We start from the raw sequence: 57303 nt of genomic DNA, 5'->3' as shown, positions 1-57303 counted from the left end.
TCGCCAACGCGTTCCATATAATCAGCGTGCGTCGTCGGCAGCCAAGCAGCGACGATAGCATCCGCATCACCTGTAGAGAGCGCTTGGAACATAGCGGCCGCTGAGAGTGAGGTCAGGTCAACCTCATAGCCTGCTTGTTCTAAAACCGCGGCAATCACGTTAGTGGAAGCCACTTCTGAAGACCACTCAACGTAGGCTAGGTTAACTGTGCCTTTCTCTTCTTCGGCTTGCGCCGCACTGCTGACAGCAACACCCGCGCCTGCTAGTAGTGCCAGTGAAGCAAGACGGATACGGAGGTTCAATGTGCGATGTTTCATTCACTTTCTCCCTTGGGTATAAATTTTAATGTGGTAAATGCTTGCTGCTCAATAACAGCATGGATAGCCAGAAGCGACTTAGCAAGCGAGTGGCTCAACGCAGCCGCTTCGGCTGCTTTGCTTTATTTGCGCGTTTTGCGTAGCGATTGCGTTAAACGGTCCAGCAGCATCGCCAATATAACCACTGCAATACCCGCTTCAAAGCCATCGCCGGGGCGTAGGCGTTGAATCGCGCGCCATACTTCGCTGCCCAAGCCATCGGCACCAATCATGGCGGCGATAACCACCATTGAGAGTGCGAGCATGATGGTCTGGTTGATGCCCGCCATTACCGTGGGCAGCGAGAGCGGCAACTGCACTTTAAACAGTTTTTGACCCCGCGTGGCGCCATAGGCATCAGCGGCTTCAATGAGCTCTACAGGAACCTGGCGGATACCCAGCGTGGTAAAGCGAATAGCGGGCGGCATTGAGAAAATTACCGTGGCAAAAATCGCTGAGACCGAGCCGATCCCAAAAAACGGAATAGCCGGAATTAAGTAGACGAACGCGGGCATGGTCTGCATAAAGTCCAGAAGCGGCATGATGACCCGGTAAAGCCGCTCAGAAAGCGCCGCTGCAATACCCACGGGCAGGGCAATAACCACCGCTACGAAGGTGGCAAATACGACTAGCGTGAGCGTCTCAATCATGGGCTCCCACAGGCCCAGGTTCCAAATTAATGCTAAGCCTGCGATGGCCCCAATAGCTAAGCGAATGCCGCCTAACCGCCAGCACAGCAGTGCAATCAAGGCTAACAGCGCCCATTCTGGTAGCCAAAAAAGGCCGTTGTTTAAAATATCAATGCCGGTTTGGGTAAAGCGAGAAATGCCGCGGGTAACCAAGGAGTATTCGCTGGTCAACCATGTCAGGCCGCTTTCAATCCAGTTACCTAGCGGGATGCGTGGTATATCCATTAGTGCTCTCCTGCTCGTGCCAGTTCGTCGAGTACTGCGCCTTTTACTACCACGCCAAGTAGTTGATCCTGCTGATCAGTCACGGCGATGGGGAAGCTCTTTTCACTGAACATGGCAAACAGGTTATGCAGCGGCTCGTCCGTTGGGACTCTGCGGAAATCTTGAGTCAAATAGGGCGTGATAGAGTTAGCACCCTCTTCAATAGCCCGGCTGGCGGCGTCGGCTTCAAGCAGCCCGATAAGGTGGCGGTCACGATTAACCACATAAATAGAGTCGATACTGTGATCACGCATGCGGTGTAGAGCGGTGCGCGGCCCGTCGCTTTCGCGGGCGGTAGAGCGTAGTGGGCGCATGGCGCTCTCGGCGGTCAAAATTCTTGCCCTATCAACGCCTTCAATAAAGCGCCGCACGTAGTCATCCGCTGGCTGGGTAAGAATCTCTTCCGGTGTGCCGATCTGTACCACTTCGCCATCTTTCAGCAGCACGATGCGGTCGCCAATATTGAGCGCCTCATCCAAATCGTGGGTGATAAAGACCGTGGTCTTCTGCATTTTGGATTGCAGCTGCAAAAGCTCTTGCTGCATATCTTTACGAATCAATGGGTCAAGGGCCGAAAAGGCTTCATCCATCAACAGTACGGTGGCATCGTTAGCGAGCGCGCGGGCTAGACCAACCCGCTGTTGCATGCCGCCAGAAAGCTGGTTGGGGTAAGCGTCTTCCCAGCCCTCTAAGCCGACCTGCTTTAGCGAGTCATGAGCGATTTTGTAACGCTCAGCTTTCTCAACGCCACGAATCTCAAGTCCGAATTCGGCATTTTGCTGCACGGTACGATGAGGAAACAGAGCAAAATTCTGGAACACCATCGAGAAATGGCGGCGGCGACACTCTAGCAACGCCTTCTCTTTCAGCGTGGGAATATTTTCGCCGTCGATGACGATCTCACCTTCGGTGGTTTCAATCAGACGGTTGAGGCAGCGAATCAAGGTTGATTTTCCCGATCCCGACAGCCCCATTATCACCAGCAGTTCGCCCTCATAAACATCAAACGAGATGTTGGAAAGGCCTAGCGTCTGGCCTGTTTTCTCCAGTACTTCGGGGCGTTTCATGCCTTGGTTGCGAAGTTCAATGGCTTTCTGTGGGTGCTTGCCAAAAACTTTGCTCAAGCCGCGCACTTTAATTTTGACGGGTCGTGATTCGTCCATCGGCTATGCCTTTTCAGTAGAAACGAGCTGACGGAATGGACTTGTGTTGTCGCTGTTTTTATCGAAACAAGTTATATCGAACCAAACTGTATCGCACCAAACTATATCGCACGAGGTGATGATTAATAGCAGCGACACAATGCCATTCATAAAGAAATAAGAGTTTTAGATGATCAATTTATTAATAATTATTATACATAGGTGGGGCTTGTGTGTCACAACGGCTCGTTAAACGCGGAAATTAACGCTCATGTGTCATTTTTTACCCACATAAACTCACAGTGTGATTGAATAATGGGGTTCTCATTTTTATTTTAAGATTATGATTTAAATGGTTTTTTACATTTATTAATCGATGTTGGTACAATAAGTGAATGTATTGAATATTGGTTGAGCAGATGAAATGCCATTTATGTACAGGCTGTATATAGAGTAGCCGATTTAAGTATTAGAGATGGAGGTGGGTATTATGGATAAGCAACTTGATCACATTGAGAGCAAGCAAATTGCTAAGCGCCCACGCTGGTTAACGCTGTGCATGATGGCAACGGCAGCGAGTGTCATTGTATTGGCAGGTTGTGGGGATAGTGAAGAAACGGCTCCCCCTGCTGAAGAGGCATCCCCATTAGAGCAGGATACTACTAATGGTCAAGAATCCAGCCTAGAGCAAGAACCTGCCATGGAACAGGATCCTGGGCTTGGCGAAGATCAAGGTTCTGAAAGCTCTATGAACCAAAGTACCGGTGCTGAAGCACCTATGTCGGAAAATGATATGTCAGGAAGCAACATGTCTGGTGAGGGCATGCCTGAGGATACAATGGATGAACCCGCCTCTGGCACCATGAATCCTGACGAAGAACCGGGCTTCGGTGAAGGTACTGACCCAATGCCAGGTGATAGTGAAGACACTGACGCAGAAAACGCAAATTCTGATGAAACCAGCAACCAGTAATTTATTAAAGTAATCGGTAAATGTACCGCTCCCTACGATGGTAAATCGTCTCAGCTGTTTGTTCCCTGCGGCTGCTCCACACGGTTTATCATCCTTTCTGCCCCCGCGCCCGCGGGGGTTTTTTTTGTCACCAATTTAGCGCTTCTTTATAAGTTAGTTGCTTACTCCTCGTTATCTTCTAAACGGCGATACAGCGTTCTACGAGCAATTCCCAGCACTTCCGCCGTTCGGCGCTTGTTACCACCCGTTGCTTCCAGCACTTTGTTGATATAGCGCTTTTCAACTTCTTCCAAGCTCGGCCAGCGGATCGGAGGGGGCGTAGGTAACTGGCTTCCAGCAAGCAATTCGCCACTCAGAGTCGGCGTCAGTGGTTTACCGCTTTCCACGGTAGACTGCTCGCGCAGACGTTCGGGTAAATCTTTGTGGCTAAGTGAGCCATCCTCGCTCAAAGTGACCGCGCGCATAATGGCATTTTCCAGTTCGCGAACATTGCCTGGGTAGGCGTAGTTGAGCAAATTGTTGAGCGCTTCAGGCTCAATTTGCTCTATCTGCTTACCCTGTGCCTCTGAGTGTTTGTCGATAAGCGCAAACACCAGGTGTTCAATGTCGGTGCCGCGTTCGCGTAAAGGGGGAATGCGCAGTGAAAAGGTCTCCAGCCGGTAGAAAAGGTCGCTGCGGAAGTTGCCTTGTTCTATCTCTTTTTCCAGGTTGCGATGAGTCGCGGCAATAATACGCACATCCACCGGCTCTTCGCGCTCGCCGCCCACCGGCCGTACGGTCTTCTCCTGCAAAGCCCGGAGCAACTTCGCCTGCAGGTTAATCGGCATTTCACCAATCTCATCCAGAAACAGGCTGCCGCCCTGGGCGCTATGGAATAGCCCCTTGCGCGCTTCATTAGCACCGGTAAAAGCGCCTTTTATGTGGCCAAAGAACTCGCTTTCCATCAAATCAGCGGGAATGCTGGCGCAGTTTACCGGCACAAACGGCTGCTCGTGACGCGGGCTCTCCTGATGGATCGCGCGAGCAAGCAGCTCTTTACCGGTGCCGCTTTCACCCAGAATCAGAATGGGCGCATCGCTTTTAGCGAGCCGAGAGGCGTCGTGAAAGAGTGCCTGCATGACGTGGCTTTTGCCCACGATACCGTGGAAGTGGCTGATTTCGGCGTCGTGGGAAACGGCTAAACGCTGTCGCTCCAAAACGCGGAACACTGCATCGCGAATGGCATCAAGGTCGAGCGGTTTGGTTAAAAAGTCGTCAGCGCCAAGTTTAAGAGCCTCGACCGCCTGGTCGATCGTGCCAAATGCGGTAATCACAATAATGCCGAGCTCGCTGCCTGCATGACGTAACTGCTGCAGAAGCTGAATGCCGGTCATACCCGGCAAGCGCACGTCGGTAATCACCAGTGAGACGGTGGTGTGGCTGAGTAGGGCAATCGCCTCTTCAGCGCTGGGAACGCCCAGCGTTTTATAGCCTGCATCCTGTAGCTCTTCTTCTAATAATTCACGTATAGCGGCGTCATCCTCCACCACCAATAAAGGTAAAAGGTGTTCCTGATGGGTCACAAACGTTGTCCTCAAGCGGATGCGGTTTCACTAAGGGGTAGCGTAATTTCAAATCCAGCGCCACCAAGGGCACTGTCAAACACGCCAATCGTACCGCCGTGGTCGTTAATAATGCGATGTACCATAGAGAGCCCCAAACCGCTGCCTTGGCCGACCGGTTTGGTGGTAAAAAATGGGTCAAATACTTTACTGTGATGGCCGCCGGGAATCCCCGGGCCATCGTCTTCCACCCACAGTATCAACTCATGATCTTGTTGCTGTGCGCGCACTCGAATGCGGCTAACTTCCGGTGCCTGTGCCGCATTTCGTAGTAAATTGGTCAGCACCTGAACAATTTGTTGTCCATTGGCCAATAAATTGGGTGTTGGCGTCGGTAATTCAACGTCTAAACAAATATTGCGTGGTTCTAACTCTTCTTCAACTAAATCGCTGGCACTCATGATAAGCCTATCGAGGGCCTGTTTACCTTTCTCTACGTTATGTTGACGGCCTAATTCCATCAGTTGGCGGACGATTTCGACGATGCGCTCCACCTCGCCACGAATGCGTCCTAGCCGGGCGCGTTCGTCATCGCCAATGACATCACGGCGAGCCAGACGCTGCGCCTGGCCGTTGATCACCGTGAGCGGCGCGCCTATCTCGTGGGCCACCCCAGCGGCGAGTACGCCTAGTTCAGCGAGTTTTTTCGATTTACGCAGGCGCTTTTCAAGCTCAATTTCACGCCGCTGGCGATCCTCTATCTCGCTGTCTTTTTCTGCCATCGCATCCAGCATGCCGTTCAATCCTGAGGCGAGGCTGCGGTATTCGGTGGGGCCATCTTCGGCGGCGCGCTGGCTGCGGTCGCCATCCTCTACCAGTTGCATGACGCGGAGTAGGCGGTTAAGCGGGCGCTCAATGTGGCGCCGAAAACCCCACCAAATGCTAAAGACAATGCCGGCCGCACCAATCACAAATACCAGTACGGCGACAATACTGATAAAACCCGTGTAGTTCTCAATGCCAGTATTCAGCCGGTTGACCTGCAGCACGCCATACACCGTGCCATCCTGTGAGCGCAGCGGCGTCAACGCCGAGTAGTAATTCCATCCATCGTGCTGGCGATAATTGCTATATAAGTCATCGCGTTCAATCACCTGCTGAATCTCTTCGCGGCTGAAAATATCCTTACCCAGGCCCAGGCCATAAATATCGCGGCCCTCGGTATCAAATACGTAAGCACCGTAAATGCGATGAAAAGAGAACGCTGACTGTAGCGCTTCTTCAAGCGGCGTGCTGCTATCAGGGGTCACCGCGTAGCTCAGTGAAGAGCTTAGCGTTCGGGTAATAATTTCTACTTCCGTTTGTAGTTTCGAGCGAACGTTATCTTCAAGCGACTTAATCGCCACCAAGCTAAATACCACCAGGATGATAAACAGCGGCACAATCACCGTTAAAATAATTAAATTGCGTAGTCGCATGCTGCATCCATGGCGGTGTTAATACAGACGTTGATTGGTCAAGTTAGGGCTACCGATCGTCAGTTGGTTGCAGACGATAAAGACCGCCTTGCGGATCATCTGTGACCAAGTAGATAGCATTGTCAGGGCCCTGGCGAACATCACGAATACGTCCCACTTGGCCCTCAAGAATCAGTTCTTCTTCAGCTACGCTGCCATCAACTAAGCGTAGGCGCAGTAATTTCTCGCTGCCTAGCCCGCCGGCCAATAAGTTGCCTTGCCACTCGCCGAAGGCGCCGCTAGTCACTTCAGCCAAACCTGCTGGCGCAAAACGGCCTTCGAACACGTACACCGGATCGATCATGCCGGGCAGCGAATCTTGGCCAATCGGCTCATTGGTCGCGTAGTCATTGCCTTGGCTTGCTTCTGGCCAGCCGTAATTATTGCCTGCTTGGATATGGTTAAGTTCGTCACCGGTACGCGGGCCGTGCTCTGATGCCCAGGCTTCGCCGTTACTCAGTACGGTCATACCCTGAATATTGCGATTACCCATGGAGTAAATTTCATCCAGCGTGGTGTCATCGCCGACAAAGGGGTTGTCGTCTGGAACGCCGCCCGTTGCGGTAAGGCGCAGGGTAGAGCCCGCATGGTCATCGCTTGCCTGGGCGCGGGGTGGTTCACTGCCACGGTCACCAACACTCATCAGCAGGGTGCCGTCGGGCAGCCACGCTAATCGTGAGCCGTAGTGGCGGCCAGGCCCAGAGGCGCGATCCTGTTCAAACAAGTGCTCAACTTCACCCAACTGGTCATTTTGCCATTTTACCCGCGATAACGCCGAGCGGCTGTTGTTGCCGTCGGGCTTGCTCCAGGTGAAATAGATCCAGTCGTTATCACCGTCGCTATTTCCGCCTTCGAAATCAGGATGTAATGTTACGTCCAACAGCCCGCCCTGGCCCTGAGTACTCACTTCGGGCATGCCTTCCAAGGTACTGGCTTCACCACTATCGGGGTCGACGAGTTTCAACTGCCCGCTGCGTTCGCTCACCAGGTAGCGGCCATCGGGTAGAAATGCCACCGCCCATGGGTGCTCGAACCCATCAGCAATGCGCTCAATGGAGAGAGTAAGGTGATCGGTCTCCAGTGAATCCTGAATGATTTCCGCCTTTGCCGTGTTGATAGCGCTTGCCAGCACTAACCCATTGATCCCCGCTAAAACAGCAGGGGGCAGTCGGGTAGGGTGGCTGTTGTTCACATAAAGCATAGCGCGCCCTCTGGTGAAATTAATCATTGGCATCCTTGCCAGTAGTCTAGCAGTGACCCTATCGCCGCGCGGGGGTTCAACTATTATATGAGCAGGGCAAGTAGCACGGGCAGGTAAAACAGCGCTAACAACGTTGAGCAGAAGACCAAACTGGCAACATAGACGGGTTCGCGTTGGGCACGCTGAGCAAAGAGATAATTGAAGACCGCCACCGGCATACACATTTGCAGCACTAAAATGCTTTGCGCCAGAGGAGGAAGTCCCACCCAGCCAGCGATTAGCCAGGCGACAACAGCGGCGAGAGGCACTCGCACCAGGCTAAATCCAAGCCCTGAACGCAGATTCTTCACCTGGATGCTGGCTAGCGATACGCCCAGGGTAATGAGCATAAGCGGTACCGTGAAACCGGACATCAAGTCCACCGTATTTGCCAACCAGGGCGGCAGAGCAGTGTCTGTCAACAGTAACGCCATGGAAATGGCAATGGCGTAAACTGTGGGCGTTTTTACAAGGGTTTTGAGCGGGTTGCCCTGACTATTAAGCACCGCGCCTAAAGTGAACTGAAACAGCGAGACGGTCACCATCACGGTGATGCCGTAGGCAAACCCGGCACTACCAAAGGCGTAAAGCACCACGGGTAAGCCCATGTTGCCGGTGTTGGGGTACATCATGGGCGCAAGCAGTACCCGCCAACTGCGGCGCAGCAGTTTCGCCACTCCAAAGGTAGCCGCCCCCATGGTGAGAATGACCAGCGCGGCGGCTAGCATCGTCTGGCCAAAGGTGGTGGCATCAATATCGGCACCCGCCAGCGACGCCAATACCAGCGAGGGCGTACCAATGTTAAATACCAAACGGGTAATGAAGTCGACCGGGTAGGGGTGGCCTAGGCGTACCCACAAGTAGCCGAGCCCTGCACCCGCCAGCACGGGCGCCATGACAGCAAAGAGTTCGGCGAGCATTTACAGTCCTTGGCTAATCGGTAGCCGCTTATTGTCGTTAATAAGCGGGCTAACTGGCAAGGTAAACACTCGAATTAACTTACACAGTGGCGGGTGAGGTGCGCCACGGTGCGGGTACTTGGCTACGTAAAAACTCTAGTAGCGCGTGGGTGCGACGTGTCTGGTGGCCGTAAGCATAGAGCAGCGTGATAGGGAGTGGCACTGGCTCCCAGCCGGGTAGGCAGTTGATTAATTCTCCCGGGTGATGCTGTTCTCGTTTAGCGGTTAACCAGTGTGAAAGCAAGCCGATGCCCTGGCTGCGCGCAATGGCGTCAATGTGCAGCGTAGTGATATCCACACGCAGCCGTGAATGGGGTGGGTTAAAGGTGTATTGACCATGCTCTGAATGAGTGAGCAGCAGGCCGTCAGAGGCCGTGCCCAGCAGGTCGATCCAGGCGTGTTGGTTCAACTCATTCGGATGGTGGGGCGTGCCAGCAGCGGCCAAATAGCGAGGGCTGGCATAAAGTCCGCGGGATAGGTGGCCCAAGCGCTCCTGATTTAGCCCGCACTCGTGAGTGGGCCCAAGCCAGACATGCACGCTATTGCTATGCATTTTAGTGGGCGGTGTTTCCCGGGTGTGTAGCGTTAGCTCTACCTTAGGGTGGCGATTTAAGAACGCATCAATCGCACTGGCTAACCAGCTGCGCGCCAGGGCGCCGTGCACTTCAAGGGTAATTTCGCCGCTAATCTCCTCACGCAGTTCAGCCAGTGCCTCCTGGCTATGAGCCGCCATCGCTAAAAGCTCGGTGCAGTAGTTATGAAACAGCAGCCCCGCCTCGGTGGGAATTAAGCGGTTGGCCTGGCGGCGCAGCAGCGGCTGGTTAAGCCGGGTTTCAAGCTGGCTGATGCGGCGACTCAGGGTCGATTTGGCTAGCCCGAGCTTTTGCGCGCTGCGTGTCAAACTGCCCGTGGTCATCACATCGGCAAAGGCGGTCAGTTCGTCAAAGTCATACATGGTCAGGCCCACGGGAAAAGGGTGAGCGCGAATTGTGCCATTTTTTGGTGCGAATAAAAATAATAGGCATTTGTGTTCCGGTATGTTGAACGTACCGTCTCACCCAAGAGTGCAAAGAGTGTGTAAAAATATTAATGCTAATAATTCGCATTTAATAGAGCGAATACTCATCCACACTGCCTACATACTATGAAGGACGAAGTTATGTCTCCCTGTTTGCGCCGTACGCTGTTGGCCAGCGCCATCTCTTCGCTTGCCAGTAGCGCTCTATGGGCACAAGAAACACCCCGCTTAGACGATATGGTGGTAACCGCGTCAGGTTTTGAGCAGAAGGTTACCAATGCGCCTGCCTCTATCAGCGTGGTTTCCCGCGAGGAGTTAGAGCGGGGGCACTATCAGAGTGTTATCGATGCGCTGCGCGATGTGCCCGGTGTGATTGTCACTGGTGGGGGCGCGGGGGATAACGGCGAGGATATCTCAATTCGCGGCATGCCCTCCCAGTACACGCTGATATTGGTCGATGGTCGCCCGCAGAATTCCCGAGAATCCCGGCCCAATGGCGATGCCGGATTTGAGCAAGACTGGCTGCCGCCGCTACAGGCTATTGAGCGTATTGAAGTAGTGCGTGGGCCGATGTCGACGCTCTACGGCTCTGACGCCATTGGCGGGGTCATCAATGTGATAACCCGCAAGGTGGCTCAGCAGTGGCACGGCAATGTGCAACTCGATACCGTGCTCCAGGAAAACAGCGACTCCGGCGATAGCCGTCAGGCCAACTTTTATCTCAGCGGCCCGCTGGTAGGCGACCGCTTAGGGCTTCAGCTATACGGACGCACCTCTCAGCGTGACGAAGACACTATTCTTAACGGCTACGAAGATAAAAGCCTGCAAAGTCTTACAGCACGGCTAAGCCTGGCGGCGACGGAGCATCACGACTTTACGCTTGAAGCCGGCATTACGGAGCAAGACCGGCAGTCGCTAATGGGTAAATCCGCGCCATCAGAGGGCTGTCACAGGGGCTGCTCCGATAGCTTTAATGAGTTTACCCACCAGCATGTCGCTGTGACCCATAGTGGTCGCTTCGAGTGGGGCACCAGCGAAACCTATCTGCAGCGTGAAAGTAGCGAAAACAAATCGCGGGATATTGAAATCACCAACACCACCGCTAAAACCAGCGCGGTCATCCCGCTAGGGATGCATATGCTGACGGTAGGCGCGAGCTACGAGGAAGAGGCGCTTGACGATACTACGACGAACAAAATATCCGACCGCAAAGAAATTGAGAACAGTCAATGGGCCCTCTTTGTAGAAGATGAGTGGATGCTCACCGATTCTTGGGCACTGACCGGCGGTTTGCGTATTGATGACGACGATAACTACGGCAGCCACCTCAGCCCGCGCCTTTACAGCGTGTGGAATATGACGCCTGACTGGACGTTGAAAGGCGGTGTCTCGACCGGCTACCGTGCGCCCAACCTGCGTGAGATCACTCCCGACTGGGGGCAGGTCAGTCGTGGCGGCAATGTCTACGGCAATCCTGATCTTGAGCCAGAGACCTCGCTCAATAAAGAGCTGGCTCTGCTTTATGCCAACGACACTGGCTTGAGCGGCAGCGTCACGCTGTTCCATAACGACTTTGACGATAAAATTACCCGCATTGCTTGCCCCATCGATATCTGTACGGATGGCGCTAACGATTATGGCAACGATCCTACCTATCGCGTGAACGTTGATGAAGCGGTGACCCAGGGCGTCGAGGCGAGTGTGGCTGCGCCGCTAACTGATACCGTTGCTCTAACGGCCAGCTACACCTATACCGATAGCGAGCAAAAAAGTGGTGAGTATGCAGGCGAGCCATTAACACAACTGCCTAAGCACCAGGTATCCGCTTCGTTAGATTGGCAAGTCTCTGCCAAGTTGAGTCAATGGACAAAAGTCACCTACCGTGGCGAAGAGAGCCAACCGACTACCGGCCCTTCAAACCGTGATATTGTGGCTCCTTCCTACACCTTTGTAGATGCAGGCGTTGGCTACCAGCTAAATGAAACGACACAACTGAATGCGGGGATCTACAACCTGTTCGACGAAACGATCAACTACGACGAGTACGGCTATGTAGAAGATGGCCGTCGAGTTTGGTTAGGCCTCAACGTTGCCTTCTAAGCGCTAGTTTCCTGTTATAAACGCAACACAGCAGCGGCTATCCAGCGATAGCCGCTTTTTTTCGCTGCTAAGGAAAAAGGGAAGGGGGCAGGACGCGGAAACAAAAAAAGCCCCAGCGCATGGCCGGGGCAGAAAGAGAACATCGAAACAGAACATCGAAACAGTAGCGAGCTGAAACCGATTAGAACTCGTAGCGGGCGGAGAGCCACAGGCGGCGACCCTCTTCGCTATTGGCGTAGCGGTTGCCATAGCTGGTGACTAGGTCGCCATCACGGTTGCGAGATTCGTACCCTTGGTAGTCGACAAAATCTTTGTCAAACAGGTTGTAGATAGTCGCGCTCAGATTAAGCTGATCGGTGACCGCGTAATTACCGCCCAAGTGAAACAGTGAGTAGGCTTTAAAGTCGCCCAGGTCATCAAACGAGGGCGCGCCGCGCACGCTCTCGCGGTTGCGGTAGCGCTCGCTGCGGTACTCTGCTGAGAGCCAGGTATCCAGCTTTGCCGTTGCCTGCCAGCGCAGGGTGGCGTTAATGGCGTGTTCCGGGGTGTCGGTCAGCGGCTCGCCCTTGTTATCGCCACTCTTCTGCTCGCTATCGGTATAGGTGTAGTTAGCGTTGACGCGCCAATCGGGCGCGAACTGATAGCTGGTGGAAAGTTCAATTCCCTGGGTAATCGCCTCGTCGACGTTGACCTGTTGGCTGTACAGGCCGTCAGGAATCAGCGGGTCGTTTTCCACCAGAATATCGCTGCCGCTGGCAATCTTGTCGTCAAACTGGTTGTGGAACAGCGTGGCGCTGGCAGTGAAGCCTTGTTGGTTATCGTAATGGGCGCCGATCTCGCTGCTGGTGCTGGTTTCAGGCTCAAGACCGGGGTTACCAATAGTCAGTATCGTGCCCTGGCCCGTCACACCGTTAATGCCGTCATGTAGATCATTAAGCGACGGCGTTTTGTAGCCACGGCTTACGCCACCTTTTAATGTCCAGTTGGGCGTCGTATTCCACACCAAGTAGCCGCGCGGGCTAAACTGGCTGCCAAAGGCGTCATGGTGATCGTAGCGACCGCCCAGGGTTAGCGCTAAATCGTCGCGCAGCAGCCACTCATCTTCGGCAAACAGCGACCAGGTGGTCTGCTCAAAGGTCTCACCGGCCAAGCCATCGTCAAGCTCTGCATCCCACCACTGCATTCCCACGGTGGCGATATGATTGTCTAACGGCATGATGAATTTGCTGTCGAGCACGGTATTGGTGGTTTCCAACTCTCGCGGGGCTCCGCCGACAATGCCAGGGAAGCCCTCATAAGCGACGCCCATATCGCCAGGGATCGTGCGACCCTTGGTTTCGGTGGTGTTTCGCATCAGGCTCGATTCCAAGGTGCCCGAGGCAAAGCGTCCGGTATGGCCAACGGCGATTTGCTCGCGCTCAAAACGGAGTTCGTCCGAATAGCCGGTAGCGCTGCCGGGGTCGGGTGCACAGCTACGGGTGCGGCCATCCAGGGTGCCTAGTTGGCACTCATCGTTGTCGTAGCGCTGGCGGCTGACTTCACCGTCAAGCCACAGGTCATGGCTTTCAGTGGGTGTCCAGGTTAGCTTGCCACCCAGGCTGTAAGTATCGCCTTCCACTGGGCTGGGGCCGCGCTGGTCGACTTCAATCGGGTCGCCGTTGTTGTCGGTATAGGTAAGCTCGGAAGCGTCGCGCTCATAAATCCGCCCACGCAGTTGAATGCCCAGGGTATCTTCAATCAGCGGGCCACTGGTGTAGAGGTTGATCTCGCGACGATCGCCAAAATCGCGATCCTCGTTAAAGGTGTTTTCGACCCCAACAGAGCCTGTCCACTCACGGCCCACCCGGCGGGTAATAATATTGATGACACCGCCCATGGCATCAGAGCCATATAGCGTCGACATCGGCCCACGAATCACCTCAATACGCTCAATGCTGGAAATAGGCGGAAAGAAGCTGGTGGAGGTTTCGCCAAAGCCATTGGGGGTGACGCTGCCCGCCGCATTTTGGCGGCGGCCATCGATCAGGATCAGCGTATAGTCGCTGGGCATGCCACGGATACTAATGTTACGCCCGCCGGTTTTGCCCACCTCGCCACCCACATCGATCCCTTCAACGTTACGCAGTGCGTCGGCGATGCTTGTCACCCGCGTACGTTCCAACTCTTCACGAGAGATCACCGAGATACTGGCAGGCGCGTCGACCATTGCCTGCTCAAACCCGCTGGCTGAGACAACGATGTTGTCCAATTGCTGATTTTCTTGGGCGGAGGCGGCGCCTGCAGAAATAGCTAGCGTAACGGCGCTAGCGAGAACAGAGCGTGTAAAGCGTGGCATGTCATTCCTCTCGGTGACGATAATTATTAGCTAATGATATTGATTGTTAAATAGAGGCGGGAGTCTAAAAAGAAAAGTTCCCAAACGCGAGGGGATAATTAAGGAACGTTACGTTGCGTAAACTGAAACAGAAGCGTGGCGTAGGGTGTGGTGTTAGGGTTGCATAAAGTGGAACACGCTATTCCAAGGAATAGTAGTGCAAGTGTTTTTGAGAATCGTTACTATCTCTTTGAATTTACCGCGCCGAGAGAAATATATGCTGGTCACAACGAAATCGATCCACGCCATGCTAGGCACTTCTTTGCGTAAAGGTGTGGTTGCCGCGCTTCTCAGTTCATTGATAGCAGGTGCTGCTCAAGCACGCACGCTGGATACCGCGTTTGGCGACGTAGACGTGGAGGGGACACCTGAGCGTGTCGTGACCCTATACGAAGGCGCGCTAGATGCCGCTCTTGCCGCCGGTATTACGCCTCTGGGCGCGGTGACCACTCGGGGTGGCGATAATGTGGCTGAGTATGTGGAAGCGCATTTAGGTGAAGAACGTCCTGCGATTATGGGCGTGGTTCGCGAGATTAATATTGAAGCCGTGCTGGCGCAGGAGCCTGATCTGATTCTGGCACCGGCTAAGCTCTCGGACGAACAGTATCAACTGCTGTCACGCATTGCGCCTACCATCGTGCCTCACACTCAGAAACTTGCTCCGGATAACTGGGAGGCTGAAGCGCGTCTTTACGGTCAAGCGTTAAACCGTGAAGAAGCCATTGAAGACGCCATTGCCTCGGTAGATCAACGCACAGCAGAACTGGCTGAAGCGCTAGCCAATGCCGACGTCAGCGGCAGCGCCTTTTTAGTCCGCTGGATGCCGGGTGGCCCGATGGTAATGTCGGAAAACCTGATTGCCACGGGTCTGCTGGAGCGGGTTGGCCTGGATGTGCAAGGTGCGGATCTGATCGGTGAGCGCGGCGTACACAGCGATGTGCTCAGCCTGGAAAACCTTGCTGAGATAGACGGTGACTGGCTTTTCCTGGCCACCCTCAACGAAGATGGTCAGCAGGCCTTGGACGCCGCTAAACAAAGCCCTGCTTTCACTCGCCTCAATGTGGTTCAGCAAGAGCAGGTGGTGCCAGTGAATGGCCAACTGTGGAGTAGTGCCAATGGCCCGCTGGCCGCCCAAGCGATTCTTGATGATATAGAGGCGGCGCTGTTGCCGTGACGGTTCCTCGTTTTGCAACGCCTAGTGTCACCAGGCGTTCCAGCCCTCGTACGTTAATGATGCTACTACTCACCGCCCTTGTGGCGGTGAGTGGCGTTAGTTTATTGATTGGCGCAGGGAGTGTCGGCCCACTGCGGGTATTGGCGCTACTAGGCGGCGCCCATGATAGTGAGGCGAGTTTTATCGTCTGGGAACTGCGCGCCCCGCGTACTTTAATCGGCATTGCGGTAGGCATGGCATTAGGCGTTGCCGGGGCGCTGCTGCAAGCGGTGGCCCGCAATCCCCTGGCCGAACCAGGCTTGCTAGGGGTTAGCGCGGGGGCGGCGTTTGCCGTGGCGCTGGCCCTGGTGCTGGGTGCCAGCGCCGCCACTCTGCGTATTTCAGTCGCGCAGCTCGGTGCCTTGGTGGGCTGTGTGTGCGTCTTAAGCGTGGCGCGCTTTCGCGGTGTGGGTAACGACCCTATCCGGCTCGTGCTCGCTGGAGCAGCGTTTTCGGGTCTGCTGGCATCATTAACTTCGTTGCTGCTGCTTTACGACCAGCGTGCCGCTGACGAAATTCGTTTCTGGGTCATTGGCAGCGTGGCTGGCCGCCGCTTAAACGACTTGTTCGCTGTGTTGCCGAGTATGCTGGTGGCATCGGTTGTTGTGGCGCTGATCGCCCGGCCATTAGCCGCGCTGGCGTTAGGCGAGAGAGTTGCTTCTGGTTTAGGCCACCACCCCAACCTTATCCGTTGGTTGGTCGTGGCCTGTGTGGCATTGCTGGTGGGTGCTGCCACCGCTATCGCCGGGCCAATTGCTTTTGTTGGCTTGGTGGTGCCGTTTGTGGCTCGTGCGTTCGCAGGGCCGGATATTCGCCGCACGCTGCTGTTTTGCCTGCCCATCGGGCCGTTGATGGTACTCGCCGCCGATATCATCTCCCGCGTAGTGGTGGCGCCTTCAGAACTACCCCTGGGCGTGCTCACGGCGTTATGTGGCGCCCCCGTTTTAGTAGCGGTTGTACGTGCGCGCCGCTTACCGATGTTATGAGTGGGTTTATGAAAAGCGTATCAAGGCCTTCTTCATCAATGACGGGCTCAACGGGTAAATCTGCTGCCATGCCTTTCTCTTATGCTACCCAAGCGGTCTCGGGAGAAAACGGCAGCGTATCGCCGCCTCAAGGGTACTGGCGCTTAGCCTGGCGACATCAACGGGGTGCGTACAGCGTCCTGTTTGAACAGCGAGCGGTGGTGGTCAACCTGGGTCTATTGGGCGCGCTGCTGGTTGCCAGCGTTATCTATCTAAGCCTCGGTAGCGTTAAAGTCGCTCCCGTTGCAGTGCTGCAGGCGCTGTTGGGCAATGCGGATATGATGGCGACCTTTGTCGTGCAAGAGCTACGCCTGCCACGTTTAGCCGCTGCCTGCAGCACTGGGGCGGCCTTCGCATTAGCGGGCATTCTAATGCAGACTCTGGCCCGCAATCGCCTGGCAACGCCCGGGATTATCGGCATTGATAATGGCGCGACGGCGTTTGCGGTGGCCTCCATAGTGGGTGTCGGCTTTTCCATCGCGCCGCCTGCCATGGCGTTAGCCGGGGCAACCACCGCAGCGGTACTCACTTTCGGGCTAGCCGCGGGCAGCGGTACCCAGGGCTATCGCTTTATCGTCGCGGGGATTGGCGTGGGCGCGGTGTTTGGCGCGGTGACGCAACTGATGCTGGCGCGAGTCGCCATTGACACCGCCAATGCCGCCTACCCATGGACGGTGGGGTCGCTCAATGCTCGCCCCAGCGGCGCACTTCAATTACTGATGTTGGGCTTGGCGGTAGGGCTTGCGACCGCACTGGCGCTGGCTCGCTCGCTCACGCTACTGCGTTTTAAAGATGCCACCGCTAGCGGGTTAGGGATTAACGTCAAACGGCGCCGGTTGGAAGTGTTGCTACTGTCTGTTGCGCTAACCGGGCTGGCCGTTGCAGTGGCTGGCCCGGTGGGCATGGTGGGGTTGATTGGCCCCGAGATTGCCCGGTCACTGTCGAGCTCCCGTAGCGTGCCGGTTTTGGCGGCAACGCTGGCGGGGGCGTTGGTCATGGTGCTCGCCGACTTGGCTGGGCGTACGCTGCTGGCGCCTATCGAGATTCCGGTGGGTATCGTTACCGCCGTGGTCGGCGGGCCTTGGTTACTTTGGATATTAATGCGTCCCCAACGGAGTTTTACATGAGCCAATCCCCGGCGTCGCCAATTCCCTCTCTGGCTACCCAGGCACTGGGCATGAGCTATGGCTCACGGCAGGTGATTGATGGTTTGGATATCAGCCTGCCAAGCGGTCAAGTCACCGCTATTGTGGGTCCCAACGGTTGTGGGAAATCGACATTATTGGCTGGGCTGGCGCGGTTACATAAACCTGATAGTGGCGCGGTATTACTGGATGGCGCCGATATTCAGCGCCTGCCCACCCGTCACTTGGCTACCCATCTGGCGCTACTGCCCCAGGAGGCCGTCGCGCCGGAAGGGCTCACCGTGACCGAGCTAATCCGTTTTGGTCGCCAGCCCCACCAGGGCTGGCTGCGCCAGTGGTCAGCAGAAGACCAGCGTGTGGTGCAGCACGCGCTGGCGGCGGCAGGGCTTGAGCAACTCGCGGATAGGCCGATTGATGCGCTCTCCGGCGGGCAGCGGCAACGCGCCTGGATTGCCATGACCATCGCCCAACAAACCCCGCTGTTGTTGCTGGATGAACCCACCTCTGCGCTGGATCTTGGCCATCAGATTGAAGTGTTCGAGTTGGTGCGCGATTTGGCCTGTCATGGCCGCACCGTGGTGATGGTGCTGCACGATCTTGCCAGCGCCTGCCGCTATGCTGACCATCTCATCGCCATGCGCGAAGGGCAGATTGTAGCGGAAGGGCCGCCCGCTCAGGTGGTGACGCCTGATCTGGTGCGAACGCTCTATCAAGTAGAGTGCACGTTGTTGCTGGACCCCGATACCGGCAGCCCGCTGCTGGCCAATGTGCGACGCAGCACGGCACCCGCTTAACCCCCCACGCATTAACGCGTTGAGCCCGAGCATTGAATTCATTACGCTAGCGTCTACCTAGGCTTTGTACGAAAAGTCGGCGAGCGAAGGTCAGGCAAGGCAAAAAACGGCGAAAAAGCGGAGTTTACGGGGTGTAAATGAGCATTTTGAGCCGTTTTTTAACGCAGCATGGCCGAGCGCAGGCAGTTTTCGTACTAAGCCTAGTTGGCCTACAACAATCTCAGTAAGGAATGCTCGTGGCTCCTTCCCCGCCCCGTTCTAAGAATCAGAGCTTTCAAGCCCTGGTGCGGCTACTCCGCTACGCCAAAGGCTATCGGCGGCGCATTATAGCCGCCACTACCTGTTCAGTGATCAACAAGCTGTTTGATATTGCCCCGGAAATTTTGATTGGTGTGGCCATCGATGTCGTGGTCAACCAAGAGCAGAGCTTTGTGGCCAGCCTGGGGTTTGAAACGCCCCAACAGCAGATCACCATGCTAGCAGTGCTGACGTTTGTTATCTGGGCAGGGGAGTCACTGTTTGAGTACCTGTTCCAAATTCTGTGGCGCAACTTAGCCCAACGCTTACAAGCGGATATGCGCCAGGATACCTACGAGCACGCCCAACGACTGGATATGGCGTTTTTCGAGTCAAAAAGCTCTGGCCAGTTGGTGGCCACCATGAACGATGACGTTAACCAGCTTGAGCGTTTTCTGGACGGCGGGGCGAATGCGATTATTCAGGTGGTGGTCACCGTAGTGACGGTAGGCGTGGTCTTCTTCGTGCTTTCGCCACTGATTGCGCTGCTGGCGTTTACGCCGATTCCGCTGATCATTTGGGGGGCGTTCTTTTTCCAGCGTAAAGCCGGGCCACTGTATAGCGATGTGCGTGAAAAAGTCGGTGATTTGGCCAGCCGGTTATCCAACAACCTCAGCGGCATTGCGACGATTAAAAGCTTTACCAGCGAAGACCGCGAGGCCGAGCGCCTGCGCGATGCCAGCGAAGCCTACGTAGATGCCAACAGAAGGGCGATCAAGGTGAGCTCCGCGTTTATTCCGGTCATCCGCATGGCGATTTTGGCCGGTTTTCTTGCCACCTTTACCGTGGGCGGCATGATGGCGCTCAACGGCTCGCTGAACGTGGGCGCTTACGGCGTGCTGGTGTTTTTGACCCAACGCCTGCTCTGGCCGCTGACCGGCCTGGCCCAGGTGATCGACCTGTTCGAGCGCGCCATGGCCAGCACGCGGCGCATCCTCGACCTGCTCGAAGTGCCGATTACGGTAAAAGACGACAGCACCACACCTCTCACTCAGCCAGTGCGCGGCGAAGTAACGGTTGATAATGTCAGTTTTCACTATGCCACTAGCGGCGTTGGGGTTGATGGTATTCACCTGCAGGTACCCGCAGGCAATACCCTGGCGCTGGTGGGGGCGACAGGGTCGGGCAAATCCACTCTGATCAAACTGCTGCTGCGCTTTTACGACCCCGAAAACGGCCGCGTGCTCATTGATGGGCAGCCCATCACCGAAGTGAGTATGAACTCACTGCGTCAATCGATTGGCCTGGTTAGTCAGGATGTTTACCTGTTTGAAGGCAGTATTCGCGACAATATCGCCTACGGCAAGCCGGACGCCGACGAAGCCGCGATTATCGACGCCGCCAAAACCGCCGAAGCGTGGAGCTTTATCGAAACGCTGCCCCAAGGTTTGGACACCCCGGTAGGTGAGCGGGGCGTGCGGCTTTCCGGCGGCCAACGCCAGCGGCTTTCACTGGCCAGGGCGCTGCTTAAAGACCCGCCTATCTTAGTGCTGGATGAAGCCACCAGCGCGGTGGACAACGAAACCGAAGCGGCTATTCAGCGCTCGCTAAAACGTATCGCCCATGGTCGTACGGTGATTATGATTGCCCACCGGCTTTCCACCATCGTGCACGCCGATGAAATCGTGGTGATCGAAAAAGGCCAGGTGGCCGAGCGCGGCAGCCACTCAAGCCTGTTAGCAGCTAATGGCCACTATGCCGCCCAGTGGCGGGTGCAAACCGGTGAGGCCCAGGTGGGGGATATGGAAGTACTCAGTCGTTAATCTTTAGCGGTTCTCTACTACCGATTAACTAACAGCGCATTAAGGGTGACGGGCACATGCTCGTCAATCTCTTGATAGCCCAGCAGCGACATCACGGTACGTACCGTGCTGTTGGCCATCAGCGCTCTGCCATCCATCGCCATGGGCTCGGCGTGGGTCACGCGTATCTCGTTCAAGCCTTCACGGGTAAACCGCAGTGGCACGGATTCCTGCTGGTTAACCATGTCGGACTGCACGCTAAACGTCAGCGTTTCAACCAGCGATTCACCAATATCCAAACCGTCTAACCGCTCTGGGGGCATTTGTGCCTCCAGCGTCACCAAGGTGGTGTTCGCCAGCAAGCCTATCCACGGCGGAAGCTCGCCAAAGCGCTCCAGTACATCCGTTTGGCTAAGCTTTAACGGCAAGCGCAGCGTGCCATCGCTCGAGATATCGCCCTGCAGGTCGCGCACCTGATGGTGGTGGGTTTGCGGCGCCTCGCCGTTGAGCTGGGTAATCGACGCCTGCACCCGGGACTGGGCCGGGTCAAGCTGCCAGTCCGCCTGCACGGGCAGTACCAACAATAAAGGAACTAGAGCAATCAATGCTTTCACAGCGCGTCTCCGCATAAAGAACTACTCACCAGACTGCCCAATCCACATAAAGTGCCGTAATGACATCAAGATAGCGCAATGGGGCTAGCCTCACACCGCCACATTCGCTATGATATGCACGCTTTTCGGGCCTATAGCTCAGTTGGTTAGAGCAGGGGACTCATAATCCCTTGGTCGTAGGTTCAAGTCCTACTGGGCCCACCATTAAAATCAGTAGCTTAGCAATTATCTCTGGTGAGTCCCCTAGTCCAAGGGTACAGTTTCGGTACAGTGCCGATCTTTCAGACCCTGGAGATTTTTTGTGGCCACCATCGTCAAGACCCCTTCTGCAACTTGGAAAGCCGTCATCCGCAAGTCGGGTTGGCCCACCACCGCAAAGACCTTCCGCACCAAACGTGACGCCCAAGATTGGGCACGCCGCACTGAAGACGAAATGGTGCGTGGTGTTTATATCCAGCGCAGCGCCTCGGAGCGCGTGACGCTCGAAGCAGCACTCAAGCGCTACCTCGCGGACGTTACCCCTACCAAGAAGCCCAGCAGCCAGAAAAGCGAACGCCTCAAGGCAAATACGCTCATTGAGCATCTAGGTAAATATTCTCTAGCAGCTCTTACGCCAGAACTGGTCGCCAACTACCGTGACAAGCGTTTAAACAGTGTGGGGCGCCGAGGGGAGCTAATCAGCCCCAACACCGTGCGCTTAGAGCTTGCTCTACTTGGCCACCTCTTCACCGTGGCTATCCAGGAGTGGGGGCTGGGCCTGACGTATAACCCTGTTCAGAATATACGCAAACCGAGCCCAGGTGAGGGCCGGAGTAGACGTCTTAACTCCGAGGAAGAGAAGCGGCTGTTCGCCGTGTTACGTCAGCACAGCAACCCTATGCTTGCCTGGATCGCCAGAATCGCTCTGGAGACGGGTATGCGCTCGTCTGAGATCTTGACCCTCACTCGCAGCCAGGTAGACATTAAACGCCGCCTGGTGCGCCTTACAGACACCAAAAACAACGAAGCCCGCCTTGTGCCCCTAACGCAAGCCGCGACAGAGGTGTTCAAGCAAGCCCTGAATAACCCAGTGCGCCCACTTGATTGCAACCTGGTATTTTTCGGTGAGCCTGGCAAAGAAGGCAAACGAGGCCCTTACGTCTATACCAAGGTTTGGAATCAAGCCAAAAAGAAGGCAGGGCTTGATGACTTTCGTTTCCATGACCTACGCCATGAAGCTGTTAGCCGGTTAGTAGAAGCCGGGCTATCTGATCAGGAGGTCGCTGCGATCAGTGGACATAAATCGATGCAGATGCTTAGGCGGTATACACATCTGAGGACCGAGGATTTAGTCATGAAACTAGACCGGGTAGGTCTAGCTTAAATTGATGTGAGTTGAGTCAGAAGTAAGGTGGTTTTAAGTCAGCTAAGGGCGTAGCCAAGCCGTATAAGCCCAATTTAAATAGCAAGTGAGAATACGGGAAAGCACGATTGAGCGAATGTAAAATTTGCCAAGGTGCCGCCTGCTTGACAAAAGTGAGAAAAAGCACAATTATATGCTTTACAAATTCCAGATTGGGAACACTTTGTGATGAAACAGCCTTGCCACCCAGCAGAAATTGATCCTGAATTGACTGAACCGCGCTTAAATGAGCTAGCTAGGCATATGCTTGATGTTTTTTCTCTTGCTCTTGATCAAACCAAGCATCCATTAGACGACGCTTATACGCAAGGAAGCCGTTGCTGGGCTTGGCTCCGGAATTCGTTACTTCAAGAAGGCGAAAGCCGGTTCCCTTGGTTACAGATTGTACATCATGGGAATGATATTCAATTTAGCATTGGTAATTCAGTGTTCCGGTTCTTCTGTGACGATCCAGAAAGACCAAGAAAACACTATGCAACCGCATTAACCGATGCAGAATCTTTGACCACTAACTTGCTGCTTTTTGATGAAGACTCTCTTAGCCAGACAGCGGGGCTGTGGAGGTTTTTTATTAGAAAAGCTATGAACGACGAGGATGAGCATTCCCTTTATTGCATAAACTATCAACTTGGCTCCAAGGTCATTAATGCTAAATGGCAGTTTAATGCTAGCGTGAATACATTTGTTAGCACTACAGCTGATATTCCTGAAGCAGCTAAACTACCAGATCACGAGCTTGGCCCCAGAACGAATGTCGCCGAAGCAGGTGAGGACGATGGAACAGTCGAAGACAACAATGGCTCAGTTTGAAGGAAGCAAACTTAGACTCGCGAGACATTATTGGGGTAAAACACTTGGCCAAATAGCAGAGGATATAGATAAGTCCAGACAGTATGTTTCCCAGCTGGAAACTGGGAAAGCTGCAAATACAGTTTCTCAAGATGTTCTAGAGCGCTTGGCGTATTCTCTCAATGTCACTACCGGCTTTTTTTATGCACCAGCAAGCTCAGCGTTGACGGAAGACCAAGCTCACTTTAGAAGTTTAGCATCGACCAAAGTCAGTACCAAACTTAAGGTATTGGCTCGGGGCACTTTATTTGATCAGCTTGCCCGTTTCATTGATGAGCGTGTAGCTCTCCCTGAAGTTAATTTTCCCGATTTTTCAGGAGCCTGCACCACAGAAGAGATCGAACGCGCTGCTGAAAAAACACGCCATCATTGGGGATTAGGCCTTGGCCCAATCGATAATATGGTTAAAGTTGTGGAGCACGCTGGTGCTTTGGTAACTTTTTTTAATGATGCTTCCCAGGAGGTAGATGCTTTATCTATTCCCTCAGTAAGGCCGGTCATTGTAAGAAATGATGCTAAAGAAAGCCCTTTTAGGCAGCGTTTTGATATAGCTCACGAAATGGCACATTTGATTTTACATGAAGGAATAGTGACAGGAGATCGAAAGACAGAAACGGAGGCTAATAGGTTGAGCTCAGCCTTTCTTCTTCCTCGTTCTACTTTTATGAAAATATTTAAGACTCGTGGTCGTACTCTAGATTGGCAATGTATAATTGATATAAAAATGACCTTTGGTGTGTCGAAAGCAGCAGTTCTTTATAGGGCAAAGGTGCTCGGTTTAATTGATGAGCGTCAATATAAGAGTGGTGTGATTTTTTTAAAAAATACTCGCCAGAGTAAAAGGGAAGATGAGGATGGGGATGTAGCGAGGGAACGCGCAGGTTTGCTTCCGAAATCTTTTGATGTGCTGTTGAAATATCATGGCTTAGATTTTAATAATGTTGCAAATGCTCTTAATGTAAAGCCGGAGCTTCTTAAAGAGATAATTCCTGATGCTGTTGATCCTAAAATTATAAACAATAAATTTTCTCATCAAAGAGCGCACCTAAGGCTTGTATGATTAGATATTTTTGAAGGCCACCATTCGGTGGCCTTTTTAGTAAAAAGTGCTCGTATTTTGGGTTTTGGTTAATGTTCTAGTTGTTACCATCACCTCATTATTTTTGATTTTTATTTTCCTAGGGAAGGTTTGTATATTTTGTAGATGCTGAATAATAAATTAATGCATTTTTTATAAAAAATGATATGAAGTGGCTATATTAACTTGTTGAGGTGTTTACCACTAGACTGATGTTGGCAAAACTGCATCGCCACCATCGCCACCATCGCCACCATCGCCACCATCGCCACCATCGCCACCATCGCCACCATCGCCACCATCGCCACCATCGCCACCATCGCCACCATCGCCACCATCGCCACCATCGCCACCGCGATGTATGTAGATTGTGATTTCTTTAAATCATTTCCTAATATGTATAGTTCTGTAGATTATTTGTATATTTATCATTTGGTTAGATGATTTATTATTTGGTTAGATATTTTCTTATTTGTTTGGATGCCTCATTATTATATAGATTGATAATCAATGTTTGCTACTTTGATTTTCAATCTATGATGTTTTGAAGATCGCTTTTATGTTGCCGCTATCCATGGTTGTTGAGTTTTAAATAGCTTAGGTTAACACTAACTTCATTGATCCCAGGTTAATGGAGGTTTAGCTATGAATGTTGAAGATTATATGGTGGAAAGATTCGGTCTCTTAATGAGCATAACTGACTTGGCTGACCTGCTAGGTCGTTCGCCTGATGGAGTGAGGGTTTCCTTATACACCGACACTGAAGTCTCCCGTAAGCTTAAACCAACAATGGTAAAAGTGGGCAGGCGCGTCTATTTTCGCACTCTTCAGGTTAAAGAAGCCCTGAGTTTAGATCATGTTAGAAAATCGCCTAGCCTTTCTTCTGAGTGAATGCGTCTTTTTCTGTTGTTAAAGATATCAACTGTTTACAAGCTAGCGTTTGAGTAAAGGGCAGTATATGACGCACATCACTCCTTCAATTGTTAAAAAAAGGTTAGGTAGAGTAATAGCCTATAATACTGCTTTTTCATTTCTTCCCGGCGTTTCAGTCCCTGGGGCAGTATTTCTTAGTCAGGTTGCTTATTGGAGCAAAAACTCTACATCGGAAAGTCGGGATGGATGGTTCTATAAGAAACAGTGTGGTGATGATAGTTGGGAGGATGAAACAGGTCTATCGCTAAAACAGCAAGTAAGCGCTAGAGCTGCACTAGTAGAGCTTGGTATTTTAGAAGAAAGAAGAAGAGATGTTCCCGCTAAACTATGGTACCGCGTTAATTATGACCGTTTGCTGGAATTACAAGAAAATAGCTTACCTTTTAAGAGTAAGAATAAGAAATGCGGCTCATCTGTAATTGAAAGTATCGTTGGTAGGCTGATTGCCTATTATCCTGATTTCACATTGCTTCCAGGAATATCAGTTACTGGCGCAGTTTTCCTTAGCCAAGCATTTTACTGGAGTGACAATATCACAGCTAAGAGTCGAGGGGGGTGGTTCTATAAAAAACAACGAGGGGAAGATAGCTGGGAATCAGAGACAGGATTATCCCCAAAGCAACAAGCAAACGCTAGGAAATCGTTAGCCAAACTCGGCATCCTAAAAGAAGAAAGGATAGGTGTCCCAGCTATTGTGTGGTATCGCGTCGATTGTGAACGTTTATTAGAACTGCTAGTGGAGCACGTAGAGCTTAAAAACTCCTCCAAGAACCGTAGTAGCCAGTTTCACCCTTTGGGAGAATCTGACTTGCCTTTGGGAGAATCTGACTTGCCTTATAGCCAATCTGATAAGCCGAATAGTACATTCCAGAATCGCCAAAAGGGAAAATCTATTACAGAGAATACGTCTAAGATTACAGCAAGAAAAAATCGCAGAACTGCTAAAGGCGATCAGCCAGAAGTAGACAATCTTCAGCAGAGGCGCGCCGCAGCACTTCAGCGAAGCGAGCAAATAGCAGATAACAATGCCAAGCGGTACGGCGATACTACGGCCGGTGAACCAGCAATGGTTGGGATACGAAAAGGCATGCGAAAAGGCATTAATAAAAGAAATGTCGGGGTAGGGTGAAATGACTGTATGGCGTTATTCAGGTTGACTCTAACCATTCAAATAGGGGGTAACTATGGCTGATAGTCAGAACACCATGCACGCTTTAACTAACAGCAGCTTGTCTTGGTTGTGTCGATCACATGCTGTTGAACAGCACGCTATCCAGAGTGAGATTAAAACTCTGGTGATTATCGCGAACTACGCCTGTGATTTTCTGACTGAAGGGCTTCAAGCACTTCCTGAAGACTTTTTTACCTGCATAGAAGAGATGAAAGAGGTGATGGAGTCTATCGACTTGAGAAGCCTGGATTTTGAAAAACGAGTAATCACACTCAAAAGGACGAAACGCCGTCTGGAAGCTAAGGCTTCCCTCCACAATCGAAATAAGGAAATCCCTGAATGAATATAAAAATTTCGTGCGCACGAAAAATAGCGAGTGTCATTTTCATGACCGGTTTTAGCTTCTCGTCGCCCTCCATGGCGGCAGGTATTCCTGTTATCGACACAACCAGCATTGCTCAGCAAATTTTGCAGGTCGAGCACATGCTTACTCAAATCAAAAGTCTCCAAGATCAGTTGGACAACATGAGCGGCTCGCGGGGTCTGGCTGCCGTGATCGACTCGGTGTATGACACTACGGTGGATGTTGAACCAAACGAGGTGCTGAGTGACGCCGGTATCCGAGATTCAGGTGAACATGGGCTATCTGGCGATATAGCTGAAGTCTACGACTTGAGTAATGAAAACTCTGCTACTTGGCTAGGCCAGTCGCAAAAGTCACTGGAACAGGCTCAGCAACGTTTTCATGCGCTTTCAGGCCTGATTGCCAAAGTTAATAACAGTCCGGATCAAAAAGACATTTTGGATCTTCAGGCCCGTATCGGCGCCGAAGAAGTCATGCTGCAAAATGAAATAGCCAAGCTGACCATGCTTCGTTCGCAGGCTGAGGCCAACCGGGCAATGCACAATCAGCGCGTTCAGCAGATGGCCATCGAGTCATCTGGTGAACCCCGCGACATCTGGTAAGGAGGCCCCATGAGTATTAGGAAGTTTTCGTGCGCACGAAATTTTGTGGTTGTCGCGCTGGCTAGCGTCGTGCTGACCGGTTGCCTTGTCGACACCCCGGAAATCGAGCCGATTCAGACTGTGGACTGGTATCAGGCCCACGACGACGAACGCAAGGACACACTGGAAATATGCGCGAACAACCCCGGCGAGTTGAAAGATGACTCTAATTGCATCAATGCCAGGGAAGCCGAGCGAATGCTGTCCAGTGGCGAACCTCGCAATATCTGGTAAGGAGGGCTTATGGATCTGTTTCAAGGGGCCTTCGAACTCGTCGAAAATGCCCTGGATACCTATATATCCAGCACCGTTGGGGATGTGATCGCATACATCGCACCGATCTTCACTAGCATGATGATCCTCTGGATTGCCATCTGGGGCTACATGATGATGTTTGGAAAGGTCAGTGAGCCATTGCAGGAGGGTGTTTTTCGCATTATTCGCATCGGCTTCATCATGACACTGGGCCTGACAGTCGGCACCTATATGGATCTTATCGTTGATGTGTTGGCTCATGGCCCGGAGAAAATTGCAGCTGTTGTAACCGGCACACCTGCAGGCAGCATGGCCAGTATTATGGATGAACTCTTTTCTCGGGTATTCGAGATAGCAGATCGTGCCTGGGGTAAGGCTGGCGTGATGAACGGTAATTTTGGGTTGTACCTGATTGCTCTAGCGATTCTTGCTGCAGGTGGCGCTGTGGCCTTTATCGTGGCGTTCCTTATCTTGCTGAGCAAGATCATGACTACGCTGCTATTGGGCATCGGCCCTCTGTTTATCATTGGCCTTCTATTCAACTCCACGCAGCGGTGGTTCGAGAGTTGGTTGGGCCAATTGATGAATTTTGGAATGATCTTGGTGCTGGCCGCTGCTGGTGGACGATTGGTTCTCGAATTCTGTGATTTATTCTTAGTCAGGATGATGGCAGGTGGTGGTGACCTGACCACCATGTGGGATGCTGCTGTCTTTGTTGTGTTCTTTGGACTGTGTTTCTTGTTCCTCAAGCAGGTGCCTGCCATGGCGTCAGCGCTTGGCGGTGGTATCGCGCTGGCAACGCAAGGTGCTCTTGGATCAGCCATGAATGCTATGCGGCCTTCAACAATCCGGCGTCAATATCGTGGCGTCCAGCGTGACGCTCGCCTCGCTGGCTCAGCAGCGGCAGCTCCGGCGAAAGGGGTTTACAAGGCCGGTAGGGCTGCCCAGAGAGCCTATCAGAAGCGCTTCAGCACCAACACAATTACGGGAGGTTGAAACCATGAAAACTAAATGGATCGACACCTGGCGTGACAGCTTGGCGCGAGTAAAGCGAGGCGGCGAGCTGGGGCTCTCTGGCCTATTACTAGTAGTGGGCATCCTGCTGTCTGTGGCGTTGCTACCCGAACTGCCTGGTTTGGTTAGGGGCACTCTTGCTGGCGATGGCGAGGCTGCTCGTACTCTGTTTGTGTGTGTAGCCGGCATTGCCGTGTGTATGCTCCAGTGGCGATGGCGCACAGCGGTATACCCGCAGCTCCGGCGTGATACATCACAGAAGAATACACCATGAGCTACCGCCGTTTGACACCCGAGGAGATCGAGGACTTGCGTGCCGAAATGCGTGCCACCGGCCAGTGGATGAAAGCTGAGCTGGCCAAGCGTCGACGGGAGCATGGAGAGGCAAATCCGGATGAGACAAGTGCCTCCCCTATTACTAATGGCGAAGTTTCCCGATCAGCCCCAGGCGACGAATAGGTGTGAGACAGGTCCATGCTTATTACTAATGAAGAAGCCTTCAGCCCTGGCAGCATAGCCTGAATTTCTTATGTAAGAAGTGCCGTGGTGCTGATAGGGAAGGTTAGTGCCAGAGGGATTTATGGGTCATGCACAGCTATTGATTAGGCGTGAGCCTCCCGCCCACTGGCATCTAGCAAATTTCGTGCGTACGAAATCCACCGCTGATTTTGGGGCTAGGGGGGCTAGGGCAGGATTCGCAAAGTGGTAGCAAACGTACCCGTCGTGCTGGCATTTGGTACCAAATTGAAAATTAACGATGAGTAGGAATCACAATGAGCGAGCAAGAAGTAGTGAAAACCAGACTAACGCCAGACGAAAAAGAGGCTTGGCAGCGTTTATGCCAAGTATCAGGCCGGTCAGAATCCGATGTATTAAGAGAGATGATTCAACGTGTCTGTGGAGAGAGTATCGCCGAAGAAGGACATGACATCGTTCGGGGGCCCAAGTCATGCAAGATAACAATTCGACTCACACAGCATGAGCGCCTCTTGATTGAGGAGCGGGCAGAGTATGAAGGCTTTCGAAATCGTACTCGCTGGGCGTCAGCGCTTATAAGAGCAACGTTGCTTCGAGAGCCTGTCATGAATGAGGAGGAGCGTTCAGCTTTGCTCAATGCATCCTTTACTCTATCTGACCTGGCTGAAAATTCAGGAGGCACTGTCCTTGGCATAAATCGATTGCGCATTAAAGATCAGGATCGTGAGCAGATGCGCATTGAAGAGCTTCAGAAACGGGTCAGAGAGCTTCACGATAAAGTGATGGCCCTGGTAGCAGGCAGCAAGAAGCGCTGGAACTTAAACTGAGTGAGAGGATGTGGATGCCTCATTACAGCTTCAAAATTGATTCTCTATCGCCTGAAGATGGTTATGGCTGGGTGCTACGTTACTTTCAGGATGATGTTGAAATACCTGGCTATGATATCTTTTCAGCACCTGCAGGCGTAGCCTGGATGATTCAACAAGAGTTTGAGAATGCTAAGTTTACTGGCGAGCTATGGGTTAAGAAGATGGCCTCAGATCACTTAAATACGATGGGGAACCCATCCCGGTATGAGCCAGGTACTGAGCAGATGAAATTGTGGCTTAATATAGCTGATGAAGCGGACGCCAAAATTCGCCATAGGTAGCGAACCATTCAAAGTGTGATGCAATGGTGACAGCCGTTAAGGAACGTAGCACAGGTCAGAGCTTATGCAACCTGTTCAGAGAGGGCCTGCTTTTTGGATGTTACCTTGTCTATCAAGCCCGTAGACGCTACCTCCGGCTCGTTGTATCTCTTGCAATGCACGAACGTCGGAGCCGTCCAGATCCTCCAATGACTGCCACAACATCCGAGCATGGGCCTGCTGTTGCTCGGGCGATAATTCATTCACTGGAATTTTACCCTCAAGAGCCATGTTCACTGTTCGAGTATTCAGTGAATCGGTTACTGAGTTAAGTCCGTTTTGATTATCGGTTGGCATACCATTGACCTCCGGTTGGCTTTGGTAGGGAACGCTTGCTGAAGTTCTTGTTGGAAAAGCGCCGTATGGCTATTCGGGCCAGTTTCTCGTTTTCTCATCAACTATCCCAAAGTTTATACCAGCCTCGCTGTCAATTCATGCAATCCATAGATACGAAGGGACACAGAGAGGTTGTTCGTATCGATATGATCAAAGAGCAGCTGGAGACCAGATTATTAAAAATCATCCACTTATTTTATTAACATGGGATACCAAACCAGCCCATTTGCCTGGATAGACTTTTTGAGCGATGTCTTGGAAAAGGCACTCTGCTAGTTGTTCCATACCTTGCTCTGAACCGAATATGCCAATGTAATACTCGGCTGTTTCTTCAAGCTTAGAGCGTGCCCGGGCACGCATTTCTTGTGTTACTTCAACCCTTAAGTTAAGAAGCTCCGTGTCGGTCATCTTTTCTAAATACATAGCTTCCTCTTTATACGGTGCTTTAAGTTATTGCGGGTGACTAAGGCTCTCTGCGTACGTTGTGCGTTCTGAACAAAAGCATCTTAGCCACCCAGTATTAGGACTTCTTTAAAGCTTCAGATACAGTTTGCTTCCAGTCCTTTTCCATTATCATCTGGAAACTAACTGAGTCCCCTTGCTCTTCAAGATCCAGCTGGCCAACTTCTGCGGTTATATCGGCATACTGAGTCAGAAGCTCAAATAATTTACGCTTGTACTCAGTATCGTCATTACCTTTCAGGTGGTCGCCCTTGGTTTCAAGTATCGAGAACCGGAATTTTCCATTTTCGGTGCCATGCACGCATGCTAGCAGGTCGGGGTAGACACGGTGACGTTGCCAGCCCTGCAAGCCGTAGGAGCGCTGGTTAACTGCAATACGGTGCCACCAGTAAACACATTGACTTTCGTCCAGGTACCAAGCTGTGTTCTTTTCCAGGTCATTGAATTCCTTCTGATAGACTTTCTCAAAAAGATTCTTTTCCAGCGGCTCGCCATTCTTTCGGTAAAGCAACGGATCAACATCAGATACGTCGATTTCCAGCGTCTCGGCAATTTTCCAGTTCAAAGCTGGGTCATTTGAGGACACCAGCCGAAGGGCAATCTCGCCGCTTTCCAGCTTGGCGAGGAACATTGATTCTGCCATGGCGTTCACCTGCCCACGCAAGTCCGCCTTCATGGCTTGCACCAAGTCCAGTCGATTGACATAAATCTGTTCATCGGTGACATCCTTGGCTCGCAAGGCGGCCAGGGTTTCATCTAACAAGCGCATCCCCTGCCAGGGATTGGGAACCACGTCTAGCAACTGGCGCACCAGATAGGAGGTGTCCAGCCCTTCCTCTGGTATTACGTCGATATCTTCCTGCTCTAGATCAAATACTGCCTGTTCGCCATCTTTTGCTTTCCGGTCGAGGCTAATGCGAGCCACTGTACGTTGCAGCTTGTCATTGTCCATAGAGGCCTTATCGGCGGCCAGGAATTGCAAGGCTTCCCAGTCCAGGGCGCCTAGCACATCCCGCTCATAATCTAGGGGACGATAGCCATCTGGGGTGTCGCCATCCTGATGCAAAACACGCGGTAGAAAGATTGGTGGCATCCCGGCAAATTTAGCATTCCGGTTGATAACTTCCCGGCGCATATTGCTGGCCTGCCCACTGCTCGCATCGAACGCTTTTACACTGGAGGCTAAGTCGGCCATGCCCTCATCTTCCAGCCCCCGCCGTACGCCATTGACGGCCTCTGTAACATCTTGATCGAAGGTGTATACGTAACACTCGTCTAGCGCTTCTAAACCAGTTGCTTGAGCATGAGGTTGTCGCAATACTCGACCAATCATTTGGGTCAGTGCTGTGGTAGCGGTAGTACGTGAAAGAACCGTTAACACATAGGCAAAAGGGCAGTCCCAGCCTTCACGCAATGCATCCTTAGTGATGATGAAGCGTACCTGAGAAGTGGGGGATAGCAGGTCTTCGTCAGCGAGTTCATCATCGCTGGAGGTCTTAAGACGAATATATTCTTCCTTCACCCCTAGCTGGTCGCGCAGATATTCGCGGGCATCCTCAGCATGAACAAAACCGGCATCGCGTTGTTCCTTACCGGTTCGCTCCACACGAACCAGTACAATAGGGCGAATATAACGACCGGAGTCGTTCTGGAACGCAAGCCCAGCTTGTTCCAGCTCTTGCTGTTTAACATGGGCCAAAGATAGTGTGTGCTTCCAGCCGCCCTTACCTTCATTGATTACATTGATTGGCAGCTTGATCATTTCCTCGTCTTTGAGATCCGCCCCCGGTACATTCACCAGCACATTGGATTGGTGTCTGCCATTAGTATTTGGAGTTGCGGACAGCTCGAGGATAAAGCGGGGGTTAAAGCCTGCTAGAGTATCGCGGGCAGTATCGGAATAGGCCTTATGGCCCTCGTCGATGACTACCACCGGGCGAACTAGCCGTAGCACATTCCCTAGACTTTGCTTGACGGAGACTGAGCCTGGCACTATACCATCGCCATATCCCAGGTCAGCAAGATCATTCTGATCCAGGTTTGGCACCTGTTGCACCAGAGCTTCAATGGCCTCATTGTCATCTTCTAACGGAAAAAATGAGGTGAATCGTCCACTGTCGCGAAACAGTCGTAGCGTTTCCTTCGACTTACGAGCCGCAGAAGGCAACATCAGAAGCATGACGCACAGTTGCCCCTCAATATTCATGCGGGTAAAAGCATCCCCTTTCTCCAGTAGTTTCACCCTCCCGCCAGAAGCACGCTCTAGCATTTGCCGGTAGGGGTGTTCCCTGTTTGCCAGCTGCTTCCAGGTTTGCCGATAAATCGCTTCGGAAGGCACTACCCAAAGCACCAAACCCGTTTGACGTTTGAAATAATCGGTTTGTACCCGCTCTAGCGCAGCCGTCGCTAGTAGTGTTTTACCACCTCCGGTGGGCAGTTTCAGGCAGATATTAGGAATCGACAGCCCTAGACCGTCATGGCGTGACAGGTAGGGAGCCACCACGGGATTGCCATTCTGGTACAGGTAGGGCAATAAGCGCTCAGTATTAAGTTGATCCCAGGTCTCCCGGCAATAATCACCCAAGAGAGCAGCTTTGCCTTTGTTCTTTTGAAATTCAACGAAATCTTTCGCCTCTTCCAGTTGTTCGGCCAGAACCGTGAGGTAACGATCCAGCTTGCCGAGTACTCCTTGCTGGTATTCCTTCAGTTCCATGCTCAATCACCTAAAATCCGGTGGACGGCATAAGGCAATTGACAAAACTCGATGCGCCGGGCAGTCAATTCCTTCTGGCTCATAAATTTGGCTACTGCAAAGACAATGGTGCGCTTACCAGCCTTGTTGCCCTGCTCAATAGCAGCCACTCGTTCGGCGTTCAGTGCCGCCTCATTCGAGCGTAGCCATGCTTTGTCCGGCTGGTAGAAGAGGTGAACCCGGAACAGTTCAGTCTCGCCAATCAAACCATCGGGCTTGGGTTGTCTGATTTTCTCCAGTGACTGTCCGGTAGCGGTGTAGAACACATAGCGGGCCAACGACTCGAAGCCTGGCATGTCTTTGCCTGTCAGTAGGCTCTCGATATTAATGGGCTCGCCCAGAGTGCAATAGGTAAAGCTACCACCCAGACCAGGTGCGGTTTTCTCTATCTTGCGCTCGCCGCTAACGGTAAGCACCCCATCCTTGATCTGCTTTTTGATCTTATCGTATTCGTGCCCGTGCAGATTCTCGATGGAATCGACATGATCCATCACCTTCTTATGTTTTGCCTCATTACCGAAAGTACTCCAAGTAATACTTTCTCGATGCAACTCTTCACGCTGGGTACCGGTATAGGGGTAGCCATTGATAACCCGCCGAACACGCTCGGCGGTGAGGGTGTCAGCGTACTCTTCACATTCGACCAATATAAAGCGTCGGCTGCCACCATCTTTCTTGTTGAGAGATAGAATAGCCTCAGCCGTAGTTCCCGATCCCGCGAAACTATCCAGAACCAAAGAATCCTCCCGTGTAGCAATTCTAAGTATTCTTTCCAGTAGACGGACGGGCTTTGGTGTGGAAAAAGGGGTGTCGAGGCCAAAAGCCGTTAACTCTTTACTCGCTTCATCTGTATGCCCCGAACTGTCATGCGGCCACCATGTTGTAGGCACCACGGTGCCAGCATCCTTAAGATAACGCTTATATGATGGGGCGCCATCTTCATTCTTCCCAAAATAGGCTAGTCCCTGTTCGACAATTTCATTCCATTGTGACTCCTCTCTTGCCCAGCATCTTCCTTTTGGTGGGTATTTAACTGAACCTTTAGGAGTAGTGATCGGATAAGAAAGATTTTCTCGAATATTGGGAGCATCCCAAGGTATAGCCCTCCACGGCCCTGCAGGGTCATGATCGGGGTTGGAATATTGCTTTTCCTGCTTCTCATCACGTGGAATTTCATTTCGAATCTTTTTCCAAGTTTCAGGAGCTTTTGAAAAAACATAAATATAGTTATGAGAAGTAGATACAGATGCATCGTTTGATACTGAGTACCTAGCTTGCCATGTTATCGACGCCACAAAGGAGTCTTCACCGAAAACTTCATCAAGAATTAATTTGGCGCGCTGAGCCTCATTATCATCCAGTGTGATCCAAATACTTCCATCTTCCGCAAGAAGGTCTTTTAAAAGATTAAGTCGCGGCCACATCATGCACAACCACTTGTCATGCCGCTCTAGGTCTTCCTTGTCTACTGGATTAGCTGACTTCTTCAACCATTCTTTCATCAAAGGCGAGCGTACATTGTCGTTGTAACACCAGCCTTCGTTACCGGTGTTGTAAGGAGGGTCGATAAAGATACAGTCCACCTTGCCTGCATGGGTGGGCAACAGTGCCTTGAGCGCTTCTAGGTTATCCCCATGAATGATCAGGTTATCATCCAGCGAGGATTGTTTACCCTTTGCGGATAGCGACTTTTTCGGCAACACCTGTAACTCACGAAATGGAACTCCAAGATGGTGGGAATAGACAAACTGCTTACCCTTAAACTCAAGCGTGGGCATTAAAGACTCCTGATCCAATCGAAGCACGCTTTAAAAGCGGGCATCTGCTGTTCAATTTCTACGGCGCTCATGGTGCGCAACTGCTGTTCCTGTTCAATAATGGCATCTTCACCTTTGTCGTCTGAACCGGTTACCTGTTCAATACATCCTTGCGGCCAGGCCCAGATCCGAGAGGCTTTCAGCGCTTCGTGGCTGCTTTGAGCAATACCTTGTCCTTCCTCGTCCGATGCAAAACAGGCCCAAATATCTGCTGCGCTCCACTGATTGCATTTCTGCGGAAGTCCTCCGTTCAGAGTAAAGCCACTTTCTGCTTGCAGTCGGCTCAAGGCTGCCTTAGCAGCGGCTATGTCAGCCCCATCGCGCTCCAATAGCCCGCTCTTTCTTGCGTTGGTATAGGCAAAGTCCAGATCAGCTATGGCACAAGCACGAATATCCATGGCACTCAGCACCGACAAAGCTTTGGCAAAGCTGTTGCAACCACCGACGGAAACAAATGCAATGTGATCCAGGTCGGGTGAACGTTGGTAAAGCCTTTCGTATGCCAGGGGCAATAGCCTTCGATCCGTTTTTCCTTCGCAGAGTACCACTCGATCTGCGAAATAGATGTCTACCAGGTTACCCAGCTCAAACAGGGTTTGTGACTGGCTTTCAGCGTCTTCAAGGGCGTCCTGGACAGCTTGACTCATTGGCTTGCGAGCGGTGACGCCGTCATCTATCGTATTACCAACAATCACAGTATTGGGTGCATTTTCACGGCTTAACATAAGCGGTGAGTGGGTGGAAAACACTATCTGAAAACCTGCACTTGAAAGCGTCTTCAAGGCTTCGCGCAGCCGCCGTACACCTTGAGGATGCAAATACAGTTCTGGCTCATCAATCAGCAACAGGCGGCGGGAAAGCCGGTCATCTTCGGTACGACGCACATCCGCTAAATAGCGGATCAGTGCCATCTGTATAGCGCGCTGAGCACCGGTACCCATCTGATCAAAACGTCGCCTGTCACCGCTGACCGTATCGGTGACATGCAAATCACCCGCCTTGAAGAACTCTTTAATGTCTACCACTTGCAAATCTAGATCCAGCGCCAAGCCAGGAAAGAAATTCTCTAGTGCATTGGTGGCACTGGTGTCGAATTGCTGCAAGTGGTCTGAGCGCTGATCACCATTAGTGGTTAGTACATTGCGAATGGTGTCGAGCGCTGTCGTCAACTCACCATGAGCCTCCAAGAGGGGCTTCATGATTTCATCCAGAAGGCCCTTGATTGTCGTTCCGGTTTTGGCTTTGCCCAAATCTTCACCAATATCGTGCATGGCCAATACATGCAGTGGTTCAGGTAATAGGGAAGAGACTGCTTGCGGAAGCCCCGAAGGATAGGAGCGCCATAGCTCGGGAACCCCATCTTGAGGGCACTCATCCACTTGCCATACTTCCTGTGTATTGGACTTCGAGCTGGCTCCACTGGCCGTCACCCGAATCCAGAGTCTACCCTCCCGGCAGTAAGGCTCTATAGCTCTCCGATGGTTTGCACTGGGAATTAATGCCAAGACATCATCATCAATTCCATCCACACACGCAGCGACAATGACCGGCTGTTGTGATTCATTGAAGTCAGTTGCTTTCAAGGCGCTGGGCTTCAAAACCCAGCGAATGGCCTCTAGTATTGTGGATTTCCCGGCATTGTTCTGCCCGACTAGTGGGGTATAGCTATCCAGTGGCAGAGTGACATTTCGGCAAGCTCTAAAATTCTCAATATGAAGGCAGCTAACGCGATGCATTGGAGGTTTCCTATCGTTTTAAGTAATTGTTATAAATGCAGAAACCCATGATGCAATGGCTTTCTATTAAGGTTTAACTCTAAACTGGCGGCCACTGGCGAGCCGTATGCACCACATTCAAAATACGCACCTGTTTCCCCACAACTTCGTACACAAGCATATAGCTGGGATGGACGACCAGCTCTTGGGTGCCCGAAGCCCGGCCAGGGCGTCCGCTGTTAGGGAAATTTACCAGAATTGCGGCCTTCTCGGAAAACAGCTCATCTAGCGTCAAAGCCGCCAGAGGGTTTTCTGGCTCTATGTAATCGTAAATGACATCACGATCTTGTATTGCCTCTGGCGCCCAAACCAGCTCCATCACTTAGTTTCTGCCAGGCGGGCACGGGTAGCGGCACGTCGAGCTGCAAACCTAGCTTCAACATCGGCGGCAGGGATAAGGTTGCCTGCTTCCGCAGAGGTTCGTGACTGTTCTACCTTGGCGATCAACCAAGTGTCATAATCTTGTGCTTGCTGCTGCGCCACATAGTTGCGCATAAAGTCGCGCAGAAGCTGTGCTCCGGTGCGGTCGTGGGCCTTGGCTACACTGGCAAATTCTGTTTTAAGATCTTCATCGACCCGAAAGGTGAAAGTAGCATCGCTCATGACACATATCCTCATGTGTTACATAGTAGTTATATGGTAGCACATAAGATTTGCTATGCATCCGCTCCGAAAAGGTACACCAACGGTACACACAATAGCTTCGCATGCTATCCTTAAACTTCGCTAAATTACTGATTCTAAACAACTGTGCCTTTTTCTAAATTACGGCTACTTTCCTTTATTTGTCAGTAACTTATTGTTATAGTAGCCAACTCATAATCCCTTGGTCGTAGGTTCAAGTCCTACTGGGCCCACCATTTATCAATGACTTACCCTCGTTTTATCCCTTCCTAGCTGTACCTTTTCATTATAGTGGCAACAAAGTGTCAACCGAATATCTTCGGGCCGAACGTGATCGTTGCTTTTAAGTGGTCAGGTGCCAAGTGTGTGTATCTCGTGGTCATTTGAATGCATAGGCGTACTCGTTGGCCTTGTGCTATCATTGATAGCATTGCAATCAGATGGAGAGTCTGGCATGGCTTCGATCACGATCCGCAATTTGGACGACCAGTTGAAGGCTCAGCTTCGCATGGAAGCGGCTAGGCATGGCCATTCCATGGAAGAGGAGGTTCGCATTATTCTGCGTAGCGCCTTGAACCAGCCTCAAGCAAAGGGGCTAGGGAGTCGCATACGTGAGCGATTCGCAGACGTGGGGGGCATCGAGCTGGACGTGCTGCCTAGGTCAGATAAGCCTCGTGATCTGGGCTTCGGCGCATGATAGTTCTTGATACCAATGTGCTATCCGAGCTGATGCGGCCTGTCCCAGACGCACGGGTTGTCGACTGGCTGGACAGGCAGGATGCTATTTTCGTAACAATCTCCGCTATTACGGTTGCTGAAATTCTCTATGGTATCGAGCGCTTGCCCGACGGCAGTCGCAAGCGTGGTTTCGCGGCCAAGGCGGCGGCAATGTTCGAGGAAGATTTCTCTGGACGCATTCTATCGTTCGATAGCGGGGCTGCGATTCACTACGCAGAGCAGGTCGCTGTCAGCGAGAGTACAGGAAGGCAGGTCCACATGGCCGATGCCCAAATTGCGGCTATCTGCATCCAGCATGAAGCGGTGTTGGCGACACGCAATGTAAAGGATTTCGAGAAGCTAAGCGTCGAGACGATCAATCCGTGGGAAATGGACTGATATCGGTACAGTGACTGGTTGGGGTAGGTTACGCTCACCTTCGCTAAGCTACTGATAGTCAGATACTTTAACTTTTGCTAGGTTACGGTGGATTTCGTAGTGCTTTCAGTATCTTTTGATTTAAAAGCGAATTCATAACCCCTTGGTCGTAGGTTCAAGTCCTATTGGGCCCACCATTTAATTTCTGCCCTCCCAAGTAGTTTTCTTCAAAAAAACGCAGATTTGTCCTCTTTGGCGGTTCCTTTGGCATGCTTGACGTCGATAGCTTCTCGATGTCTCCTCCTATAGACAGCACCGAATCGAACACCTCGTTCCAACTTCTGGACTTGAGTTAATGGAGTTATTGTGATTCTGAATGAAAATTTGTATCATTCGTCTTATTATAACGATATCACTCCTCATACCCGTTGAGACTTACTCATGCTCCGTACTCCTATGCCTTTCCGTGTCGCGCCATTGGCTGTAGCGGTTCGCCATTCCTTGGTTCTCTCGCTGGGTGGCATGCTCGGCGTTGCTCCGCTCACTCTGTTTGCGCAAGAAGAATCCGTTAACAACGATACCATGGTGGTTACGGCCACTGCTCTCAAGGTCGATACCCCGCTGGTGGAAACGCCACGCCCGGTTTCAAGCGTTGACCGTGAAGAGCTGGAGACCCGCAACGTTCAGCAATTAGATGAAACCTTCCGCTACCGTGCGGGCGTGTTGTCAGGTCATTTTGGCAGTGATAACAACACCGATTGGTTCAAGGTGCGCGGTTTTGACCAGTCCACCTACCAGGATGGCCTGCGTATCTATCGCGAAGGGTTTTATCAGTGGTTGCCGGAGCCATTTGGCCTGGAGCGAGTAGATGTCTTCAAAGGCCCATCGTCAATTTTGTACGGTGAGGCGCCTCCTGGCGGTTTGATCAATGCGGTGAGCAAGCGCCCGACCGAAACACCTCAGGGCGAGGTAAACCTGCAACTCGGCAACCGCAACCATCGTCAAGTTGGGATTGATACCAGTGGCCCGGTGGGTGAGTCAGATGATGTACGCTACCGCTTAGTGGGTCTGTATAAAGAGCGCGACGGCGATTTAGACGGCACGGATAACGAGCGCTACTACTTTGCACCGAGCCTGGCGGTGGATTTCAGCGACGATACGACCGTCACGTTCCTGGCCAGCGTGCAGAAAGATGATGGCGTCCCGGTGAACTCGTTCAAGCTGCCCTATGGCACCGTGGAGAACACGCCCTTTGGTCGTGTCGACCCGCAAACCAATCTCAGCGAGCCGGGTTACGATAAAGATGAGCGCACCCAGTGGGCGTTAGGCTACGAACTGCGCCACAGTCTTAACGACACTTGGCGTTTCGAGCAGGACTTACGCTACAGCGAGCTGGATTTAGAGCTGCGCAGCACCTACGCCTTCTTTATGGCGGATGAGCGTCGAGCCGCACGCGGCCATGTCTACCGCGATGGCACCATTGATAGCTGGACGGTCGATAACCGTATGGTAGGTAACTGGTACACTGACCGCACCGAAAACACGCTACTGCTGGGGGTGGATTATCAAAACCTCGGCGTGAGTGGCCAAGAAGCGGATCCTTTCCCGTTCGGCGACCCCATTGATATCTTCAACCCCACTTATGGCAATTACACGCCGGTGGGCGCGGATGATTTGCTCACCCGTGAAATCGATAAAGAGCAAACGGGCCTGTATGCTCAGAATCAACTGCGCATTGATGACCGTTGGGTGCTGCTAGGCGGCGTGCGCTACGATCAGGCAGAGACCGAAAACAGTAACCTAACGGCGGGAACGACCCAGCGTTCAGATGACGATCAGGTATCTTGGTCGGGCGGCGCTATGTACTTGGGTGAAAACGGCGTTAATCCCTACATCAGTTACACCGAGTCCTTTGACCCACTGGGCCGTGTGGATAGCGACGGTGATCTTTATGACCCCCGTGAAGGGCGTCAGTGGGAAGCGGGCGTTAAGGTGGCCCCCTTTGGCTGGGATGGTTACGTGACGGCGGCGCTGTTTGATTTGGAAGAGAGCAACACGCTGGTGAATTCACCAACTGGCTTTCAGGTGCAGGAAGGCGAACGCACCTCTCAAGGTTTTGAGCTGGAAGGCGTTGGCTACATTACCGATGATCTAAAAGTCACTGCGGCCTATACCTACACCGATTCACGGCTGGAAGACGATGACCGTGCACCGTTAATCCCGCGTCACCAGGCCTCTACCTGGCTGGATTACGCCTTTACCGGCGGCGCGCTGAAGGGTGTGACGCTGGGCGGCGGCGTGCGGTATGTGGGCAGCACCGTTGATACCAGTGTCGCGGACAACACAGAAGTAGATAGCTACACCCTGTTCGACGCCATGGTGGGCTATGAGTTTGCCGACGGCTGGCAGGCCCAGGTCAACGTCAATAACCTAACGGATAAAGAGTACGTGGCCAGCTGTGAATACTGGTGCTACTACGGCGAATCCCGTAGTGTGATTGGTAGTGTCAAATATAGTTGGTAAGAAAATTAGCCTAAGCTAAGCCCGGTAACTTGCCGGGCTTTTTATTGCTTGCAGCAAATTACAGGCCATTGCTTACATCACACAACGCTGCTGAACTAGCGTTCCTGATTCAGCGGCGGCTTGATGCCGTTTACGCGGTACACAAATCGGGCTGCCGCTTTCGGGGTCGTGGATGACATGGGCATCCAGATCGAACACGCGCTTAAGGTTGGTCTCGGTAAATACTTCGCTCGGCGCGCCGCTGGTGACGATGCGGCCATCGCACATCATCACTAACTGATCAGCGTAGGCGGCGGCCAGGTTCAGGTCGTGGAGCACCAGCAGTAGGGTGTGGCCTTTTTCATGGGCCAGGCGCGAAAGTAGCTCCAGTAAATCAACCTGTACTTTTAGATCCAAAAAAGTCGTGGGCTCATCAAGCAGAATTAGGTCGGTTTGCTGGGCCAGTACCATGGCAATCCAGCAGCGCTGGCGCTGGCCGCCGGAAAGCGCATCCACGTTGCGCTCGGCAAACTCCGTCACGTGGGTATACGCCATGGCTTCACGAATGGCCTCGGCGTCCTGCTGAGCATTTTTCTGCCATAGCCCCTGGTGTGGAAACCGCCCCATCCCTACCAACTGCTTTACGCTTAACCCCTCGGGCGCTATTGGGCCTTGGGGCAGGATTCCCAGGCGTTTGGCGACCTCCCGCGTCTTGCTGCGATGAATATCCTTGCCATCCAAATACACATGCCCGTCGCTAGGCGTGAGCGTGCGGGCAAGGGTTTTCAGCAGCGTCGACTTGCCACTGCCGTTGGGGCCCAACAGCACCGTGACTTTACCTTCTGAAATGGCGATATCCACACCATCCAGCACGCGTCGAGTGTCGTAGCCTGCCTGCAAGGCTTCGCCGGTCAAACGAGGAGACTGGTGAGAAGGGCGTGTCATGGTTGGGCTCATTGAGGTTGTTAACGCAGGCAGAACCGTAAGCCAAAATATTCTCATTTTCAATACTTGCCACTGGCTGTTGCTTGCTGTTCCGACCGGTTTGTTCCCGTGGAGTGGACCTGTATATCTTTTTGTGCATAATACAATCATTATCATTTAGATATGTATTACGTTTTCTGGGAATCGTTCACTCAAAAGGTAAAAAATGCGCATTAAGACTCGTCCAGTATTGTGGCCCACAGTGACGCTCGCCGGTTTGGTGGCGATCAGTCAGGCTCACGCGCAGGAGTCAACAACTGCTGAGTCACAAGGCGGCACCAGTGATGCCGACTCGACCATGGTGGTAACTGCCACCCGTAGCCACAGCGAAGCGGGACAAACGCCGCAGCGGGTAACGATCATCACCCGCGAGCAGATCGAGCAGCAGCTAGCGATTACCGACGACCCGGGGCAGGTGCTCAGCAATCTGATTCCCTCCTATTCACCCAGCCGCCAAAAGCTCTCTAACGCGGGCGAAACATTCCGTGGCCGCGACGCGCTATTTTTGATTGACGGTGTGCCTCAGTCCAACCCGCTGCGCGACAGCTCACGGGATAGCTATACCATTGACCTTTCCATGGTTGAGCGCATTGAAGTGATCCACGGTGCCAGCGCCGAGCATGGTTTAGGTGCGACCGGTGGGTTGATCAACCTGGTGACCCGGCGTGCCGAAGGTGGCGGTATTAGCCAGCACGCGGGCATTAGCCTGACCACGGACGATGATTTCCAATCCGGTGGACTGGGCAACAAGCTGGACTACCGTATTAGCGGGCAGCAAGGCGACTGGGATTTCGTTGCCGCAGCCACTCGTCAGGAGCGCGGCGTCTTTTATGACGGCAACGACGAGGTGGTGGGTATTGCCTACCCAGGCGAGCTGCAGAACTCGGAAAGCTACGACCTGTTCGGCAAGCTGGGTTACTGGATTGATGACAACCAGAATGTTGAGTTCTCGCTTAATCATTTTGATTTGGAAGAGGGCAACGACTACGTGCCGGTAGCGGGAGATCGTGCAGCAGGGGTGCCGACCACGGCGCGCAAAGGCAGCCGTGACGGCGAGCCTGGGTTCAACGAAGTGACCTCGGCACGGCTTTCCTACTCCCACGCTGATTGGTTTGGCAATGAGTTGGATGCCCAAGTGTATCGCCAGCGCTTTCGCGCGCGCTTCGCGACTACGCCGTTTTTCCCTTACCTGGATAGTGCGGGCGATACCCAATTCGACCAGACGCGCAATGAGTCTGACAAAACGGGCGCTAAATTCACCTTGAACCGTAACGGTATGCTGGACGACCGCTTGGGTGTGACGGTGGGTTTGGATGTACTGGAAGACGAGACAAGCCAAATGCTCGTGCATACCGGGCGTACCTATGTGCCGGAAAGTCGCTTCCGGAATTTGGCGCCGTTCCTGCAAGGCCAGTTTAAGCTAGCGGATCCGCTGACGCTGCACGCGGGGGTGCGTCACGAGCACGCTGAGCTTGAGGTGGATAGCTTCCAAACGATTGATCGTAGCAATGTCACTCAAGACAACGTCAGCGTGGACGGCGGCAAGCCCAGCTTCGATGAGACGCTGTATAACGTCGGCTTAACCTATCAAGCCACCGACTGGGCCCAGCTGTATGCCAACTACTCGGAAGGCTTTGGTATGCCCGATGTGGGCCGCGTGCTGCGTGGTATTGGCGCGGCGGGCCAGGATGTGGATAGCTTACTGCAGCTTCAGCCGATTGTGACCGAAAACCATGAGATCGGCGCGCGCTTTGACTGGGATGGCTATGGGTTAGAGATCAGCTATTACGAGTCGAACTCGGATTACGGCCAACGGCTGACCGAACAGAATGGCACCTGGGTAGGCAGCCGAGAGAAAACCGAGATCCAGGGCGTTGAGATTACTGGTGACATGCAGGTGGCGGACAAGCATGATCTGTCGCTCTCTTACGCTCATACCGAGGGCAAGTCGGATCAGGATGGCGACGGTCGCGTGGATACCAAACTCACCGGTATCAATATCGCCCCGGATACACTCAAACTGGGCTGGAGCGCTACCTGGAACGAGCGTGTTTCCACGCGCTTACAGGGTAGCTACTACTTCGATCGCAGCGTCGATAATCCTGAACTTGATTTTGACGGCTACGGCTTAGTGGATGCTTCGTTAGCTTATCGCCTGCCCACCGGCAGGGTGTCGGTGGGTATCGAAAACCTAACCGATAAGGATTACATCACTTACTACTCCCAAGCCGCACGAATCAGCGACGAGTACTACTTCACTGGGCGTGGCCGCACTTTCACGCTGGGATACCAGCTGGATTTCTAAGCAGCCGTTTTCTGTTTTTTTATTTTCTATGCTCGATACTGTTTGGCGGCGCCCCGAGGGTGCCGCTTTTTTTCGTCAACAGGTTTTAAAAGCGAGCTCGCGATCTATGCAACAAATAGACAAAAAAGGGCGTGCCTATCCCGGCAACGAAAATGCCCGCAGGCAGGTCTTTGGGTAAAAAGACCACTCGGCCCAGCAGGTCGGCGTAAAGCACAATCAAGGCGCCGACCAGCGCTGACGCGGGCACTAGGCGTGCCATGTTGCGCCCCACCACCCTGGCTGCTAGATGGGGGGCAATTAACCCCACAAAGCTTAAGCCCCCCGCAAACGCCACGGCGGCACCGGCCAGCGCCACGCTGCAGGCTAGCAAGACTAATCGACTGCGTAGAATCGCCACCCCCAGCCCTTCGGCAACGGCGTCGCCCAGTGCCATGGCGTCTGCATGACGGGTGAAGGCTAGGCTGATCGGCACAGCGACGACTATCCACGGTAATAGACCCCGAACATCGTCCCACTGTGCAGCGTAAAGACTGCCGGTGAGCCATACATAGGCGGTCATGGCGGCGGAGTCATCGCTGATCACGATTAACAGCGTAGTCCCTGCACCCATGGCCGCTGCAAGGCCAATGCCCACCAGTACCATCCGCGATGGGCTGATGCCGCCTTTCCAGGCGAGGCTGACCACCAGCAATGCTGAAACCAGTGCCCCTAGCATGGCCGCCACGGGCAGCCAGTGAATGCTCAAGGTGGTGCTCAATAGCGCTAAAAACAGCACCGCCGCCAGCGCTGCGCCGCTGGTAATGCCGATCACATCTGGTGAGGCCAGCGGGTTGCGTACAATGCTTTGTAGAATTGCCCCCGCTATCGCCAGGGCGGCGCCGACCAGTATGGCCAGTAGAATTCTGGGCAGCCTTAACTCCCAAATGATAAAAGCGATATCACTACTTTGTGGCGCGGCGAGAGCGTGTATCACCTGAGTGAATGAGGTGGGGAAGCTGCCTAAACAGAGCGACAGCCCGGCGCTTGCTAACAATAAAAGGCTTAGCATGAGCAGGCTGCGCAGTAAGCGGTTACTGTCGTTCTGCGCCTCTTTATCGAGGGTTAACATTGCTGCTTGTCTCATTGGCCTGCCATCTTGCGTCGCGCCAGATAAATAAAGAAGGGCGTGCCGATCAGCGCCGTCATTACGCCGACCGGTATCTCCTGGGGAGGCATTAAAAAGCGCGAGCCCAGGTCAGCCAGCAGCAGTAAACAGGCCCCTAGCAGGGCGCAGGCAGGCAGCAGCCAGCGGTGATCAATGCCAAACAGCCCCCGCGCCATATGGGGCACAATCAGCCCCACGAACCCGATCATGCCCGCCAGCGCTACGGAACTACCTGCCAGCACAATCACAATCAACCCGAGCAGCAGCTTGATAGTGGTGGCCTGCATACCCAGCCCGGTGACCATATCATCGCCCAGTAGCAGCGCATTAGCGTGGCGGACGAGCAGTGCGCTAAGTAAAAGCGCCCCGCCGAAGAGTGGTAGCAAGGGCGCTACCAATGAAAGATCGCGCCCTGACACCGAACCCGCCAGCCAGTAGAGCACGCTTTCAAAGCTTTGTTGATCAATCACCAGCAGCCCTTGGCTGAACGACACAAACATCGCCGTTACCGCCACACCAGCCAGCACAACCCGCAGTGGGGAGAGCTCACCGTGGCGACCGCGGCTAAGCACCACCACCAGTACGGCAGCGACAAGTGCCCCTAATAGCGCGGCCCATACGTAGTGGGCGGGGGTATGCAGTGGCAAAAGTGACACCGCGACCACGACAAAAAACATCGCGCCAGCGTTAATGCCCAAAATACCCGGCGACGCTAGGGGGTTACGCGTCATGGTCTGCATCAGTGCCCCGGCAATCGCCAGGCTGGCGCCCACCAGAGCGGCAACCACCGCGCGCGGTAAGCGCTCGGTTAGCAGAATAATATGGGCGATATTGGACGGGTCATAATCGGCGAGCGAGCCGAACAGGGAGGAGAGGGCGATCTCCGTGGTGCCTAGCATCACGCTGGCGAAAAAGGCGCCCAGCGCCACCAGCGCCCCCAACAGTAGGCCGATGCTTTTCGCGGCAGCGCTGTTTAGCATGAAGGTTCCTCGCCGCGGTTTGACAAGGGGGCATGGCAAGCTAATTCATAGTGGCTATATAGATCATCCAGCATGGCGTTGGCCGCTAATATGCCGCCGCCCATCATCCAACTCACCGGATCAACCTCAAAAACACGCCCGCTTTGAACGGCTGACAGCTGTTGCCACAGAGGGTGGGAGGCCCAGTGCCGGTAATTATCCGCAATGGCGGGGTCATCCGGTTCAAGCAGAATAAACAGGGCGTCGGCATCCAGCACCGGAATATTTTCTGTACTGGAAAGCTTCATTCCCCAGCTTTGGCTCTGCAGGGTATCTGGTTGCGCAAAGCCCAGCTCATCGAGAATCGAGCCCGCAAAGCCACTGGTATAGATACGTACGTGATCGCTTTTAAAGCGCACCACGGCGACTTTTTGCGGCCACGCATCGCCCAATTTGACGGCGATCTGCTGGCGAAAATCGGCCGCCCGTTCGTCCCAGCGCTGGAGTAGCTCCCCGGCCTCGGCTTCTTGGTGAGTGGCATTCGCCACCATCGTGAGGGTGGTCTTGAAGTTAAATACCGTAGGCGCTGATATCGTGGGAGCAATAGCACTTAATAGTGGCGCTATGCGCGCGTGGCGAAAATCGCTGGCAATCACCAGGTCAGGCTTCAGCCAGGCAATCTTTTCCAGGTTGGGTTGAGTTTCCAGCCCCACATGCTCGACGCCATCAAGCGGATCATGCAGGTAGCGGTACATGGGTTTTTCCAACCAGGCGTCGACCACGCCAATCGGCGTCAGCCCAAGTGCCACGGCGCTGTCGGTGGCGCCCTGGTAAAGCGTCACAATGCGCGGCGAGTCAGGGGGGCTGTGTAGCGGGTTGGCGGTCAACATAGCGGGGGATAGCGCCGCCAGCGTTATCAGCAACACACGCATTAAAACCTTCTTGCCATGGGTGTGTGCTTTTAACATTAAGGTCACTTTACGACTGCCCTGGAGTGAAAAATCAGGATGATGGCATGGCGTAAAAGCTAATGCAAAGCATTACCAAATGAGGGCCGCGACCTCCACCAACCCAAACACCCCAACTCCAGCAGCGACCGGCCAGCCCAATGAGCGTACCCGCGACCACACCAGTAGCGTGACAGAAAGCCCGATGGCGGTGGCGGTCCAGGAAACAGCGCTGGGATTAACCGGCACAATCGAGACCCCCAGCACGGCGGCAATCATCAGCGGGCCCAGAATACCCAGCCACTGGGGCATGTTATTAAGGCCAGTAGTGCTATTGAGTCGGCGCTGCATCCATAAAAATGGCACTACCCGCATCAGCAGCGTGCCAAGGGCCGAAACCGCTACCGCTAGCCAAAGTGCGCTGCTCATTGCTCACACCTCTTGTTTTGGAATTTCAGCATATAGAAGCACAGTGCACCGCAAGCAGCCGCGAGAGGAATCGCCACATTGCTCCAACCGACCAGCGTTAAACCGAGTGCCGCCAGAATGGTGCAGCCCATGGCCACGGCCCAGCGCTTATCGGTAAAGCGTGGTGCCACCATGGTTAGAAACAGCGCGGGCAGGGCGAAGGGCATAATCTCACCCAACAGCGGCCAGCGGGCGGTAAACGCCTCCCCAGCGGTGGCGCCCACCGCAGTACCGATGATCCAGGCGCCCCAGGCCAGCAGCGATGCACCCACAAACCAGCTAAAGCGCTTAGCCTCGGGCAGTTGGGGTAGCCGGGTTAAGGCCAGGGCAAATACCTGGTCAGTGAGGCCATGCATCAGCCAGGGCCAGTGGCGGCTGCGCGGCAGTAGCGCCGCCAGGTTAGGGCCGTACACCACATGGCGGACGTTAATCAGCAGCGTCATCACCACCACCAACCACAGCGGTGCGCCGGTGGCGATCATCCCGACAAACAGAAACTGCGAGGCCCCGGCGTAGATCAGCGCTGAAATAGCCGTGGCCTCCAGGGTGCTAAAGCCTGCCTGGGTGGCGACCAAGCCAAACGACAGCGCCACCGGGATGTAGCCGCCGAGCAGCGGAATGGATTCGCGCACGCCCTGCAGTGCGCTACGCAGTGGAGAGTGGCTGGCAGCTTGGTTCATGGGGTTTGGCCTTCTGCGCCATAGGTGATGGTCATCATCAACGTGGCCTCCGCTGCTTGGGTACGATAAAGGTGTGGCTGGTCGGCGGGGAAGGTTACGGTATCGCCTGGAGTGAGCTGTGTGGTGGCGCCCTCTGGCCCCGCTTCCAGCCAGCCGCTAATCAGCGTAAGCGATTCGCGGGTGCCCGGTGTATGGGCTTCAGCATGACGCAACGTATGCGGCGCGCAGCGCATCCAGTAGGCATCCACCTGGGGTGAGTCTTTGCCTTGGTCAATCAAACGCACCTGCACGCCATCTTCACCTAGCGGCACGCTAATCGGCGCTACCAGGGTGCCGAAGGGCACATTGAGCTGCACCGCAAGCCGCCAAATGGTATCGATGGTGGGATTACCGTTGCCTTGCTCCAAGCGGCACAGGTTGGACTTGGCGATGCCCGCCTCATTGGCTAATTGCGAAAGCGACCAGCCCCGCTCAAGGCGCAGTGCTTGAAGGTGTTGGCCCAGCGTGTTGAGTGAGAGTTTATCCATAAGGCTGCCCGCTATCCCGTTGAGCTGTTCTTTATATAGAACACTTTATATAAAGAACGTTCTATATAAAGAACGATAGCTTGTCAACGATCTCAGCGGCCAACACCTTCGTAGCGAAGACTTTCAGTGGCATCTTTTATGCATGACCTATAGCGAGTCTGCTACGAGGAAGCGCAATGTATTCATTGGCCATGCTCAATCCGGTTAAATCGATCCTACGCAGTGTGGCGCTTCTGTTGCTAGGCAACGGCTTGCTCAACACGCTGCTTACCTTGAGAGGTACGGCGGAAGGTTTTTCAAGCGCAGTGTTGGGGATCATTATGTCCGGCTATTTTGTCGGCTTCATCTGCGGCACCTGGGTGAGCGGGCGCTTAATTCGGCGTATGGGGCACATCCGTACCTTTGGCTTCTGCGCGTCTATTTGTTCATCGGTGGCGCTGCTGCATCTAGTGTTTATCGACCCGTGGGTATGGCTGCCGTTGCGGGTGGTTTACGGGCTTGCGTTTATTACCTTGATTACTGTGATTGAGAGCTGGCTGAACAGCCAGGCGGCAGGACACGAGCGGGGGCGGATTTTCGCTGTTTATATGGTAGTCAACCTGGGCGCGTTAGCACTGGCTCAACAGCTGCTAAGGCTCTCTTCGCCAGAGGGTTTTTTGCTGTTTGTGGTGATCTCTATTTTGATCAGTTGGGCGCTGTTACCCATTACTTTGACCCGTCGCGTTCAGCCCAAAATTTCCGACCGACCCAAAAGCAGCCTACGCGCACTGCTGGGCTTTGCGCCGCTAGCGGTAGCTTCCGCCGCATTATCCGGGCTTGCCATGGGGGCGTTCTGGTCGATGACGCCGATATACGCCACGCAGTTAGGGTTTGATATTGGCGGTGTTGGCTTGGTAATGAGCGTGGCGATTATCGGCGGGGCGCTGTTGCAGATTCCCATCGGGCGTTTCTCCGATAAACACGACCGGCCTAAAGTCATGATCTGGGTGGTGCTGTTTGCGGCGATAATTGCCGCGGCTATGCCCTTTGCGCCCAGCCACGAGGTGCTGCTGGGGCTCTATTTTATCTGGGGCGGTTTGGCGTTTTCGCTCTATCCGCTGGCGGTAGCGCAGTTGATCGATCAACTTCACCCAGATGAAATTGTCTCCGGCTCGGCGGATATGCTGGTTATGCACGGTGCGGGCTGTGCCGTGGCGCCGATCGCGGCGGGGTCGCTGATGAGCTTAGTGGGTGGCCATGGCCTGCCGCTCTATATCGCCTGCGTGTTTACCCTGTTGGGTATTTACGCCCTCTACCGCCGCCGCCGCGTCAGGGCATTGGTCACTCATACCGCACACTTTGAGCCGATGGTACAAAGTAGTGCAGAGGTGTTGGAAATGATCTTCGATGATGCCCAGCGAGACCTATTCGATGACCCGAGTTTTTATGAAGAGGATGAACGGGAGCGTTTAGCGAGGCTTGTTACATCATCCAATAGTTAATGCGCGAGCGCCCAGGGGAAGGGCTAATATAGGGGATTGGCCGTTATAACAGGGGAGTGGCTGTTATAAGAAGCCACTCCCCAAGGTGAATGGTTAAAAGCTGAATGGTTAAAAGCTGAACGGTTAAGCGCGTTTGCCTCCTTGCGCTTGGCAAGCTGCCGCGGTGAACAGCACATCGGTAGAGGAGTTAAGCGCAGTTTCGGTGGAGTCCTGCACCACGCTGATCACAAAGCCAATCGCCACCGCCTGCATAGCCACTTCCGTGGGAATACCGAACAGGTTAGCGGCCATAGGAATCAGCATTAGCGAGCCGCCCGCCACGCCGGAAACACCGCAGGCCGCCAGCGCTGAGACCACGCACAAAAGCAGCGCCGTGGGGAAATCAACGCTAATACCCAGGGTATGCGTGGTAGCCAGGGTAATGACTGTAATGGTGATGGCCGCACCGCACATATTGATCGTCGCGCCCAGCGGAATGGAAATCGAGTAGGTGTCAGGGTCGAGCTTTAGGCGGCGACAAAGCTCCAGGTTGACCGGAATGTTCGCTGCCGAGCTGCGGGTGAAAAAGGCGGTAATCGCGCTGCCCCGCAGGCAGGTAAATACCAGCGGGTAAGGGTTTTGCCGAGTAGTTAAGTAGACTAGCAGTGGATTACTCACGAGCGCCACAAACAGCATGCAGCCCACAATCACCCCCAGTAGTTGGGCGTAGTTAAGCAGCGCGGCAACGCCCGATTCTGCCAGCGTGCCGGCCACCAAACCTAAGATACCCAGCGGCGCTAAACGAATCACCAGCGTCACAATGCGGGTGACCGCCGCAGATAAGTCATTTAGCGCTTGGCGAGTGGTGTCGCTGGCTTGGCGCAGCGCCAAACCCAGGCCGATGGCCCAGGCCAAAATGGCGATAAAATTCGCTTCCATCAGCGCGCTAACCGGATTGGCCACCGCGTTCAACAGCAGATCGCGCATAACGCTAAAAATATCCCCGGGCGGGTTGCCGTCCACCTGGCCTGCATTCAATGAGAGTTCGGTGGGAAACAGAAAGCTGGCCGCCACGGCAATTAACGCCGCGATTAACGTGCCCACCACGTACAGCACCAGCACGGGGCGAATGTGGGTTGGCTGGCCTTTTTTATGGGCAGAAATCGCTGCCGCTACCAGCACAAATACCAAGATGGGGGCTACCGCCTGCAAAGCGGCGATAAACAGTTGGCCAAGCAAGGCCACATCGCTGGCAATGCCGGGCGTAAACAGGGCGAGCACTACCCCGGCAACGATACCGATTAAAATCTGCGGGATAAGGCCCAGCCGTAAAAGTGGCCGGAAAACTGCATGGGCGATGGCGATCATTGCGCAACTCTCAGGTAGTAGAAAGAGGGGAGGCGTTAGGGCGATAGGCCGCTAACGCGCCTGAAAGGGGCGGTATTCTATCAGCTGATGCTCATCTCCGTTGATATTCGCTTGGTCGATGCGGTGGCTATTTTGAGGGGGAGCGATGACATACTCATCTGCTAACAATTAAAACTAAAGTTGTTAGACTTTAGTGGCGATTTTGAGTAAATCACTGGACTAATTGCCTATTGCAGTGAATAAAGGGCCCCGAAAGATGGCTGGCGCTGCTTCAGATAATGCTTTAGTGCGTGCTTGCTTTCATCAATATCGCCCTTTTTAACCTGACGATGAGCGACGCAAATAAATGCGAATAAATGCCATGATGACGGTGTGGGATCAGCTATGGCATTCCCATTACCAAGCCAAAAATCTTTTAATGTGTGCGCTACCAACCGGTGGCTCAGAGAAGGCCGCCGCTGCGGTGTCAAAGCGTGATCCTTCTCAGCAACCTAAGCCGCCCGCCTACACAACGCCTCAGAAGGTTGGCTTAGTGCTTGGCCCGCTGCTGTTCGCGTTGGTTACGCTGTTTTTTCACCCTGAAGACTTAAGCTTTGAAGGTCGCATGGTGCTGGCCACTACCTTATGGGTAGCGGTGTGGTGGATCACTGAAGCCATTCCAATTCCCGCTACCTCTCTGCTGCCCATCGTGCTATTGCCGATTACCGGCGCGCTGGAGGGCAGTACGGTGACGGCCGCTTATGGTAATCCGATTATTTTCCTGTTCTTGGGCGGTTTTATGATTGCCCTGGCGATGGAAAAGTGGGATTTGCATAAGCGTATCGCGCTGTCGATTATCGCCGTGCTGGGAACCAGTATTAACAGCATTGTGTTCGGCTTTATGGCCGCGACTGGCTTTTTGTCGATGTGGGTCTCCAACACCGCGTCGGTCATGATGATGCTGCCTATAGGTACGGCGATTGTTTATCAGGTCACCCAGGAGCTAAATAAAACCGAAGGTGACCACAGTGCGGAAATCGACAAGTTCAGTAAAGCATTGATCTTTGGCGTGGGTTACGGCGGCACCATTGGCGGCCTGGGGACGCTGATTGGAACCCCGCCCAACATTATTTTGGCGGCTATTGTTAACGAGTTATTTGGCGTTGAAATTTCTTTTGCAGGGTGGATGGTGTTTGCCTTCCCCGTGGTGGTAGTGCTGCTATTCTCTGGCTGGCTACTGCTAACACGCATTATTTACCCGATTAAATTGAGTCACCTGCCGGGGGGTAAAGCCCTGATCAAAAAAGAGATGGCTGAGCTTGGCCGGATCTCGTTTGAAGAAAAAGCAGTATTAAGTGTTTTCCTGTTTGCGGCGTTTTTCTGGATTACCCGTTCGTTTCTTTGGCAGGGACAGATCATCAATATCCCTGGCATTAACGACACCATGATCGCGATTGTCGCGGCACTATTACTCTTTCTGATCCCTTCCAAAAATAAAGGCGGTTGCCTACTGGGCTGGGATATCGCCAAAGACGTTCCCTGGGGCATTCTGCTGCTGTTTGGTGGGGGCTTGGCGCTTGCCGCTGGCTTCAACTCTTCTGGCCTGGCGCAGTGGATCGGCGGGCAAATGAGCGTGCTGGAAGGTGTTAACTTCCTGCTGGTGATTTTACTGGCCAGCGGCATGGTGCTGTTCTTAACCGAGATCACCTCAAATACCGCAACCGCCACCATGATTCTACCGGTACTGGCCTCGCTGGCGCTGGCGCTGAATATTCACCCCTTCGTGTTGATGGTGCCAGCAGCGATGGCGGCTAACTGCGCCTTTATGTTGCCGGTGGGTACCCCACCCAATGCGATTATTTTTGCCACCGGTAAAATCAAAATTATTGAGATGGTGCGCAATGGTTTCTGGCTGAATATTATCGCTCTACTGTTGATTGTCGCGGCTGTCTATTTCCTCCTGCCGATAATGTGGGATGTTGATTTAACCACTTATCCCGATGCGTTCCGTAACTAGCGAACGTCTGCGTTAATCTTAACTTTGAGCCCCACCCCGGTGGGGCTTTTTGCTGTCAGGTTGTTATGATGCCACCACCCACTTTTTGTTGAGCTCGCTATGCGTCTACTCCACACCGCAGATTGGCATCTGGGCAGGCTATTTCATAATCTCTCGCTGCTGGAGGATCAGCGCCATGTGCTCGACCAGCTTATTGAGATCATCGATCGCGAAAACGTCGATGCGGTGTTAATTGCGGGCGATATCTACGACCGTTCGGTGCCTCCTTCGGCGGCGGTAATGCTGCTGGATGAGGTGCTTCACGCGCTCTGCGAGGAGCGCAAGCTGCCGGTGATTATGATCTCAGGCAACCACGACGGTGCCGAACGATTACGCTTTGGTGCCCGCCATCTGCGCCAGACCGGGCTGCATATTCTTTCTGACTTGGCCGATTTCGCCACCCCCGTCACGCTGACGATTAAGGGCATCGAGGTCGATGTATTCGGCATTCCCTACGCCGACCCTGAACACGTGCGTAGCCAGTTTGATGTCGATACGCGTGATTTTGACGCTGCCCACCGCTATCTGGTTGAGCGCATTAGCGAGCAGCGCCACCCTACACGCCCTTGTGTGTTGATGAGCCACTGCTTTGTGGATGGTGGCAGTGCCTCTGATTCCGAGCGTCCGCTGACCCTGGGCGGTGCCGAAAGCGTCGCTTGGGAGCCGATGCAAGGCTTTGATTACGTGGCGCTTGGCCACCTCCACGGCCCGCAATATCGTGGCGGTGAGCATATCCGCTACAGCGGCTCGCTGCTCAAATATAGCTTTTCCGAAGCCAGCCAGCGCAAAGGCGTCACGCTGGTGGATATCGACGCGTCCGGCGTCAGCCGGATCGAACAGATCCCGCTGATACCCCACCGTGAAGTGCGCGTACTGGAGGGCGAGATTGATGCCTTGATCGCCCAGGGACGAACAGACCCGCACGCGGATGACTACCTGCTGGTGCGGCTTACCGATCGCCACGCCATTCTCGACCCCATGGGTAAGCTGCGCGAGGTGTATCCCAACGTCCTGCATCTGGAGAAGCCCGGTATGCTGGACGCCCGTGGTAATCAGCAGCTTGATCGCGACCGGCTGCGCTTTGATGCCCTGGATATGTTTAGCGACTTCTTTAATCAAACCAGTGGAGAGGCCATGAGCGAAGAGCAGGCAAGCGCCATGGCAGCGTTAATTACCCAACTGCAGCGCGATGAGGCCCAGCAATGACGCCACTAGCCCTCACCATGCAGGCATTTGGCCCTTTTGCGGGTAGTGAGACCATCGATTTTACCGCGCTGGGTAGAAGTCCGCTGTTTCTGATTAACGGGCCTACCGGCGCCGGTAAAAGCTCGATTCTCGATGCGCTCTGTTTTGCGCTCTACGGCCAAACCACCGGCAATGAACGCGACCCCACCCAGATGCGCTGCGACCAGTCCGATGCCACGCTGCTGACCGAAGTAACGCTGGATTTTCGCCTGCGTGGGGTCGATTACCGGGTTCGTCGCGTGCCCCAGCAGGAGCGCCCCAAAACGCGCGGCGAAGGCACCACCACCCATAACGCGGAAGCTCAGCTGTGGCGCTTGAACGCAGAGGGTGAGCAGGAAACCTGCCTGGTAGCGCGCAAGGTCAACGATGCCACTGCGGAGCTGCAAACCCTGATCGGCCTGGATGCTAACCAGTTCCGTCAGGTCATGGTGCTGCCCCAGGGCAAGTTCCGCGAACTGCTGCTGGCAGGCTCCAAAGAGCGTGAGGTGATCTTCTCCCAGCTGTTTCAAACCCAGATTTTTCAGCGCATCGAAGAGCGCCTGCGTACCCAGGCCAATCAAATTGAGCGGGCGGTAAATGATCATCGCCAGCATATTAGCGGCATTCTCGCCGGTGGCGAACTGGAAAGCGAAGCCGCACTAGCGCAAGAGCAAGAGGCGCTGGTGCCCCAGGTGGAACAGGCACGGCAACGCTTTGACACCGCCCAGCAGCAGCGCCGCCACGCCGAACAGCAGCGCGACGAGGCCCAGGCGTTGCAGCGTCAATTTGCGGCCCGGGAGTCGCTTGCGGCGGATAAAACTCGCCATCTTGAGCAGCACGCCTATATACAAAGCATTAAGGAGCGTTTAGCGCAAAGTGCCCACGCGCTGGCGCTGCGCCCACAGAGCACTGCGCTCGCCCAAGCGCAGCAGGCGTTAGCCGCCGCTCAAGCAGAGCAGCGCCAGGCGCAAGCCGCGTTAACCACCCAACGCACAAGTGCCGAACAGGCGCAGCAAACGCTGGAAACGGCACGCCAGCGTCAGACGGAGCTCCCCACACTGCGTGAGCGGCATCGCCAGTTGGGTGAGTTTATCCACAAAGGCCAGCAATTAAGCGAGCTGCAGGCGCGTTTTCAAACGGCGCAGGCCGCCTGGCAACAAGCCGATACGGCGCTTAAGCGCGATGAGGCCCAGCTAGAGAGTATTCGTCATCAAGGCGAAGCCATTGGCGTGAACCTTGAGCGTTTGCAACTTGAGTTCCAGCAACTGGCTAGCGCTCCCGCGGAGCTAAACCGCCATGCAAGCCTACTCAATCAGCGCCAGGAGTTGGACGAACTCACCCGGCAGGGGCGGGAGTTAACCGCCCAACAGCAGCAGGCAACGGAAGCACTCAGTCGACAGCAAAGCGAAGTGGCGCAAGCGCAGCGACATGCCACTGAACAGGAGATGCACTGGCACCAGGGG

Annotated in this window: 54 protein-coding genes and 1 tRNA gene (2 of these 55 only partly in view); 29 read left to right on the top strand and 26 right to left on the bottom strand. The window is 53.6% G+C overall.

The genetic code is table 11. The features are described 5' to 3' along the window. The 3 genes from QT230_RS08965 to QT230_RS08955 all read right to left on the bottom strand — a co-directional run. Positions 1-317, bottom strand: partial view of a glycine betaine ABC transporter substrate-binding protein gene (locus QT230_RS08965; protein WP_308321276.1) — the beginning only. Its footprint begins 559 nt before the window's first position; the window shows 317 of its 876 coding nt (coding positions 1-317); it begins with the start codon at positions 315-317; its stop codon lies off the left edge, out of view. Between the two features lie 122 nt (positions 318-439). Next, on the bottom strand, positions 440-1270 hold the full coding sequence (locus QT230_RS08960) for a proline/glycine betaine ABC transporter permease (RefSeq protein WP_308321275.1): 831 nt from the start codon (positions 1268-1270) through the stop codon (positions 440-442). After that, positions 1270-2472, bottom strand: a complete 1203-nt coding sequence (locus tag QT230_RS08955; protein WP_308321274.1) for a glycine betaine/L-proline ABC transporter ATP-binding protein — start codon at positions 2470-2472, stop codon at positions 1270-1272. Before QT230_RS08955 ends, QT230_RS08960 begins: the two co-directional genes overlap by 1 nt. Before the next feature lie 469 nt (positions 2473-2941). On the opposite strand from QT230_RS08955, the gene QT230_RS08950 reads away from it, so the two are divergent. Beyond that, the gene (locus QT230_RS08950; protein ID WP_308321273.1) at positions 2942-3424 is read left to right on the top strand and encodes a hypothetical protein; all 483 of its coding nucleotides are present in this window, start codon (positions 2942-2944) and stop codon (positions 3422-3424) included. Positions 3425-3585: 161 nt separating this feature from the next. Here the strand turns inward: QT230_RS08950 and QT230_RS08945 are convergent, their stop codons facing one another. The 5 genes from QT230_RS08945 to QT230_RS08925 all read right to left on the bottom strand — a co-directional run bounded on the left by QT230_RS08945 (position 3586) and on the right by QT230_RS08925 (position 9636). Then, positions 3586-4986: a sigma-54 dependent transcriptional regulator gene (locus QT230_RS08945; protein WP_308321272.1), complete on the bottom strand. Its 1401-nt coding sequence runs from the start codon at positions 4984-4986 to the stop codon at positions 3586-3588. Positions 4987-4997: 11 nt separating this feature from the next. After that, a complete protein-coding gene (locus QT230_RS08940) occupies positions 4998-6443 on the bottom strand; it encodes an ATP-binding protein (RefSeq protein ID WP_308321270.1) in 1446 nt (481 codons plus the stop codon). Between the two features lie 49 nt (positions 6444-6492). Continuing rightward, positions 6493-7683 (bottom strand): PQQ-dependent sugar dehydrogenase, encoded by a 1191-nt coding sequence (locus QT230_RS08935; RefSeq protein ID WP_308321410.1) that lies wholly within the window; start codon positions 7681-7683, stop codon positions 6493-6495. An 83-nt stretch (positions 7684-7766) separates the two neighbouring features. After that, positions 7767-8642 (bottom strand): AEC family transporter, encoded by an 876-nt coding sequence (locus tag QT230_RS08930; RefSeq protein WP_308321269.1) that lies wholly within the window; start codon positions 8640-8642, stop codon positions 7767-7769. Between the two features lie 79 nt (positions 8643-8721). Continuing rightward, complete coding sequence (locus QT230_RS08925; RefSeq protein ID WP_308321268.1) at positions 8722-9636, bottom strand: LysR family transcriptional regulator; 915 nt, start codon at positions 9634-9636, stop codon at positions 8722-8724. 204 nt (positions 9637-9840) lie between these two features. Here QT230_RS08925 and QT230_RS08920 point away from each other — a divergent pair, with 204 nt between their 5' ends. After that, positions 9841-11799, top strand: coding sequence for a ligand-gated channel protein (locus QT230_RS08920; RefSeq protein ID WP_308321267.1), 1959 nt, complete (start codon positions 9841-9843; stop codon positions 11797-11799). Positions 11800-11980: 181 nt separating this feature from the next. Here QT230_RS08920 and QT230_RS08915 read toward each other — a convergent pair whose 3' ends face one another. Further along, positions 11981-14134: a TonB-dependent receptor domain-containing protein gene (locus QT230_RS08915; RefSeq protein WP_308321266.1), complete on the bottom strand. Its 2154-nt coding sequence runs from the start codon at positions 14132-14134 to the stop codon at positions 11981-11983. Positions 14135-14390: 256 nt separating this feature from the next. Here QT230_RS08915 and QT230_RS08910 point away from each other — a divergent pair, with 256 nt between their 5' ends. The 5 genes from QT230_RS08910 to QT230_RS08890 all read left to right on the top strand — a co-directional run bounded on the left by QT230_RS08910 (position 14391) and on the right by QT230_RS08890 (position 20410). After that, positions 14391-15347, top strand: a complete 957-nt coding sequence (locus QT230_RS08910) for an ABC transporter substrate-binding protein (RefSeq protein ID WP_374694449.1) — start codon at positions 14391-14393, stop codon at positions 15345-15347. Positions 15348-15403: 56 nt separating this feature from the next. Beyond that, on the top strand, positions 15404-16372 hold the full coding sequence (locus QT230_RS08905) for an iron ABC transporter permease (protein WP_308321407.1): 969 nt from the start codon (positions 15404-15406) through the stop codon (positions 16370-16372). A 68-nt stretch (positions 16373-16440) separates the two neighbouring features. Then, complete coding sequence (locus QT230_RS08900; RefSeq protein ID WP_308321405.1) at positions 16441-17538, top strand: iron ABC transporter permease; 1098 nt, start codon at positions 16441-16443, stop codon at positions 17536-17538. Continuing rightward, positions 17535-18350, top strand: a complete 816-nt coding sequence (locus tag QT230_RS08895; protein ID WP_308321265.1) for an ABC transporter ATP-binding protein — start codon at positions 17535-17537, stop codon at positions 18348-18350. The genes QT230_RS08900 and QT230_RS08895 overlap by 4 nt, the downstream gene beginning before the upstream one ends. Before the next feature lie 230 nt (positions 18351-18580). Continuing rightward, a complete protein-coding gene (locus QT230_RS08890) occupies positions 18581-20410 on the top strand; it encodes an ABC transporter ATP-binding protein (RefSeq protein WP_308321264.1) in 1830 nt (609 codons plus the stop codon). Positions 20411-20427: 17 nt separating this feature from the next. Here QT230_RS08890 and QT230_RS08885 read toward each other — a convergent pair whose 3' ends face one another. Further along, on the bottom strand, positions 20428-21003 hold the full coding sequence (locus tag QT230_RS08885; RefSeq protein WP_308321263.1) for a hypothetical protein: 576 nt from the start codon (positions 21001-21003) through the stop codon (positions 20428-20430). A gap of 127 nt (positions 21004-21130) precedes the next feature. Between QT230_RS08885 and QT230_RS08880 the strand changes: the two genes are divergently transcribed. The 4 genes from QT230_RS08880 (at position 21131) to QT230_RS08865 (ending at position 24314) form a co-directional block, all read left to right on the top strand. Continuing rightward, positions 21131-21207 (top strand) — tRNA-Ile (locus QT230_RS08880). A gap of 97 nt (positions 21208-21304) precedes the next feature. After that, positions 21305-22366 carry a site-specific integrase gene (locus tag QT230_RS08875; protein ID WP_308321262.1) on the top strand — a complete coding sequence of 354 codons (1062 nt, stop codon included), beginning with the start codon at positions 21305-21307 and terminating at the stop codon, positions 22364-22366. Positions 22367-22570: 204 nt separating this feature from the next. Next, complete coding sequence (locus QT230_RS08870; RefSeq protein ID WP_308321261.1) at positions 22571-23215, top strand: hypothetical protein; 645 nt, start codon at positions 22571-22573, stop codon at positions 23213-23215. Next, entirely contained in the window at positions 23181-24314 is a 1134-nt protein-coding gene (locus QT230_RS08865; protein WP_308321260.1) for an XRE family transcriptional regulator, read from the top strand. The genes QT230_RS08870 and QT230_RS08865 overlap by 35 nt, the downstream gene beginning before the upstream one ends. 194 nt (positions 24315-24508) lie before the next feature. Here the strand turns inward: QT230_RS08865 and QT230_RS08860 are convergent, their stop codons facing one another. Next, the gene (locus QT230_RS08860; RefSeq protein WP_308321259.1) at positions 24509-24679 is read right to left on the bottom strand and encodes a hypothetical protein; all 171 of its coding nucleotides are present in this window, start codon (positions 24677-24679) and stop codon (positions 24509-24511) included. A 298-nt stretch (positions 24680-24977) separates the two neighbouring features. Here QT230_RS08860 and QT230_RS08855 point away from each other — a divergent pair, with 298 nt between their 5' ends. From QT230_RS08855 to QT230_RS08810, 10 genes are all read left to right on the top strand, one after another. Next, positions 24978-25223, top strand: a complete 246-nt coding sequence (locus QT230_RS08855) for a plasmid-related protein (protein WP_308321258.1) — start codon at positions 24978-24980, stop codon at positions 25221-25223. A gap of 67 nt (positions 25224-25290) precedes the next feature. Continuing rightward, positions 25291-26394, top strand: coding sequence for a hypothetical protein (locus QT230_RS08850; RefSeq protein ID WP_308321257.1), 1104 nt, complete (start codon positions 25291-25293; stop codon positions 26392-26394). A 55-nt stretch (positions 26395-26449) separates the two neighbouring features. After that, on the top strand, positions 26450-26779 hold the full coding sequence (locus QT230_RS08845; protein ID WP_308321256.1) for a hypothetical protein: 330 nt from the start codon (positions 26450-26452) through the stop codon (positions 26777-26779). Between the two features lie 44 nt (positions 26780-26823). Continuing rightward, entirely contained in the window at positions 26824-27402 is a 579-nt protein-coding gene (locus tag QT230_RS08840; protein WP_308321255.1) for a type IV secretion system protein, read from the top strand. Between the two features lie 9 nt (positions 27403-27411). After that, entirely contained in the window at positions 27412-27675 is a 264-nt protein-coding gene (locus QT230_RS08835) for an EexN family lipoprotein (RefSeq protein WP_308321254.1), read from the top strand. Positions 27676-27684: 9 nt separating this feature from the next. Continuing rightward, a complete protein-coding gene (locus QT230_RS08830; protein ID WP_308321253.1) occupies positions 27685-28692 on the top strand; it encodes a type IV secretion system protein in 1008 nt (335 codons plus the stop codon). A gap of 4 nt (positions 28693-28696) precedes the next feature. Then, positions 28697-28984 carry a hypothetical protein gene (locus QT230_RS08825; protein WP_308321252.1) on the top strand — a complete coding sequence of 96 codons (288 nt, stop codon included), beginning with the start codon at positions 28697-28699 and terminating at the stop codon, positions 28982-28984. Continuing rightward, positions 28981-29169 (top strand): hypothetical protein, encoded by a 189-nt coding sequence (locus QT230_RS08820; protein ID WP_308321251.1) that lies wholly within the window; start codon positions 28981-28983, stop codon positions 29167-29169. Before QT230_RS08825 ends, QT230_RS08820 begins: the two co-directional genes overlap by 4 nt. 314 nt (positions 29170-29483) lie before the next feature. Continuing rightward, positions 29484-30014 (top strand): hypothetical protein, encoded by a 531-nt coding sequence (locus tag QT230_RS08815; protein WP_308321249.1) that lies wholly within the window; start codon positions 29484-29486, stop codon positions 30012-30014. A gap of 14 nt (positions 30015-30028) precedes the next feature. Next, positions 30029-30337, top strand: a complete 309-nt coding sequence (locus QT230_RS08810; protein ID WP_308321248.1) for a hypothetical protein — start codon at positions 30029-30031, stop codon at positions 30335-30337. 75 nt (positions 30338-30412) lie between these two features. On the opposite strand, the gene QT230_RS08805 is transcribed toward QT230_RS08810, so the two are convergent. The 7 genes from QT230_RS08805 to QT230_RS08775 all read right to left on the bottom strand — a co-directional run bounded on the left by QT230_RS08805 (position 30413) and on the right by QT230_RS08775 (position 38121). Beyond that, positions 30413-30673 (bottom strand): hypothetical protein, encoded by a 261-nt coding sequence (locus QT230_RS08805; protein ID WP_308321247.1) that lies wholly within the window; start codon positions 30671-30673, stop codon positions 30413-30415. Positions 30674-30895: 222 nt separating this feature from the next. After that, positions 30896-31135, bottom strand: coding sequence for a hypothetical protein (locus tag QT230_RS08800; protein WP_308321246.1), 240 nt, complete (start codon positions 31133-31135; stop codon positions 30896-30898). Between the two features lie 97 nt (positions 31136-31232). Further along, complete coding sequence (locus QT230_RS08795) at positions 31233-33887, bottom strand: DEAD/DEAH box helicase family protein (RefSeq protein ID WP_308321245.1); 2655 nt, start codon at positions 33885-33887, stop codon at positions 31233-31235. A 2-nt stretch (positions 33888-33889) separates the two neighbouring features. Continuing rightward, the gene (locus QT230_RS08790) at positions 33890-35704 is read right to left on the bottom strand and encodes a site-specific DNA-methyltransferase (RefSeq protein ID WP_308321244.1); all 1815 of its coding nucleotides are present in this window, start codon (positions 35702-35704) and stop codon (positions 33890-33892) included. Then, the gene (locus QT230_RS08785; protein ID WP_308321243.1) at positions 35704-37479 is read right to left on the bottom strand and encodes an AAA family ATPase; all 1776 of its coding nucleotides are present in this window, start codon (positions 37477-37479) and stop codon (positions 35704-35706) included. Before QT230_RS08785 ends, QT230_RS08790 begins: the two co-directional genes overlap by 1 nt. Before the next feature lie 79 nt (positions 37480-37558). Beyond that, positions 37559-37837, bottom strand: a complete 279-nt coding sequence (locus QT230_RS08780; RefSeq protein WP_308321242.1) for a type II toxin-antitoxin system RelE/ParE family toxin — start codon at positions 37835-37837, stop codon at positions 37559-37561. After that, positions 37837-38121, bottom strand: a complete 285-nt coding sequence (locus tag QT230_RS08775; protein WP_308321241.1) for a hypothetical protein — start codon at positions 38119-38121, stop codon at positions 37837-37839. Before QT230_RS08775 ends, QT230_RS08780 begins: the two co-directional genes overlap by 1 nt. Before the next feature lie 475 nt (positions 38122-38596). Between QT230_RS08775 and QT230_RS08770 the strand changes: the two genes are divergently transcribed. The 3 genes from QT230_RS08770 (at position 38597) to QT230_RS08760 (ending at position 41760) form a co-directional block, all read left to right on the top strand. Further along, positions 38597-38839 (top strand): plasmid stabilization protein, encoded by a 243-nt coding sequence (locus QT230_RS08770; protein WP_308321240.1) that lies wholly within the window; start codon positions 38597-38599, stop codon positions 38837-38839. Then, the gene (locus tag QT230_RS08765) at positions 38836-39258 is read left to right on the top strand and encodes a type II toxin-antitoxin system VapC family toxin (RefSeq protein ID WP_308321239.1); all 423 of its coding nucleotides are present in this window, start codon (positions 38836-38838) and stop codon (positions 39256-39258) included. Before QT230_RS08770 ends, QT230_RS08765 begins: the two co-directional genes overlap by 4 nt. Before the next feature lie 501 nt (positions 39259-39759). Then, positions 39760-41760 carry a TonB-dependent siderophore receptor gene (locus QT230_RS08760; protein ID WP_308321404.1) on the top strand — a complete coding sequence of 667 codons (2001 nt, stop codon included), beginning with the start codon at positions 39760-39762 and terminating at the stop codon, positions 41758-41760. A 72-nt stretch (positions 41761-41832) separates the two neighbouring features. On the opposite strand, the gene QT230_RS08755 is transcribed toward QT230_RS08760, so the two are convergent. Further along, positions 41833-42684, bottom strand: coding sequence for an ABC transporter ATP-binding protein (locus tag QT230_RS08755; RefSeq protein ID WP_308321238.1), 852 nt, complete (start codon positions 42682-42684; stop codon positions 41833-41835). 205 nt (positions 42685-42889) lie between these two features. Between QT230_RS08755 and QT230_RS08750 the strand changes: the two genes are divergently transcribed. Next, complete coding sequence (locus QT230_RS08750) at positions 42890-45028, top strand: TonB-dependent receptor (RefSeq protein WP_308321237.1); 2139 nt, start codon at positions 42890-42892, stop codon at positions 45026-45028. Positions 45029-45113: 85 nt separating this feature from the next. Here QT230_RS08750 and QT230_RS08745 read toward each other — a convergent pair whose 3' ends face one another. The 6 genes from QT230_RS08745 to QT230_RS08720 form a co-directional block, all read right to left on the bottom strand. Then, positions 45114-46151, bottom strand: a complete 1038-nt coding sequence (locus tag QT230_RS08745) for an iron ABC transporter permease (protein WP_308321236.1) — start codon at positions 46149-46151, stop codon at positions 45114-45116. Beyond that, positions 46148-47152: an iron ABC transporter permease gene (locus tag QT230_RS08740; RefSeq protein WP_308321235.1), complete on the bottom strand. Its 1005-nt coding sequence runs from the start codon at positions 47150-47152 to the stop codon at positions 46148-46150. The genes QT230_RS08745 and QT230_RS08740 overlap by 4 nt, the downstream gene beginning before the upstream one ends. After that, the gene (locus QT230_RS08735) at positions 47146-48099 is read right to left on the bottom strand and encodes an iron-siderophore ABC transporter substrate-binding protein (RefSeq protein WP_308321234.1); all 954 of its coding nucleotides are present in this window, start codon (positions 48097-48099) and stop codon (positions 47146-47148) included. Before QT230_RS08735 ends, QT230_RS08740 begins: the two co-directional genes overlap by 7 nt. Positions 48100-48171: 72 nt before the next feature. Beyond that, on the bottom strand, positions 48172-48507 hold the full coding sequence (locus tag QT230_RS08730; RefSeq protein ID WP_308321233.1) for an AzlD domain-containing protein: 336 nt from the start codon (positions 48505-48507) through the stop codon (positions 48172-48174). Beyond that, positions 48504-49226: an AzlC family ABC transporter permease gene (locus QT230_RS08725; protein WP_308321232.1), complete on the bottom strand. Its 723-nt coding sequence runs from the start codon at positions 49224-49226 to the stop codon at positions 48504-48506. The genes QT230_RS08730 and QT230_RS08725 overlap by 4 nt, the downstream gene beginning before the upstream one ends. Beyond that, complete coding sequence (locus QT230_RS08720) at positions 49223-49753, bottom strand: XRE family transcriptional regulator (RefSeq protein WP_308321231.1); 531 nt, start codon at positions 49751-49753, stop codon at positions 49223-49225. Before QT230_RS08720 ends, QT230_RS08725 begins: the two co-directional genes overlap by 4 nt. A gap of 176 nt (positions 49754-49929) precedes the next feature. Here QT230_RS08720 and QT230_RS08715 point away from each other — a divergent pair, with 176 nt between their 5' ends. Then, entirely contained in the window at positions 49930-51234 is a 1305-nt protein-coding gene (locus QT230_RS08715) for an MFS transporter (RefSeq protein ID WP_308321230.1), read from the top strand. Positions 51235-51357: 123 nt separating this feature from the next. Here QT230_RS08715 and sstT read toward each other — a convergent pair whose 3' ends face one another. Then, on the bottom strand, positions 51358-52581 hold the full coding sequence (gene sstT / locus QT230_RS08710; RefSeq protein ID WP_308321229.1) for a serine/threonine transporter SstT: 1224 nt from the start codon (positions 52579-52581) through the stop codon (positions 51358-51360). A gap of 346 nt (positions 52582-52927) precedes the next feature. On the opposite strand from sstT, the gene QT230_RS08705 reads away from it, so the two are divergent. The 3 genes from QT230_RS08705 to QT230_RS08695 all read left to right on the top strand — a co-directional run. Next, positions 52928-54577, top strand: a complete 1650-nt coding sequence (locus tag QT230_RS08705) for a DASS family sodium-coupled anion symporter (protein WP_374694448.1) — start codon at positions 52928-52930, stop codon at positions 54575-54577. A 99-nt stretch (positions 54578-54676) separates the two neighbouring features. After that, positions 54677-55822 carry an exonuclease SbcCD subunit D gene (locus QT230_RS08700; RefSeq protein ID WP_308321228.1) on the top strand — a complete coding sequence of 382 codons (1146 nt, stop codon included), beginning with the start codon at positions 54677-54679 and terminating at the stop codon, positions 55820-55822. Continuing rightward, positions 55819-57303, top strand: the 5' portion of a protein-coding gene (locus QT230_RS08695) for an SMC family ATPase (RefSeq protein WP_308321227.1). The gene runs 1581 nt beyond the window's last position; the window shows 1485 of its 3066 coding nt (coding positions 1-1485); the start codon lies at positions 55819-55821; the stop codon falls past the right edge of the window. The genes QT230_RS08700 and QT230_RS08695 overlap by 4 nt, the downstream gene beginning before the upstream one ends.

Source organism: Halomonas sp. SpR8 (genome assembly GCF_031010195.1).
Lineage (GTDB): Bacteria > Pseudomonadota > Gammaproteobacteria > Pseudomonadales > Halomonadaceae > Vreelandella.
Note: the sequence above shows the minus strand (reverse complement) of the source record. Positions and strands in the feature narration are given on the sequence as shown.

Excerpts from the sequence above, each read along its gene's own strand:
- QT230_RS08960 (WP_308321275.1), bottom strand. The coding sequence starts at position 1,270 with ATGGATATACCACGCATCCCGCTAGGTAACTGGATTGAAAGCGGCCTG.
- QT230_RS08955 (WP_308321274.1), bottom strand. The coding sequence starts at position 2,472 with ATGGACGAATCACGACCCGTCAAAATTAAAGTGCGCGGCTTGAGCAAA.
- QT230_RS08950 (WP_308321273.1), top strand. The coding sequence starts at position 2,942 with ATGGATAAGCAACTTGATCACATTGAGAGCAAGCAAATTGCTAAGCGC.
- QT230_RS08940 (WP_308321270.1), bottom strand. The coding sequence starts at position 6,443 with ATGCGACTACGCAATTTAATTATTTTAACGGTGATTGTGCCGCTGTTT.
- QT230_RS08935 (WP_308321410.1), bottom strand. The coding sequence starts at position 7,683 with ATGCTTTATGTGAACAACAGCCACCCTACCCGACTGCCCCCTGCTGTT.
- QT230_RS08930 (WP_308321269.1), bottom strand. The coding sequence starts at position 8,642 with ATGCTCGCCGAACTCTTTGCTGTCATGGCGCCCGTGCTGGCGGGTGCA.
- QT230_RS08925 (WP_308321268.1), bottom strand. The coding sequence starts at position 9,636 with ATGTATGACTTTGACGAACTGACCGCCTTTGCCGATGTGATGACCACG.
- QT230_RS08920 (WP_308321267.1), top strand. The coding sequence starts at position 9,841 with ATGTCTCCCTGTTTGCGCCGTACGCTGTTGGCCAGCGCCATCTCTTCG.
- QT230_RS08915 (WP_308321266.1), bottom strand. The coding sequence starts at position 14,134 with ATGCCACGCTTTACACGCTCTGTTCTCGCTAGCGCCGTTACGCTAGCT.
- QT230_RS08910 (WP_374694449.1), top strand. The coding sequence starts at position 14,391 with ATGCTGGTCACAACGAAATCGATCCACGCCATGCTAGGCACTTCTTTG.
- QT230_RS08905 (WP_308321407.1), top strand. The coding sequence starts at position 15,404 with ATGATGCTACTACTCACCGCCCTTGTGGCGGTGAGTGGCGTTAGTTTA.
- QT230_RS08900 (WP_308321405.1), top strand. The coding sequence starts at position 16,441 with ATGCCTTTCTCTTATGCTACCCAAGCGGTCTCGGGAGAAAACGGCAGC.
- QT230_RS08895 (WP_308321265.1), top strand. The coding sequence starts at position 17,535 with ATGAGCCAATCCCCGGCGTCGCCAATTCCCTCTCTGGCTACCCAGGCA.
- QT230_RS08890 (WP_308321264.1), top strand. The coding sequence starts at position 18,581 with ATGCTCGTGGCTCCTTCCCCGCCCCGTTCTAAGAATCAGAGCTTTCAA.
- QT230_RS08865 (WP_308321260.1), top strand. The coding sequence starts at position 23,181 with ATGGAACAGTCGAAGACAACAATGGCTCAGTTTGAAGGAAGCAAACTT.
- QT230_RS08860 (WP_308321259.1), bottom strand. The coding sequence starts at position 24,679 with ATGGTGGCGATGGTGGCGATGGTGGCGATGGTGGCGATGGTGGCGATG.
- QT230_RS08855 (WP_308321258.1), top strand. The coding sequence starts at position 24,978 with ATGAATGTTGAAGATTATATGGTGGAAAGATTCGGTCTCTTAATGAGC.
- QT230_RS08850 (WP_308321257.1), top strand. The coding sequence starts at position 25,291 with ATGACGCACATCACTCCTTCAATTGTTAAAAAAAGGTTAGGTAGAGTA.
- QT230_RS08845 (WP_308321256.1), top strand. The coding sequence starts at position 26,450 with ATGGCTGATAGTCAGAACACCATGCACGCTTTAACTAACAGCAGCTTG.
- QT230_RS08840 (WP_308321255.1), top strand. The coding sequence starts at position 26,824 with ATGACCGGTTTTAGCTTCTCGTCGCCCTCCATGGCGGCAGGTATTCCT.
- QT230_RS08835 (WP_308321254.1), top strand. The coding sequence starts at position 27,412 with ATGAGTATTAGGAAGTTTTCGTGCGCACGAAATTTTGTGGTTGTCGCG.
- QT230_RS08830 (WP_308321253.1), top strand. The coding sequence starts at position 27,685 with ATGGATCTGTTTCAAGGGGCCTTCGAACTCGTCGAAAATGCCCTGGAT.
- QT230_RS08825 (WP_308321252.1), top strand. The coding sequence starts at position 28,697 with ATGAAAACTAAATGGATCGACACCTGGCGTGACAGCTTGGCGCGAGTA.
- QT230_RS08820 (WP_308321251.1), top strand. The coding sequence starts at position 28,981 with ATGAGCTACCGCCGTTTGACACCCGAGGAGATCGAGGACTTGCGTGCC.
- QT230_RS08815 (WP_308321249.1), top strand. The coding sequence starts at position 29,484 with ATGAGCGAGCAAGAAGTAGTGAAAACCAGACTAACGCCAGACGAAAAA.
- QT230_RS08810 (WP_308321248.1), top strand. The coding sequence starts at position 30,029 with ATGCCTCATTACAGCTTCAAAATTGATTCTCTATCGCCTGAAGATGGT.
- QT230_RS08805 (WP_308321247.1), bottom strand. The coding sequence starts at position 30,673 with ATGCCAACCGATAATCAAAACGGACTTAACTCAGTAACCGATTCACTG.
- QT230_RS08800 (WP_308321246.1), bottom strand. The coding sequence starts at position 31,135 with ATGTATTTAGAAAAGATGACCGACACGGAGCTTCTTAACTTAAGGGTT.
- QT230_RS08795 (WP_308321245.1), bottom strand. The coding sequence starts at position 33,887 with ATGGAACTGAAGGAATACCAGCAAGGAGTACTCGGCAAGCTGGATCGT.
- QT230_RS08790 (WP_308321244.1), bottom strand. The coding sequence starts at position 35,704 with ATGCCCACGCTTGAGTTTAAGGGTAAGCAGTTTGTCTATTCCCACCAT.
- QT230_RS08785 (WP_308321243.1), bottom strand. The coding sequence starts at position 37,479 with ATGCATCGCGTTAGCTGCCTTCATATTGAGAATTTTAGAGCTTGCCGA.
- QT230_RS08780 (WP_308321242.1), bottom strand. The coding sequence starts at position 37,837 with ATGGAGCTGGTTTGGGCGCCAGAGGCAATACAAGATCGTGATGTCATT.
- QT230_RS08775 (WP_308321241.1), bottom strand. The coding sequence starts at position 38,121 with ATGAGCGATGCTACTTTCACCTTTCGGGTCGATGAAGATCTTAAAACA.
- QT230_RS08770 (WP_308321240.1), top strand. The coding sequence starts at position 38,597 with ATGGCTTCGATCACGATCCGCAATTTGGACGACCAGTTGAAGGCTCAG.
- QT230_RS08765 (WP_308321239.1), top strand. The coding sequence starts at position 38,836 with ATGATAGTTCTTGATACCAATGTGCTATCCGAGCTGATGCGGCCTGTC.
- QT230_RS08760 (WP_308321404.1), top strand. The coding sequence starts at position 39,760 with ATGCTCGGCGTTGCTCCGCTCACTCTGTTTGCGCAAGAAGAATCCGTT.
- QT230_RS08755 (WP_308321238.1), bottom strand. The coding sequence starts at position 42,684 with ATGACACGCCCTTCTCACCAGTCTCCTCGTTTGACCGGCGAAGCCTTG.
- QT230_RS08750 (WP_308321237.1), top strand. The coding sequence starts at position 42,890 with ATGCGCATTAAGACTCGTCCAGTATTGTGGCCCACAGTGACGCTCGCC.
- QT230_RS08745 (WP_308321236.1), bottom strand. The coding sequence starts at position 46,151 with ATGAGACAAGCAGCAATGTTAACCCTCGATAAAGAGGCGCAGAACGAC.
- QT230_RS08740 (WP_308321235.1), bottom strand. The coding sequence starts at position 47,152 with ATGCTAAACAGCGCTGCCGCGAAAAGCATCGGCCTACTGTTGGGGGCG.
- QT230_RS08735 (WP_308321234.1), bottom strand. The coding sequence starts at position 48,099 with ATGTTAAAAGCACACACCCATGGCAAGAAGGTTTTAATGCGTGTGTTG.
- QT230_RS08730 (WP_308321233.1), bottom strand. The coding sequence starts at position 48,507 with ATGAGCAGCGCACTTTGGCTAGCGGTAGCGGTTTCGGCCCTTGGCACG.
- QT230_RS08725 (WP_308321232.1), bottom strand. The coding sequence starts at position 49,226 with ATGAACCAAGCTGCCAGCCACTCTCCACTGCGTAGCGCACTGCAGGGC.
- QT230_RS08720 (WP_308321231.1), bottom strand. The coding sequence starts at position 49,753 with ATGGATAAACTCTCACTCAACACGCTGGGCCAACACCTTCAAGCACTG.
- QT230_RS08715 (WP_308321230.1), top strand. The coding sequence starts at position 49,930 with ATGTATTCATTGGCCATGCTCAATCCGGTTAAATCGATCCTACGCAGT.
- sstT (WP_308321229.1), bottom strand. The coding sequence starts at position 52,581 with ATGATCGCCATCGCCCATGCAGTTTTCCGGCCACTTTTACGGCTGGGC.
- QT230_RS08705 (WP_374694448.1), top strand. The coding sequence starts at position 52,928 with ATGCGAATAAATGCCATGATGACGGTGTGGGATCAGCTATGGCATTCC.
- QT230_RS08700 (WP_308321228.1), top strand. The coding sequence starts at position 54,677 with ATGCGTCTACTCCACACCGCAGATTGGCATCTGGGCAGGCTATTTCAT.